General features: G+C 65.9%; 46 protein-coding genes and 2 rRNA genes (2 of these 48 running past the window's edge). 17 read left to right on the plus strand and 31 right to left on the minus strand.

The genetic code is table 11. The features are described from left to right. The 7 genes from lpdA to sdhC all read right to left on the minus strand — a co-directional run. Positions 1-252: the beginning of a dihydrolipoyl dehydrogenase gene (gene lpdA, locus PI990_RS20755; protein WP_271658322.1), read on the minus strand. The gene continues 1185 nt to the left of window position 1, outside the view; the window shows 252 of its 1437 coding nt (coding positions 1-252); its start codon is at positions 250-252; its stop codon lies off the left edge, out of view. Between the two features lie 89 nt (positions 253-341). Then, the gene (gene odhB, locus PI990_RS20760; protein ID WP_271658323.1) at positions 342-1571 is read right to left on the minus strand and encodes a 2-oxoglutarate dehydrogenase complex dihydrolipoyllysine-residue succinyltransferase; all 1230 of its coding nucleotides are present in this window, start codon (positions 1569-1571) and stop codon (positions 342-344) included. Between the two features lie 44 nt (positions 1572-1615). After that, positions 1616-4447 (minus strand): 2-oxoglutarate dehydrogenase E1 component, encoded by a 2832-nt coding sequence (locus tag PI990_RS20765; RefSeq protein WP_184490804.1) that lies wholly within the window; start codon positions 4445-4447, stop codon positions 1616-1618. Positions 4448-4697: 250 nt separating this feature from the next. After that, positions 4698-5405 carry a succinate dehydrogenase iron-sulfur subunit gene (locus PI990_RS20770; RefSeq protein WP_031286833.1) on the minus strand — a complete coding sequence of 236 codons (708 nt, stop codon included), beginning with the start codon at positions 5403-5405 and terminating at the stop codon, positions 4698-4700. A gap of 26 nt (positions 5406-5431) precedes the next feature. Beyond that, a complete protein-coding gene (gene sdhA / locus PI990_RS20775) occupies positions 5432-7204 on the minus strand; it encodes a succinate dehydrogenase flavoprotein subunit (protein ID WP_184490803.1) in 1773 nt (590 codons plus the stop codon). A gap of 3 nt (positions 7205-7207) precedes the next feature. Then, positions 7208-7576, minus strand: coding sequence for a succinate dehydrogenase, hydrophobic membrane anchor protein (sdhD, locus tag PI990_RS20780; protein WP_021216847.1), 369 nt, complete (start codon positions 7574-7576; stop codon positions 7208-7210). Beyond that, a complete protein-coding gene (gene sdhC, locus PI990_RS20785) occupies positions 7570-7944 on the minus strand; it encodes a succinate dehydrogenase, cytochrome b556 subunit (protein WP_265170590.1) in 375 nt (124 codons plus the stop codon). The genes sdhD and sdhC overlap by 7 nt, the downstream gene beginning before the upstream one ends. A gap of 362 nt (positions 7945-8306) precedes the next feature. Between sdhC and gltA the strand changes: the two genes are divergently transcribed. After that, positions 8307-9596 carry a citrate synthase gene (gltA, locus tag PI990_RS20790; protein ID WP_021216845.1) on the plus strand — a complete coding sequence of 430 codons (1290 nt, stop codon included), beginning with the start codon at positions 8307-8309 and terminating at the stop codon, positions 9594-9596. 231 nt (positions 9597-9827) lie between these two features. Here the strand turns inward: gltA and PI990_RS20795 are convergent, their stop codons facing one another. From PI990_RS20795 to PI990_RS20805, 3 genes are all read right to left on the minus strand, one after another. Next, positions 9828-10442 (minus strand): START domain-containing protein, encoded by a 615-nt coding sequence (locus tag PI990_RS20795; protein ID WP_271658324.1) that lies wholly within the window; start codon positions 10440-10442, stop codon positions 9828-9830. Positions 10443-10488: 46 nt separating this feature from the next. Continuing rightward, positions 10489-10764, minus strand: coding sequence for a YkgJ family cysteine cluster protein (locus PI990_RS20800; protein WP_043245692.1), 276 nt, complete (start codon positions 10762-10764; stop codon positions 10489-10491). Positions 10765-10897: 133 nt separating this feature from the next. Next, positions 10898-13141 (minus strand): alpha-glucosidase, encoded by a 2244-nt coding sequence (locus PI990_RS20805; protein ID WP_271658325.1) that lies wholly within the window; start codon positions 13139-13141, stop codon positions 10898-10900. A gap of 71 nt (positions 13142-13212) precedes the next feature. On the opposite strand from PI990_RS20805, the gene PI990_RS20810 reads away from it, so the two are divergent. Next, on the plus strand, positions 13213-13554 hold the full coding sequence (locus PI990_RS20810; RefSeq protein ID WP_043247147.1) for a DMT family protein: 342 nt from the start codon (positions 13213-13215) through the stop codon (positions 13552-13554). A 49-nt stretch (positions 13555-13603) separates the two neighbouring features. Here PI990_RS20810 and PI990_RS20815 read toward each other — a convergent pair whose 3' ends face one another. Next, positions 13604-14476 (minus strand): NAD(P)-dependent oxidoreductase, encoded by an 873-nt coding sequence (locus PI990_RS20815; RefSeq protein WP_271658326.1) that lies wholly within the window; start codon positions 14474-14476, stop codon positions 13604-13606. A 120-nt stretch (positions 14477-14596) separates the two neighbouring features. On the opposite strand from PI990_RS20815, the gene PI990_RS20820 reads away from it, so the two are divergent. Then, complete coding sequence (locus tag PI990_RS20820; protein ID WP_271658327.1) at positions 14597-15145, plus strand: exonuclease domain-containing protein; 549 nt, start codon at positions 14597-14599, stop codon at positions 15143-15145. Between the two features lie 88 nt (positions 15146-15233). After that, positions 15234-15515, plus strand: coding sequence for a pyrimidine/purine nucleoside phosphorylase (gene ppnP, locus PI990_RS20825; protein WP_021216838.1), 282 nt, complete (start codon positions 15234-15236; stop codon positions 15513-15515). Positions 15516-15632: 117 nt separating this feature from the next. On the opposite strand, the gene PI990_RS20830 is transcribed toward ppnP, so the two are convergent. From PI990_RS20830 to PI990_RS20855, 6 genes are all read right to left on the minus strand, one after another. Beyond that, positions 15633-16742 carry a saccharopine dehydrogenase NADP-binding domain-containing protein gene (locus PI990_RS20830; protein WP_271658328.1) on the minus strand — a complete coding sequence of 370 codons (1110 nt, stop codon included), beginning with the start codon at positions 16740-16742 and terminating at the stop codon, positions 15633-15635. 22 nt (positions 16743-16764) lie between these two features. Continuing rightward, on the minus strand, positions 16765-18537 hold the full coding sequence (locus PI990_RS20835) for an ABC transporter transmembrane domain-containing protein (RefSeq protein WP_271658329.1): 1773 nt from the start codon (positions 18535-18537) through the stop codon (positions 16765-16767). 71 nt (positions 18538-18608) lie between these two features. Further along, the gene (locus PI990_RS20840; protein ID WP_021216835.1) at positions 18609-19049 is read right to left on the minus strand and encodes a thiol-disulfide oxidoreductase DCC family protein; all 441 of its coding nucleotides are present in this window, start codon (positions 19047-19049) and stop codon (positions 18609-18611) included. Positions 19050-19139: 90 nt separating this feature from the next. Next, positions 19140-19718, minus strand: coding sequence for a DUF1287 domain-containing protein (locus PI990_RS20845; RefSeq protein WP_043246483.1), 579 nt, complete (start codon positions 19716-19718; stop codon positions 19140-19142). Between the two features lie 2 nt (positions 19719-19720). Further along, a complete protein-coding gene (locus PI990_RS20850; RefSeq protein ID WP_021216833.1) occupies positions 19721-20119 on the minus strand; it encodes a GFA family protein in 399 nt (132 codons plus the stop codon). 291 nt (positions 20120-20410) lie between these two features. Beyond that, the gene (locus PI990_RS20855; RefSeq protein ID WP_271658330.1) at positions 20411-21550 is read right to left on the minus strand and encodes an ATP-NAD kinase family protein; all 1140 of its coding nucleotides are present in this window, start codon (positions 21548-21550) and stop codon (positions 20411-20413) included. Between the two features lie 194 nt (positions 21551-21744). Here PI990_RS20855 and PI990_RS20860 point away from each other — a divergent pair, with 194 nt between their 5' ends. Further along, positions 21745-21921, plus strand: a complete 177-nt coding sequence (locus tag PI990_RS20860; protein WP_021216831.1) for a PA1571 family protein — start codon at positions 21745-21747, stop codon at positions 21919-21921. Positions 21922-21996: 75 nt separating this feature from the next. Here PI990_RS20860 and pdxB read toward each other — a convergent pair whose 3' ends face one another. After that, positions 21997-23139 (minus strand): 4-phosphoerythronate dehydrogenase PdxB, encoded by a 1143-nt coding sequence (gene pdxB / locus PI990_RS20865; RefSeq protein ID WP_271661333.1) that lies wholly within the window; start codon positions 23137-23139, stop codon positions 21997-21999. A 305-nt stretch (positions 23140-23444) separates the two neighbouring features. Here pdxB and PI990_RS20870 point away from each other — a divergent pair, with 305 nt between their 5' ends. Then, positions 23445-24818 carry an MATE family efflux transporter gene (locus PI990_RS20870; RefSeq protein WP_043246478.1) on the plus strand — a complete coding sequence of 458 codons (1374 nt, stop codon included), beginning with the start codon at positions 23445-23447 and terminating at the stop codon, positions 24816-24818. 59 nt (positions 24819-24877) lie between these two features. Here the strand turns inward: PI990_RS20870 and tusA are convergent, their stop codons facing one another. Next, positions 24878-25117, minus strand: coding sequence for a sulfurtransferase TusA (gene tusA, locus PI990_RS20875; protein ID WP_021216828.1), 240 nt, complete (start codon positions 25115-25117; stop codon positions 24878-24880). Positions 25118-25206: 89 nt separating this feature from the next. Further along, on the minus strand, positions 25207-26262 hold the full coding sequence (gene rlmM, locus PI990_RS20880) for a 23S rRNA (cytidine(2498)-2'-O)-methyltransferase RlmM (RefSeq protein WP_271658331.1): 1056 nt from the start codon (positions 26260-26262) through the stop codon (positions 25207-25209). Between the two features lie 215 nt (positions 26263-26477). Between rlmM and acnA the strand changes: the two genes are divergently transcribed. After that, complete coding sequence (acnA, locus tag PI990_RS20885; protein ID WP_271658332.1) at positions 26478-29219, plus strand: aconitate hydratase AcnA; 2742 nt, start codon at positions 26478-26480, stop codon at positions 29217-29219. Positions 29220-29366: 147 nt separating this feature from the next. On the opposite strand, the gene PI990_RS20890 is transcribed toward acnA, so the two are convergent. Then, a complete protein-coding gene (locus PI990_RS20890) occupies positions 29367-30341 on the minus strand; it encodes an alpha/beta fold hydrolase (protein ID WP_271658333.1) in 975 nt (324 codons plus the stop codon). 92 nt (positions 30342-30433) lie between these two features. Beyond that, positions 30434-31264 (minus strand): undecaprenyl-diphosphate phosphatase, encoded by an 831-nt coding sequence (locus PI990_RS20895; RefSeq protein ID WP_271658334.1) that lies wholly within the window; start codon positions 31262-31264, stop codon positions 30434-30436. Between the two features lie 249 nt (positions 31265-31513). Between PI990_RS20895 and PI990_RS20900 the strand changes: the two genes are divergently transcribed. The 5 genes from PI990_RS20900 (at position 31514) to PI990_RS20920 (ending at position 35533) form a co-directional block, all read left to right on the plus strand. After that, positions 31514-33145 carry a methyl-accepting chemotaxis protein gene (locus PI990_RS20900; protein ID WP_271658335.1) on the plus strand — a complete coding sequence of 544 codons (1632 nt, stop codon included), beginning with the start codon at positions 31514-31516 and terminating at the stop codon, positions 33143-33145. 17 nt (positions 33146-33162) lie between these two features. After that, complete coding sequence (locus tag PI990_RS20905; protein WP_271658336.1) at positions 33163-33768, plus strand: hypothetical protein; 606 nt, start codon at positions 33163-33165, stop codon at positions 33766-33768. A gap of 101 nt (positions 33769-33869) precedes the next feature. Next, positions 33870-34409, plus strand: a complete 540-nt coding sequence (locus tag PI990_RS20910) for a hypothetical protein (protein WP_021216821.1) — start codon at positions 33870-33872, stop codon at positions 34407-34409. Between the two features lie 39 nt (positions 34410-34448). Continuing rightward, a complete protein-coding gene (gene pnuC, locus PI990_RS20915) occupies positions 34449-35012 on the plus strand; it encodes a nicotinamide riboside transporter PnuC (protein ID WP_271658337.1) in 564 nt (187 codons plus the stop codon). Further along, positions 35009-35533: an AAA family ATPase gene (locus tag PI990_RS20920; RefSeq protein ID WP_271661334.1), complete on the plus strand. Its 525-nt coding sequence runs from the start codon at positions 35009-35011 to the stop codon at positions 35531-35533. Before pnuC ends, PI990_RS20920 begins: the two co-directional genes overlap by 4 nt. On the opposite strand, the gene PI990_RS20925 is transcribed toward PI990_RS20920, so the two are convergent. The 4 genes from PI990_RS20925 to PI990_RS20940 are packed head-to-tail and all read right to left on the minus strand — an operon-like array spanning position 35530 to position 38142. Further along, positions 35530-36855, minus strand: a complete 1326-nt coding sequence (locus PI990_RS20925) for a sensor histidine kinase (protein WP_271658338.1) — start codon at positions 36853-36855, stop codon at positions 35530-35532. The two genes, PI990_RS20920 and PI990_RS20925, sit on opposite strands and share 4 nt — an antisense overlap. Next, positions 36852-37520 carry a response regulator transcription factor gene (locus PI990_RS20930; protein WP_021216817.1) on the minus strand — a complete coding sequence of 223 codons (669 nt, stop codon included), beginning with the start codon at positions 37518-37520 and terminating at the stop codon, positions 36852-36854. The genes PI990_RS20925 and PI990_RS20930 overlap by 4 nt, the downstream gene beginning before the upstream one ends. Next, positions 37520-37834 (minus strand): PepSY domain-containing protein, encoded by a 315-nt coding sequence (locus tag PI990_RS20935; RefSeq protein ID WP_184492279.1) that lies wholly within the window; start codon positions 37832-37834, stop codon positions 37520-37522. The genes PI990_RS20930 and PI990_RS20935 overlap by 1 nt, the downstream gene beginning before the upstream one ends. Further along, positions 37834-38142, minus strand: coding sequence for a PepSY domain-containing protein (locus PI990_RS20940; protein ID WP_021216815.1), 309 nt, complete (start codon positions 38140-38142; stop codon positions 37834-37836). The genes PI990_RS20935 and PI990_RS20940 overlap by 1 nt, the downstream gene beginning before the upstream one ends. Before the next feature lie 224 nt (positions 38143-38366). On the opposite strand from PI990_RS20940, the gene PI990_RS20945 reads away from it, so the two are divergent. The 3 genes from PI990_RS20945 (at position 38367) to PI990_RS20955 (ending at position 40656) form a co-directional block, all read left to right on the plus strand. Continuing rightward, entirely contained in the window at positions 38367-39446 is a 1080-nt protein-coding gene (locus PI990_RS20945; RefSeq protein ID WP_271658339.1) for a patatin-like phospholipase family protein, read from the plus strand. A 66-nt stretch (positions 39447-39512) separates the two neighbouring features. Further along, positions 39513-40439, plus strand: a complete 927-nt coding sequence (locus PI990_RS20950; protein WP_271658340.1) for a hypothetical protein — start codon at positions 39513-39515, stop codon at positions 40437-40439. Continuing rightward, positions 40399-40656 (plus strand): DUF5329 family protein, encoded by a 258-nt coding sequence (locus PI990_RS20955; RefSeq protein ID WP_271658341.1) that lies wholly within the window; start codon positions 40399-40401, stop codon positions 40654-40656. Before PI990_RS20950 ends, PI990_RS20955 begins: the two co-directional genes overlap by 41 nt. Before the next feature lie 3 nt (positions 40657-40659). Here PI990_RS20955 and PI990_RS20960 read toward each other — a convergent pair whose 3' ends face one another. Genes PI990_RS20960 through hmpA form a run of 3 tightly spaced genes read right to left on the minus strand, consistent with a single transcriptional unit; the run spans position 40660 to position 43316 of the window. Continuing rightward, positions 40660-41850, minus strand: a complete 1191-nt coding sequence (locus PI990_RS20960) for an NnrS family protein (protein WP_271658342.1) — start codon at positions 41848-41850, stop codon at positions 40660-40662. Next, on the minus strand, positions 41837-42082 hold the full coding sequence (locus PI990_RS20965) for a transmembrane sensor/regulator PpyR (RefSeq protein ID WP_263403610.1): 246 nt from the start codon (positions 42080-42082) through the stop codon (positions 41837-41839). The genes PI990_RS20960 and PI990_RS20965 overlap by 14 nt, the downstream gene beginning before the upstream one ends. Positions 42083-42134: 52 nt before the next feature. Then, positions 42135-43316, minus strand: a complete 1182-nt coding sequence (hmpA, locus tag PI990_RS20970) for an NO-inducible flavohemoprotein (RefSeq protein ID WP_271658343.1) — start codon at positions 43314-43316, stop codon at positions 42135-42137. Between the two features lie 155 nt (positions 43317-43471). Between hmpA and norR the strand changes: the two genes are divergently transcribed. Together norR and queD are read left to right on the plus strand one after the other, a co-directional pair. Beyond that, positions 43472-45025: a nitric oxide reductase transcriptional regulator NorR gene (gene norR / locus PI990_RS20975; RefSeq protein WP_271658344.1), complete on the plus strand. Its 1554-nt coding sequence runs from the start codon at positions 43472-43474 to the stop codon at positions 45023-45025. Positions 45026-45127: 102 nt separating this feature from the next. After that, positions 45128-45484, plus strand: coding sequence for a 6-carboxytetrahydropterin synthase QueD (gene queD, locus PI990_RS20980; RefSeq protein WP_271658345.1), 357 nt, complete (start codon positions 45128-45130; stop codon positions 45482-45484). 369 nt (positions 45485-45853) lie between these two features. Here the strand turns inward: queD and rrf are convergent. Together rrf and PI990_RS20990 are read right to left on the minus strand one after the other, a co-directional pair. Then, a 5S ribosomal RNA gene (gene rrf / locus PI990_RS20985) occupies positions 45854-45969 on the minus strand. Between the two features lie 131 nt (positions 45970-46100). After that, a 23S ribosomal RNA gene (locus PI990_RS20990) occupies positions 46101-46600 on the minus strand (it continues 2392 nt past the right edge of the window).

Raw genomic sequence — 46600 nt, forward strand, 5'->3', positions numbered from 1 at the left:
GACGCCCTTGGCTTCGATGCCGTGGATTTTGAAGCCATCGACGGCCTCGTGGTACTTGTAGGAGCTGTCCAGCAGCGCCTTCGACGGAATGCAGCCGACGTTCAGGCAGGTACCGCCCAGGGCGATCTTGCCGTCCTTGTCCTGGTATTTCTCGATGCAGGCGGTTTTCAGGCCGAGCTGGGCCGCCTTGATGGCCGCAACGTAACCGCCGGGGCCCGCACCAATCACTACCACGTCGAATTTCTGGGTCATAACGTTCTCCTAAGCCTCGAGCTTCAAGCGGCAAGCCACAGGCCGGGCTGCGATGCTCTGCAGCTTGCGGCGTGTGGCTTGCAACTGATTTAGATGTCCAGCAGCAGACGAGCCGGATCTTCCAGCAGGTTCTTGATGGTCACCAGGAAGCTGACGGCCTCCTTGCCATCGATCAGGCGGTGATCGTAGGACACTGCCAGGTACATCATCGGGCGGATGACCACTTGGCCGTTGATGGCCATGGGACGCTGGATGATGTTGTGCATGCCGAGGATGGCGGCCTGCGGCGGGTTGACGATCGGGGTCGACATCATCGAACCGAAGGTGCCGCCGTTGGTGATGGTGAAGGTGCCACCGGTCATCTCGTCGATGGACAGCTTGCCGTCACGGGCCTTCTTGCCGAAGGTGGCGATGCCGTTCTCGACTTCGGCCAGGCTCATCAGCTCGGCGTTGCGCAGGACCGGAACCACCAGGCCACGGTCGCTGGAAACGGCTACGCCGATGTCCTGATAGCCGTGGTAGACGATGTCGTTACCGTCGATCGAGGCGTTGACGGCCGGGAAGCGCTTCAGCGCCTCGACGGACGCCTTGACGAAGAAGGACATGAAGCCCAGGCGCACGCCGTTGTGGGTCTTCTCGAACAGGTCCTTGTACTTCGAACGCAGGGCCATGACTTCGGTCATGTCGACTTCGTTGAAGGTGGTCAGCATGGCCATGGTGGACTGTGCTTCGACCAGGCGCTCGGCGACCTTGGCACGCAGGCGGGTCATCGGGACGCGCTTCTCGACGCGGTCACCCGCAGCGAAGACCGGGGCCTCGGCGGCCGGAGCGGCAGCCTTGGCAGCCGGGGCGGCGGCCGGAGCGGATTTCTTCGCTTCGACGGCAGCTACCACGTCTTCCTTGGTCACGCGACCGCCTTTGCCGGTGCCGGCGATGCTGTTCGGGTCGATGCCGTTCTCTTCGGCCAGCTTGCGAGCGGCCGGGGAGAGGATGGCGTCGTCACCACCAGCAGCAGCCGGAGCGGCGGCCTGGGCAGCGGCAGCCGGGGCTGCAGCGGCGGCAGGAGCAGCGCTGGCGGCGCCACCTTCGGTCAGTTTGCCCAGCAGTTCGCCGCTGAGGACGGTGTCGCCCTCGTTCTTGACGATTTCAGCCAGCACGCCGTCGGCTTCGGCCAGTACTTCAAGCACTACCTTGTCGGTCTCGATGTCGACGATCAGCTCGTCACGCTTCACGGCCTCGCCCGGCTTCTTGTGCCAGGTGGCCACGGTGCCGTCGGCAACCGATTCCGGGAATGTAGGGGCTTTGATCTCGATAGCCATTTGTATGGGTTCCTATCTAATTCGGTTTCTTCTGCACGAAGGCGTTAAACAGTAAAGGCATCTTGCAGCAGTTTTTCCTGCTGCTCGGCGTGCATCGAGGCATAGCCGCAGGCCGGAGAGGCCGAGGCGTCACGCCCGGCGTACTCGAGGAACAGGCCTTTGTTGTGGGCTGCCGCGACACGACGCATGTGGTGCTGGCTGCAGTACCAGGCGCCCTGGTTCATCGGCTCTTCCTGGCACCAGACGATGTGCTTGAGGTTCTTGTACTGGGCAAGAACTTCGGCCAGGTCGTCTTCCGGGAACGGGTACAGCTGCTCGATACGCACGATGGCGATGTCTTCACGGCCTTCGGCACGACGTTTTTCCAGCAGGTCGTAGTAGACCTTGCCGCTGCACAGCACCAGACGCTCGACTTTCTTCGGATCGATCGAGTCGATCTCGTTGATCACGGTCTGGAACGAGCCTTCGGCCAGATCTTCCAGGGTCGAGATGGCGAGCTTGTGGCGCAGCAGGGACTTGGGCGTCAGTACGACCAACGGCTTGCGCAGCGGGCGGATCACCTGGCGACGCAGCAGATGGTAGATCTGCGCCGGGGTGGTCGGCATGCACACCTGGATGTTGTGCTCGGCGCACAGCTGAAGGTAACGCTCCAGGCGCGCGGAGGAGTGCTCCGGGCCCTGCCCTTCGTAGCCGTGCGGCAGCAGCATGGTCAGGCCGCAGAGGCGACCCCACTTGTGCTCGCCACTGGTGATGAACTGGTCGATCACCACCTGGGCGCCGTTGGCGAAGTCACCGAACTGGGCTTCCCAGATCACCAGCGCGTTGGGCGTGGTGGTGGAGTAGCCGTATTCGAATGCCAGTACGGCTTCCTCGGAGAGGTAGGAGTCGTACAGCTCGAAGCTCGGCTGGTTGTCGAACAGGTTCTGCAGGGGCAGGTAGGTTCCGGCGTCCTTCTGGTTGTGCAGCGCCGCATGGCGGTGCGAGAAGGTGCCGCGACCCACGTCCTGGCCGGTGATGCGAACCGGGTGGCCTTCGAACAGCAGGGTGGCGTAGGCCATGGTTTCGGCGTAGCCCCAGTTGATCGGCAGGCCGCCGGCGCCCATCTTCTGGCGGTCTTCGAGAATCTTCGAGACCTGGCGCTGGACGACGAAGCCTTCCGGGATCTCCAGCAGCTTGGCGGAGAGTTCCTGCAGGGTCTTGAGCTCGAAACGGGTGTCGTGGCGAGCGGTCCAGGTGTGGCCCAGGTAGGGACGCCAGTCGACGAAGAGCTCCTTGTTGGGCTCTTTGACCAGGCTCTTGACCACGTGCTGACCGTTGTCCAGGGCGGTGCGGTACTCGTCGATCTTGGCCTGCACGCGATCGTCGTCCAGCACGCTGGATTGGATCAGGGCATCGGCATAGAGCTCGCGAGTGGTGCGCTGCTTGGCGATCTGCTGGTACATCAGCGGCTGGGTGCCGCTCGGCTCGTCGGCCTCGTTGTGGCCGCGACGGCGGTAGCAGACCAGGTCGATGACCACGTCACGCTTGAACTGCATGCGGTAGTCGACGGCCAGCTGGGTGACGAAGAGCACGGCTTCCGGGTCGTCGCCGTTCACGTGGAAGATCGGCGCCTGGATCATCTTCGCGACGTCGGTGGCGTACTCGGTGGAGCGCGAGTCGTCCTGACGGCTGGTGGTGAAACCGACCTGGTTGTTGATGACGATGTGCACGGTACCGCCGGTGCGGTAGCCGCGGGTCTGCGACATCTGGAAGGTTTCCATGACCACGCCCTGGCCCGCGAAGGCGGCGTCGCCGTGGATGGAGATCGGCAGTACCTTGTCGCCGGCCTTGTCCTGGCGGCGATCCTGACGGGCACGAACGGACCCCTCGACCACCGGGGAGACGATCTCCAGGTGGGACGGGTTGAACGCGAGCGCCAGGTGGACTTCACCACCCGCGGTCATGACGTTGGAGGAGAAGCCCTGGTGGTACTTCACGTCACCGGAGGACAGGCCTTCGACCTTCTTGCCTTCGAACTCGTCGAACAGGTCGCGCGGGTTCTTGCCGAAGGTGTTGACCAGTACGTTGAGGCGGCCGCGGTGGGCCATGCCGATGACGATTTCCTTGGTGCCGTAGGAGCCGGAACGCTGGATGATCTCGTCCAGCATCGGAATCAGGCTTTCGCCGCCTTCCAGGCCGAAACGCTTGGTGCCCGGGTACTTGGTGCCCAGGTACTTTTCCAGGCCTTCGGCCGCAGTCAGGCGCTCGAGCAGGTGGCTCTGCACTTCGGCGGAGAACGCCGGGCGGCCACGCACGCTTTCCAGGCGCTGCTGGAACCACTTGCGCTGGTCGGAATCGACGATGTGGGTGAACTCGGCACCGATGGTGCGGCAGTAGGTCTGCTGCAGCGACTGATGGATCTCGCGCAGGGTCGCCTCTTCCTTGCCGATGTAAAGCTCACCGGTACGGAAGGTGGTGTCGAGGTCAGCATCGGTCAGGCCGTAATGGTTGATCGACAGATCGGCCGGCACCTTGCGCTGCCAGAGGCCGAGGGGGTCGAGCGTCGCCGCCTGATGGCCGCGCATGCGGTAGGCCTGGATCAGACGCAGGACTTCGACCTGCTTCTTCTCGTGCTCGCTGCTTACGCTGCCAGCCGATACGGGCTGCGCGCGGCGCTGGTTCTTGGCGAGCAGGACGAAGTGGTCGCGAACAGTAGAATGCGATACGTCGGTGGCGGTGTTACCGTCGGCCGGCAACTTCTGGAAGTAGGTGCGCCACTCTTCGGGCACAGCGTTGGGATCGTGCAGGTAAAGCTCATAGAGCTCTTCCACATATGCAGCGTTGCCACCGGATAGGTGGGCGCTGTTCCACATGCGCTGCATTACGCTTTCTTGCATGCTTGGTCACCCTCGGTAAGGGGACACCACCGGCGTGGAATCAGCATCGTGGCTTCAATAGTCCTGGCACAGCGACTCGGTAAAGCCACCAAGGATCCCGCAGATAGTCCGGGCACCAGCCCGGTTGCCCCTGCTGGTCATCTATATATTTTCAAGTAAGGACCGCCGCTTTGTGAGCTGCTGTCCTGGTTTACTGCTGCGCCGGTAGCAAACCGGCGCCGCAGGTATTACGGGTAAAGCATGAAGCGCATCAAGTACCGCTTTGCAGCAGCATGTGACGTACGTGGCCGATCGCCTTGGTCGGGTTCAGACCCTTGGGGCAAACGCTCACGCAGTTCATGATGCCGCGGCAGCGGAACACGCTGAACGGATCGTCCAGCGCGGCCAGACGTTCTTCGGTCTTGTTGTCGCGGCTGTCGGCCAGGAAACGATAGGCCTGCAGAAGCGCAGCGGGACCGAGGAACTTGTCCGGGTTCCACCAGAAGGACGGGCAGGAGGTCGAGCAGCAGGCGCACAGGATGCACTCGTACAGACCGTCCAGCTTCTCGCGCTCTTCCGGCGACTGCAGACGCTCGATCGCCGGGGCGGGCGTGTCGTTCTGCAGGAAGGGTTTCACCTTCTCGTACTGCTTGTAGAAGATGCTCATATCAACGACGAGGTCACGGATGACCGGCAGGCCGGGCAGCGGGCGGATCACCAGCTTGCCGCCCTTGAGGCCGGCAGCGGAGATCGGCGTGATGCAGGCCAGGCCGTTCTTGCCGTTGATGTTCATACCGTCGGAACCGCAGACGCCTTCACGGCAGGAACGACGGTAGGAGAAACCCTCGTCCTGTTCCTTGATCAGGGCCAGCACGTCCAGGACCATGATGTCCTTGCCGCCGGTGTCGACCTGGAAGTCCTGCATGAAGGGCGCAGCGTCCTGGTCCGGGTTGTAGCGATAAACGCTGACTTTCAGAATGTTGGCTTGCGACATATCAGCCACCCTTAATAAGTACGTACTTTGGGTTCAAACGCAGGAACGGTCTTCGGCGCGAAGTTGACGTCGCGCTTGGTGACGCGCTTCTCACCCGGGTAGTACAGGGTGTGGCACAGCCAGTTCTCGTCATCACGCTCTTCGAAGTCTTCGCGGGCATGCGCGCCACGGGATTCCTTGCGGACCTCCGCTGCGATCGCCGTTGCCTCGGCCACTTCGAGCAGGTTCTGCAGCTCCAGCGCTTCGATACGCGCGGTGTTGAAGGCCTGGCTCTTGTCGGCGATCTTGACGTTGGCGATGCGCTCGCGCAGGTCGGCCAACTGGGCGATGCCCTTCTGCATGTACTCGCCGGTGCGGAACACACCGAAGTAGTTCTGCATGCAGTTCTGCAGCTCTTTACGCAGCGGAGCCACGTCTTCACCGCTGCTGCGCTCGTTGACGCCGGACAGGCGCTTGAGCGACAGCTCCAGGTCGGTTTCCGAAGCACCGCGGTGCTCGATACCTTCCTTGAGGGCTTTTTCCAGGTGCAGACCGGCAGCGCGACCGAATACCACCAGGTCGAGCAGCGAGTTGCCGCCCAGGCGGTTGGCACCGTGTACCGACACGCAGGCGACTTCGCCGACCGCGAACAGGCCGTCGATGATGACGTCCTTGCCGCTGGCGTCCTGGGTGATGGCCTGGCCATGAATGTTGGTGGCAACGCCGCCCATCATGTAGTGGCAGGTCGGGATCACCGGTACCGGGGCGACGACAGGGTCGACGTGGGCGAAGGTCTTCGACAGTTCGCAGATACCCGGCAGGCGGCTGTGCAGCACTTCCTCGCCCAGGTGGTCGAGCTTCAGCAGTACGTGGTCCTTGTCCGGGCCACAGCCGTTGCCGGCCAGTACTTCTTTGACCATGGAGCGAGCGACCACGTCGCGGCCGGCCAGGTCCTTGGCGTTCGGAGCGTAACGCTCCATGAAGCGCTCGCCATGGGCGTTGATCAGGTAGCCACCCTCGCCACGGCAGCCTTCGGTCACGAGGACGCCGGCGCCGGCGATACCGGTCGGGTGGAACTGCCACATCTCGATGTCTTGCACCGGCACGCCGGCACGCAGCGCCATGCCGATACCGTCACCGGTGTTGATCAGGGCGTTGGTGGTGGACGCATAGATGCGGCCAGCGCCACCGGTGGCCAGGACCACGGCCTTGGAGCGGATGTAGACGGTCTCGCCGGTCTCGATGCAGATGGCGATGATGCCGACGATGGCGCCATCCTGGTTCTTCACCAGGTCGACGGCGTACCACTCGTTGAGGAACGAGGTGCCGCTCTTCAGGTTGGCCTGGTACAGGGTGTGCAGCAGGGCATGACCGGTACGGTCGGCAGCAGCGCAGGTACGCGCAGCCTGGCCACCCTTGCCGAAGTCCTTGGACTGGCCACCGAACGGACGCTGATAGATGCGGCCTTGCTCGGTACGGGAGAACGGCAGGCCCATGTGTTCCAGTTCGAACACGGCTTCCGGGCCGACGGAGCACATGTATTCGATAGCGTCCTGGTCACCAATGTAGTCGGAGCCCTTGACGGTGTCGTACATGTGCCAGCGCCAATCGTCGTTCGGGTCGGCCGAAGCGATGGCGCAGGTGATGCCGCCCTGAGCGGAAACGGTGTGCGAGCGGGTCGGGAAGACCTTGGTGACCACGGCAGTCTTGTGGCCGCCTTGAGCCAGTTGCAGCGCAGCACGCATGCCGGCGCCGCCGCCACCAACGATGATGGCGTCGTAGGAAAGAGTACGAATGCTAGACATGGATCAGATACCCCACAGAATCTGCACGCCCCAGACGAAGTACGCGAACATGGTGATGCCGCAGACCGCCTGGAACAGGAAACGCACAACGGTTGCCCACTTGCCCAGCGCCATCGGCGTCAGGTAGTCAGTGGAGATGGTCCACATGCCAACCCAGGCATGTACACCGAGTGCAACCAGCCCGAGGAGGCTGAAGATGCGCATCCAGTTCTGGGAGAAAAGACCATGCCAGTCAGCATAGGTCAGGCCGGGATTCGCTACGAGGTAGCCCAGCAGGAAAAGGAAATAAGCCGCGAGAACGACTGCAGAAACGCGCTGAGCCATCCAGTCATAGAGGCCCGAACGCGAGAAGTTCGTGACATTGGTTACCATACCCACACCCCCGCCAGCACGATCAGCACCGCGGAAACCGCGATGACGATTTTCGAGCCCAGCTTGCCGCCCTCGAGCGTCTCGCCGACGCCCACATCCATTACCAGGTGGCGCACACCGGCAACCAGGTGATAAAGCAATGCGGACAGCAGGCCCCAAATCACAAACTTGGCCAGCGGACTGGTCAGGCACGCCTTCACCTCACCGAAGCCTTCCTCGGATGCCAGCGACTTGCCGAGCGCATAAAGCAGCACAGCAATACCGACGAAAAGGATGACACCGGAGATACGGTGGAGAATGGACGTGTAAGCAGTGATTGGGAGTTTGATGGTCCTGAGATCTAGGTTTACAGGTCGTTGGCTATTCACGGCTGTTTTTTTCACACTGAGGCCCCTAACAATCAGGGCAAGTTGTCGGGAAGTGCACTGGTCAGGTACCCCTCACCAAAGGAGTGCCGACCACCAGAATACGGGCTTCAAGGCCCCTGGCAGTCGGGCGCTGAGTATAGACAGTTAGCTGACTAATGACAACGGAAAGGCCTCCCCCTAAGAGCGGATTGCGCTCCTTATATAAAAGGCGTAAATAGCGCCCTTTTTCCGCGAAAAACACCCCGCAAACCCCTCTGCCATATGGGTTTCTTCAAATTGACATTCGCATTTATCTCACTATAGTGGTGCGGGCCCTGCGTGGGGGGCTGTCTGATGATTTCAAGCATAAATAGGAGGCCGCTATGGCTGACAAAAAAGCGCAGTTGATCATCGAGGGCATTGCCCCCGTCGAGCTGCCCGTTCTGTCCGGTACCGTAGGTCCCGATGTAATCGATGTGCGGGGCCTGACCTCCACGGGTCGCTTCACCTTTGATCCTGGCTTTATGTCTACCGCCTCTTGCGAGTCGAAGATCACCTACATCGACGGCGACAAGGGTGTACTGCTTCACCGCGGCTACCCCATCGAGCAACTGGCAGAAGAGTCCGACTACCTGGAAACCTGCTACCTGCTGCTGAACGGCGAACTGCCCAGCGCAGAGGAAAAGGCCAAGTTCGTTGGCACCGTCAAGAACCACACCATGGTTCACGAGCAGTTGAAGAGTTTCTTCAACGGCTTCCGCCGCGACGCCCATCCGATGGCGATCATGTGCGGCGTAGTCGGCGCCCTCTCCGCCTTCTATCACGACTCCCTGGACATCAACGACCCGCACCATCGCGAAATCTCCGCGATCCGCCTGGTCGCCAAGATGCCCACCATCGCCGCCATGGTCTACAAGTACTCCATGGGCCAGCCGATGATGTATCCGCGTAACGACCTGAACTACGCGGAAAACTTCCTGCACATGATGTTCAACACGCCGTGCGAGATCAAACCGATCAGCCCGGTACTGGCCAAGGCCATGGATCGCATCTTCATCCTGCATGCGGACCACGAGCAGAACGCCTCCACCTCCACCGTTCGCCTGGCCGGTTCGTCCGGTGCCAACCCGTTCGCCTGCATCGCAGCCGGCATCGCCGCCCTGTGGGGCCCGGCACACGGCGGCGCCAACGAAGCGGTACTGACCATGCTCGATGAAATCGGCGATGTCTCGAACATCGACAAGTTCATCGCCAAGGCCAAGGACAAGAACGACCCGTTCAAGCTCATGGGCTTCGGCCATCGCGTGTACAAGAACCGCGACCCGCGCGCCACCGTGATGAAGCAGACCTGCGACGAAGTCCTGAAGGAACTGGGGATCAAGAACGATCCGCAGTTGGAGCTGGCCATGCGTCTCGAAGAGATCGCCCTGACCGATCCGTACTTCAAGGAACGCAACCTGTACCCGAACGTCGACTTCTACTCGGGGATCATCCTCAAGGCGATCGGCATTCCGACCAGCATGTTCACCGTGATCTTCGCCCTGGCGCGTACCGTCGGCTGGATCTCCCACTGGAAGGAAATGCTCTCCAGCCCGTACAAGATCGGCCGTCCGCGCCAGCTGTACACCGGCTACGAGCAGCGCGACTACGTCTCGCTCGACAAGCGCAAGTAAGACGTCCGCTCCAGGAGAAGCCCCGCATCTGCGGGGCTTTTTCATGGGCGAAGGGTACGTCGGCAGCACTGACGGCGGACACGGGGATCTTGAAGGCTACAACGCAGGATGCGTTGGCCTCGCGGTGCTCGGCGCCAACCTACGAAAACCACGCGCTCCGCCCGCCAATCCGGGCAGGTTGCACCAATGAAAAGGCCCCGCATCGCGGGGCCTTGTCGTGTCAGCGGCCGATCACTTCTTCTCAGCGCGCTCGCGCAGGTGGCTGAGCGTATTGAACGGCGCGTCGACCACGAAGCTGTTGGCCAGCCAGGAGGGCACGCTGCCGCCCGGCTCGGTGTGCACCTGGTAGGTCACCTCGACTTCGCCCGGACCCTTGGGCACGAACTTCCATACACCATCCACGGCGGCCACACGCACGAAGCCTTTCTCTTCCGGCACGTACTTGGGCTCGCCCTTGAGGGTGCGAGTCAGGCTGCCGTCGGCGCCTTCGGTGGTGGTGGCATGGATGACCGAGTCACGCGGGGTAACGGGCCAGGGGGTATTGAAGCGGGTGTAGGTCCAGCTGTCGGCGCCTTCCGACTTCAGCAGCTTCTGCTGCTCGCACTCGTGAATCCAGGCGCAGGAGCCGGAAACGTCCTCCTGCAGCTTGCGCAGGGTGGCGACGTCGGTTTTCAGGGTGGCCACCCCGCGATAGGCCTTGTACTTGGAGCCGGCAACCTCGCTCAGGTATACCTTGATGCCGTCCTCGTCCTTGGCCAGCTTCCAGCCCTCGGCATGGGCAGTCGAGGCCAGCAGCGCAGTGGCGCTAAAGCCGCAGATCACAGCCATTCGTTGCAGCGAAACCATCTTTGTTCTCCTTCTTATGATGACCAGCCGTCGTCCATCAGGACAGCTACTGGATAGATTGACTGACCGCCACGGCCGTCTCTTGTTCCAACCAGCCCAGCAAACGTATCGCCTCTTCCCGGCTGTCGCCACAGACAAAAAGATCGGCATCGAAGTCGGCACAGACCTTCGGCCGCTCCGGTTGGCCGAATATCGAGCAGAGATGCTCGACGGAGAGATGGATGCAACGCTCCCCCGCCGCCTTGCCCTTGGGCATGCCGGGGATGGGTGAACTGATGGATGGCGCGATGCAACAGGCGCCACAACCTGCACGACAAATCATGATCAGGGGCCCCTCTGCAACGCTGTGGCCGACGTAGGGCGCGGATTCTACTCGCGGCCCCGGGGAAATGGGATATCCCCCAGTCAGCCGATCAGCCGCGCCATGCGCCCCAGGTCACCGCCCCCTTTGGCCTTCAGGAGCCGCTGATGCCTCGCTGCGCCAGCGCCTTGTGCAGGGCCTCGCCCGCCGCCGAGCCCTGCGGGTAGAACACCGCCGGCTGGCCGATGGGCGCCGCCACGCGCACGCGGGTGCCGGGGGCTGCCTGGTAGTGCTCCTGCGACCAGAGGTGCACCCACTCCCCCGCCGGCAGCGCCACCTCCAGGCTGTCGACACCCGGCTCCAGCACCGGTGCCACCAGCAGCTGGTCACCCAGCAGGAAGCTGCGCGGCACGGCCTCCAGGCTCGCGGGGTCATCGGGGTATTGCAGCCAGAGCGGGCGCACCAGTGGCAGCCCGGTACGCGCCGCCTCGTCCATCAGCGTGCGGCGATAAGGTGCCAGCGCGGCGAACAGCTGGGCGCAACGGGCGAAGTGCGCCAGGCTGGCCGGCGAGTCGTAGACCTGGTGGTTGTCCGCCGGACGATTGCCCTCGTGGGTGCGCAGCAGGCTGGTGAAGGCGGAAAACTCCGCCCAGCGCTGCAACAGCTCCTCGCTGCGGTGGTAGTCCTTCAGCGGGTTGCTGATGGTGGTGTAGCCGCCGGTGTCGGCGTGATTGAGGGTGAAGCCCGAGAGCCCACCGGAGAGCAGCCCCAGCAATGCGCTGTGCAGGCCGTCCTGGGCATCCCAGGTCACTAGCTGGTCGCCCAGCCACATGCTGGTGGTCAGCCCCGGGCTGCGGCTGTAGCCAGAGCGGGTGAAGAACAGCAGTTCCCCTTCCCCGCCTGCCTCCTCCAGCAGCTCGCGGTTGAGCCGCGCCCATTCTTCGGGGAAGCGGTTGTGCAGCAGCGCCGCGTCTTCACCCGAGGCCGGACGGGCCTCGAAGGGCAGCGCCTCGCCGAAATCGGCCATCCAGCCGGAGAAGCCCTGGCCGAGCATCTCTTCGCGCAACACGGCCTTCAGCCAGCGGCGCGCCTCGGGGTTGCTCAGGTCCACCAAACCAGCGCTGAAACTGGTGTTGAGCAGGTCCAGCGGCTTGCCGTCGGCGCCCCGCATGAGGAAGCCACGTTCGCGGGCCTCACGGAACAGATTGCGCTGCTCGCCGTCCTTCTCGGCGATGTCCGCCAGGAAGGGGTTGGCATAGGCCAGCGTGCGGATGCCGCGCGCCTTGAGCTCGGCGCTCAGGGCCTGCCATTGCGGGTAGTGGCGCGGATCGAGGGTCCAGTTCCACCACAGCTGCTTGCCGAAACTGGTGCTGCGCTGGCCTACCCAGTCCTGCAGCCAGAGCCCGGCGACGGGCACCCCGGCGGCATCGATGCGCCCCAGCAGCTCGCGCACCCGCTCGGTACCGCCCTGCAATCCGAGGATGGCGCCGTGCTGAGTCCAGTCCGGCAGCGGCGCCATGCGCCCCACCACCGAGGTGTGTGCCTGCAACAAAGCGGCGGGACTGTCGCCGTTGTAGAGACGCGCGGTGAGGCTGCCCTGGTGCACCTCCAGGCCCACCCGCGCCGGATCACGCAGGTCGAACACCTGATAGGCGCTGGATTCGCTGAAGAAGGCACGCAGCTTCGACGTCAGGTAATAGGGCACCGGCGCGTAGCTGGTCCACCAGTCGCCGCCCGCACGGGCACTGAGGTCCGCCGCCAGGGTGATGGGCTGCAGGCCACGGCCGACGCCCTGTTCCTGCACCAGGATGGGCACGCGGCGCCCGGCCAGGTCGAAGGCGCTGAACTGCTCGCCGAAGCCGAAGAAGCGCTCGTCGGCGTCCCGTTGCCAGTTGAGATAGAGGCGGTTGAGGCGCGGGTCATCCAGCGCCACGGCCAGGCGCACACCGCGCCCGCCATCAGCCTCCAGCACCAGCGCGTAGCCACTGACGGAGCCATCGGCGCAACGCAGGTGGCCACGCAGCACCAGGCGCGGGCCGGTGCCCTGGAAGCTGTCCAGGCTCTGCTCGCGGCACAGCAGCTCGCGGTTCTCGTCGACGAACAGCGCGCCCCGGTGCTCTTCGACCTCGGCAGCGCCGATACCGGCGGCGAGGAAGCCACCCTCGGTGGCCCACAGTCGCTTGGTGGGGTTGCCCTTGGGGCTCAGCGCCAGGCCATGGCCGTTCCAGGCCAGGCGGTAATCGCCGAAATCGAAATCACGGGGTACGGCAAAGGCCGGTGGCACCACCAGTTCGGCCAGCACGGCGCGCTGTTTCCACACCTGCAGCCCCTGCCATCCCGCCACGCCTGCCGCCGTCACCAGCAACACGGCTGCCGCCCCTTTTACCCACCTGCGCATCGCTCGCCCCTTTTCTTGTTCTGCACCGCCCTTTAGGCTGGCGCGCATCCATACATCGCGGAGTCACCGTCATGCCGGTTTGGCTACAGACCGCCCTGCTGCTCACGCTGTCCAACGTCTTCATGACGTTCGCCTGGTACGGCCACCTCAAGACCCTGAATACCAAGCCCTGGATCATCGCTGCATTGATCAGCTGGGGGATCGCGCTGTTCGAGTACCTGCTGCAGGTGCCGGCCAACCGCATCGGCTACACGGCGCTCTCGGTGGGCCAGCTGAAGATCATGCAGGAGGTGATCACCCTCGCGGTGTTCGTGCCCTTCAGCGTCTACTTCATGCAGCAACCGCTGAAGCTCGATTACCTCTGGGCCGGTCTGTGCCTGCTCGGCGCGGTGTACTTTATCTTCCGCGCCTGAGGCCGGGGATGCGTGGCGCGCCGGTCATGGCGACCGATCGCGCCAGGGCTCACTTCGGGGGTTCGAGGCGGGTGATCAGGCTGGAGGTGTCCCAGCGGCCACCGCCTTCGGCCTGGATCTCGCCGTAGAAGCGATCCACCAGTTCGGTGACCGGCAATTGCGCGCCGTTGCGCTGGGCCTCGGCGAAGACGATGGCGAAGTCCTTGCGCATCAGGTCCACGGCGAAGCCGAAGTCGAACTTGCCGTCGAGCATGCTCTGGTGACGGTGCTCCAGTTGCCAGGACTGCGCCGCCCCCTTGCCGATCACCTCCATGGCCGCCGTGGCGTCGAGCCCGGAACGCCGGGCGAAATGCAGTGCCTCGGAGAGCCCCTGGAGCAGCCCGCCGACGCAGATCTGGTTGACCATCTTGGTCAACTGGCCGCTACCCACCGGGCCCATCAGCCGGGTCATCCGCGCGTAGCTGTCGATCACCGGCGCCGCCCGCTCGTAGAGTTCGCGCTCGCCGCCGATCATCACCGTCAACATGCCGCTCTCGGCCCCGGCCTGGCCGCCGGAGACCGGCGCATCGAGAAAGCCCAGCCCGCGCTCGGCGGCCAGCGCCGACAGTTCGCGGGCCACCTCGGCGGAGGCGGTGGTGTGGTCCACCAGCACGCTGCCGGGCTGCATGCCGGCGAAGGCGCCCTCCTCGCCCAGGACCACGGCGCGCAGGTCGTCGTCGTTGCCGACGCAGGTCATCACCAGGTCGGAACCCTGCGCCGCTTCCCGTGGCGTGGCGAAGCTGTCGCCGCCGAACTCGTCGCACCAGAGCGAGGCCTTCTCCGGCGAGCGGTTGTAGACGCGCACCTCGTGCCCCTCGCATGCGAGGTGGCCGGCCATGTGAAAGCCCATTACGCCGAGCCCGATAAAGGTCACCTTCGCCATCTCAAACCCTCCACATGTGCATGTCCCAGGAAGCCTAACACGCGGTTTGCCGAGCCGCGAAAGGCCCTCCATACTCGCCCGGAAGTTGCCGGGACACCCCACAAGCGCCAAGGAGAGCCCATGCCGCACTGGCTGGTGATAGACCTGGAGGCCACGACCGAGGAAGGCGGTTGGCCCCTGGAAGATATGGAGATCATCGAGATCGGCGCATCGATCGTGGCTGCCGACGGCCGCGAAGTGGACCATTTCCAGCGTTTCGTGCGCCCGCTGCGCCGGCCCTGCCTGACCACCTTCTGCCGCCAGCTGACCCACATCAGCCAGGCCAATGTCGACAGCGCCGCGCCCCTGGCGCAGGTCTGGCCGGCGTTCGAGCGCTGGCTGCAGAACTACCAGCCGCGCCTGGTCAGCTGGGTCAGTTGGGGCGAGTACGACCGCCGCCAGCTGGAGCAGGAATGGCGCCAGCAGCAACTGGTCAGCCGCCTCGCCAGCATTCCCCACGTCAACCTAAAGCAGCATTTCGCCCGCGTCCGCCAGCTCAAGCAGCCCGTGGGCCTGCACACCGCGCTGCAACTGGCTGGGCTCAGCTTCCAGGGTCAACAGCACCGGGCCCTGGAAGATGCCCGTAACACCGCCCGCCTGCTGCCGCTGGTGCTGCCTGCCAGTTCCTGAAACGCCCCGCCGCATTGCCTAGTGACGCTGCAAAGCGGCTTGGGCATACTGGCGGGCCCTTTTTCCAACCCTTTTCAAGGATCCCGCCATGTTCAAGGTCAACGAGTACTTCGACGGCACCGTCAAATCCATCGCCTTCGGCATGAGCGAAGGCCCCGCCACCATCGGCGTGATGGCCCCGGGCGAATACGAATTCGGCACCAGCCAGCTGGAAGTGATGCACGTCGTCGCCGGCGCCCTGACCGTCAAGCTGCCGGGCAGCGACAGCTGGGAAACCTTCGAAGCCGGCAGCAAGTTCACCGTACCGGCGAACAGCAAGTTCCAGCTGAAAGTCGCCCAGGACACCGCCTACCTCTGCGAATACCGCTGAGTCGCAACGCGTTGAAGAACCGGCCCGAGTGGCCGGTTTTTTATTGCCTGGATGCTGGGAGCCCTGAAAGCTCCGCGATGATGGGTTTCGCTGCGCTCTACGCCATCCTACGGGAGGCTATTCGCCTTCCCTGATCTCTACCTCGATGCGCATCCCTTCCAGTTCCGCCAGGTATTCGGCGCTGCTGAACAGGCCGATGCAGGGCATGGCGCCGCGTTCGGCCAAAGTGCCGGCGGCGAGCTTGCGCACCAGGGCCACGGCGGCCATGCAGGGAATGTTGGGGCCGTCGTTGTCGTGGGCGACCAGTTCCCAGGTGAGCACCAGTGGCCGGCCCTGGTGGTCCAGCCCACGCAATGTCACGAACATGCCGCTGAGGCCATCGCCCAGAGGCTCCACCAGCACCGCGCCCTTGCGCAGCAACGACGCCAGGCCGACGGCGTTGCGCACCAGCCCGCCGCGCACCAGCCAGGACAGCGCCCAGGTGCCGAACTGGGTGAGGCGCAGGCCGACGCCAGCGCGGAAGCTGACATCGCGCACGCCCGGGTAGCGCGCGGGGAAGAGTTCCAGGTCGGGAATGTCGCAGATACCCACCCAGCGCGCGCCCATGGGGGCACGGAAGGCGTGGCGGCGCAGGCCCTGCCAGCCATGGATCGAGCCCCAGGCGCCATCGCGCCACAGCCGCACCGGGCGGCCGCAGTAGCCGAGCACCGCCGCCAGGGTCGACAGGCCCGGCGTCTTCTCCGAAGAGCTGATGCCGTGCTCGATGCTATCCAGGCGGCTGAAGCGCGGCAGTTGTTCATCCACCACAGCAGCACTGAGGCCGGGCACCGAACTGGCACCGGCACAGATCAGCAGGCCACGCTCGCGGGCCCGGTCATCCAGCCGGCCGATGCCGCAGACGAAGGCGCGCGCATCGGCCAGGTCGATGTAATGGCAGCCGGCGTCCAGTGCCGCCTCGGCGACCCGGTAGTCCTGCCCCTGGAAGGGCCCGACCGTGGAAATCACCACCTGGGCACCCAGCTTGCTGAAGGCCAGGGCCAACTCCGGCTGGTCGATATCCAGGCGCGCCGCCTGGCAACCGGTTTCCGCCGCCAGGGCCTGGGCCTTGGCCAGGTCGCGCCCTGCAGCGATCACCTCGATGCCCTCGATGCTGCGCAGACGCCGCACGATCAGCCGGCCGAAATTGCCGTAGCCGCCCAGCACCAGAACCTTCAATCCCTGTGTCACCCCTGACTCCCCGTAAGGCCGTTCAGGCCGGCTCGTTCGATGTGGAAAATTGCAGTTCCGCCAGGCGCGCATAGAGCGGGCTGCTGAGCACCAGCTCCTGGTGGCTGCCGATGGCGACCAGCTTGCCCTGGTCGATGACGGCGATGCGATCGGCGCTCTTCACCGTGGCCAGGCGGTGGGCGATCACCAGGGTGGTGCGCCCGCTCATGACCTCGGGCAGGGCCTGCTGGATCAGGTGCTCGCTCTCGGCATCCAGCGCGCTGGTGGCTTCGTCCAGCAGCAGGATGGGCGCGTCGGTGAGCAAGGCCCGGGCGATGGCCAGGCGCTGGCGCTGCCCGCCGGAAAGACCGATACCGCCGTCGCCCAGGTGCGTCTGGTAGCCCTCGGGCATGCGCTGGATGAATTCGTGGGCATGGGCGGCCCGCGCCGCAGCCTCCACCTCGGCCTGGCTGGCGTCGGGGCGGCCGTAGCGGATGTTGTCCTCGACGCTGCCGAAGAACAGCGCCGGGCTCTGCGACACCAGGGCGAAGCAACGGCGCAGGTCGGCCGGGTCCAGGCGCTGGATGGGCAGGCCATCCACCCGCACCTCACCCTCGGTGGGGTCGAAGAAGCGCAGCAGCAGGTCGAAGAGCGTCGACTTGCCCGCACCGGAAGGGCCGACCAGGGCCAGGGTCTCGCCGGGGCGCACGTGCAGGTCGATGCCATCGAGGGCCAGGCTATGCGGCCGGGTCGGGTAGGCGAAGCGCAGGCCGCGCAGCTCCAGCTCGCCTTCCACCCGCTCGGGCAGGCGCAGCAGGTCGCTCTCCGGGGCCTTGATGGTGCTGCGGGTCTGCAGCAGCTCGGCGATGCGCTCGGCAGCACCGGCGGCGCTTTGCAGCTCTCCGATCACCTCGCTGATGGCACCGAAGGCGGAACCGACGATCAGGCTGTAGAAGACGAAGGCGGCCAGGTCACCGCCGGAGATGCGCCCGGCGATCACGTCCATGCCGCCGACCCAGAGCATCACCCCCACCGCGCCGAGCACCAGCACGATGACCACGGTGATCAGCCAGGCCCGCTGGGTGATGCGCTTGCGCGCGGTGTCGAAGGCGCCTTCCACGGTGCGCCCGAAGCGCGCCCGGTCCTGGGCCTGGTGGTTGTAGGCCTGGACGGTCTTGATCTGCCCCAGGGTCTCGCCGACGTAGCTGCCGACATCGGCGATGCGGTCCTGGCTCTGCCGCGACAGCGCCCGCACCCGCCGGCCGAAGAGCAGGATCGGCGCCACCACCAGCGGCAGGGCGACCACCACGATGCCGGTCAGCTTGGGGTTGGTGACGAACAGCAGGCCGATGCCGCCGATCATCATGATGCCGTTGCGCAGCGCCAGGGACAGCGACGAGCCGATAACCGATTGCAGCAGCGTGGTATCGGCCGTGAGGCGCGACTGGATTTCCGAGGCACGGGTGGTTTCGAAGAAGCCGGGGTGCAGCTCGATCAGGTGGTTGAACACGCGCTTGCGGATATCCGCGACGAAGCGCTCGCCCACCCAGGACACCAGGTAGAAGCGGCTGAAGGTGCCCACCGCCAGCGCCACCACCAGGGCGAAGAACAGGATGATCGAATGGTTGAGGGCTTCCGGTGACTGAGTCGCCAGGCCCTGGTCCACCAGCAGGCGGATGCCCTGCCCCATGGACAGGGTGATGGCGGCAGTGAACAGCAGCGCCAGCAGCGCGCCGATCACCCGCCAGCGATAGGGAGCGACGAAGCGCGCGGCCATGCGCAGCGCATTGCGCTGGCGGGAGGAAAGCAGACCCATTGCGAGGACTCGATCGGGAGGAGGCGCCACTCTGCGGGTTTTCCCGCCGCTGCGCCAGCCGCTCTATTGCCTCAGTTGCCCGCCTGGAGGAAGCGCTGCTCGTGGTCGGGGCTCGGCAGCAGGCACACCTCGTGGCGACCGAACAGCCGATAGCGGTTCAGCGCGATGCGGTCGTAGAGCCAGTCGCGCAACGCCGCCGGGATCACTCGCAGCACGCCACCCAGGCGCCAGGGCCAGGGCAGCAGGCGGGCGATGCGCAGCACCGCGTCGGAACGCACGAACAGCTCGCGACCCTCGATGTAGGCCATGGTGTCGAAGTGGTCGGTGGGCAGGCCATACCAGCGCAGAATGGCCTGCCCCTCCGGGGATTGCACCGAAGCCAGTTTGAACAGCCGCTCGCGGTCGTGGCGGATCAGGAAACGCGCCCAGCCGTTGCACAGCTTGCAGACGCCATCGAAGAGCACCACGCGCTCGCCGGGCTGGATGTGGGGAGGAAAGGAATCGGCGTTCATCACGCGCTCCCGGTCAGGAAAGGATGCCGTCGATACTAGGCCTTGCGCGAAAAGCCGTCGAGCACAGGCACAGCCCGTGCTCGTGGCCCGTCAACGCTCGGCGAAGCGGTAGTGGCCGATGATCTTGTAGCGGAACAGGATGTCCTCTTCCTGGGTACCGCGGCCGATGTTGTGCAGGGCCAGCGGCACGCCGTCAGCACCGGTGCGGTCGGAGAGGATGCCGATGTGCTGCAGGCCGCGCCCGAGGTCCCAGGTGACGATGTCGCCGGGGCGGTAGCTGGCGGCCTGGTCACTGGGGCGCAGCGCCATGCCCTGGCGCTTGAACCAGGTCATCAGGTTGGGCACGCGGCGGTGGTCGATGTTCGGATCGGGGCGCTTCAGGCCCCAGTTGCGCGGGTAGGCGGAGAAGTGGCTGCGCATGTCCTCGTGCACCACCTTCTGCAAGTCCAGGCCCTGTTCGCGCAGCGCGCGGATCACCACGTCGGTGCACACGCCGGTGGCCAGGGGCACGTCGCCGCCGGGGTAGGCGATGCGCCGGTACACCGGGTCGTAGCTCAGGGTCACGCCGATCTGGCCGCGCGCCGAATCCACCAGGCGCACGGCATCCACCGCCGCCTGGGCGCCCAGGCTGGCCAGCAGCAGGAACAGGCAAAACAGTCGCTTGAGCATGGTCAGCCCCGCCCTGCAGGGAATTGCGGCAGGGAATCCTGGATGTCCCACCAGTTGGCCCTGGACGCCACGTAGGCGTGGTTGGCGGGGCGCGTCTCCAGCTCGCCTTCCAGCAGGCCGGCACGGATGCGCAGCACGCCAGGGGCTTTCTCGCTCTTGCTGTAGAGGGGCGAGCCGCAACGCTCGCAGAACACCCGCTGCTTGCCCGGCGAGGAGCTGAAGGCACGCAGCAGCTCGTTGCCCGCCAGCAGGCGGAAGCGCGTCTCGTCCACCGGGATATTGGTGACGAAAGGCGTGCCCTGCGCCTTGCGGCACTGGCTGCAATGACAGATCTGGATCGGCGCCAGCTCACCCTCGATCTCGAAACGGACTCCGCCGCACAGGCAACCACCCTGGACCATCTTCTCTCTCCTTGCAGATGTGCAGCGGCAAGAGTAACGGAGCGGAAGGCAACGGAAAATGCCCGATGGTGTGAGCCATCGGGCCAAGGGTATTCAGCTGTGCAAAGGAGCCTGCCGATCCGGGATTGCGCCCCTGACGCCCCAACCATAAGCCCTGAGGAGAATGCGCCAGGTGCGCAAGCACCGGATCGGCAGGCCCGGCCAACCTTAAGGATCGGTCAGCAGCAACGCCAGGGGCGCCCGCCTTGGGCGGTTTGCGTTGGTTCCCAGGGCGGTGTAGTCATTTGCCAGTCAGCACTCGGCGCCTGTGTCGGCGGCCCAGCCCAGCGGGTACAACAGCTCCTCCTTGTAGCCGGCCCAGACCCGCACCGCATCGGGGAAGGCGTCGTCCAGCTGCGGGTCGCCGCTGTCCACCAGCAGGGGCCGGCCTTCGAGGGTGCCGAGCTTGCGCTTGGTGGCCACCACCCGCAGCCGCTCGAGGCCGATGGCGCGCAACACGCGCGGGCTGATCTGCTGGTTGCCGCGGCCGATGATGTGGCCCTGACCACCGATGGCGGTGACCAGGAGGAAGGCCGTGTGGCCGTCCACCAGTTCGAACAGCTGGGCCTCGGTGACATCGCGGGCGATCAGCTGGCCGTTCTCGATCACATCCACGCCCAGCAGGGTGGTATCCAGGCCGAGGTTGGCGGCCAGCCCGTGCAGGGTCGAGCCGGGACCGAGGACGTAGCGCACGCCCTCCTCCCAGCTTTCCGCCAGCCAGTCGGCGAGGTCCACCAGGACCAGCTCCTCGGACTCCATGCCCGCCTGCTTCACGTGCTGCATGAAATGACCTTCCACCGGTACCGTCAGCTCGCCATACCAGCGGGCCGCCACCTTGCCCTCGCGCAGGGCTGCCTCGTCGAGGTCACGCACCTCGCCACTGGCCAGGCGGATCAGGCCGCCTTCCACCAGCCGCCGCGCCAGCTCCCCCGCCGCGCGCGGGCTGATGGCGTAGACGCCGGAATGGATCTTCACCCCCGCCGGAATACCCAGCACCGGCTGGCCTTCACGGGCCACGGCGCTGACGTCACGGGCAGTGCCATCACCACCGGCGAAGAGGATCAGCGACACGCCGGCCTCCTGCAGCGCCTCCACGGCGTGGCGAGTATCGGCGGCGCTGCTGGTCGCCGCCTGCAGAGCACCGATGAGCCGATGGCGGAAGCCCATGCGTGCCAGCAGATCAGCGCCCATGGCGCCGGGAAAGGTGAGGAACTCCAGGCGCCCAGCCAGGGGCAGCAGGGATTCCAGCGCCAGCCGGGTGCGTTCCTCGGCGCGGGGCACGGCACCGCGCGCCAGGGCCTCCTCGGCGACACCGTCGCTGCCCTTGAGGGCAGCCGCGCCGCCCAGCCCGGCCAGGGGATTGATGATCAGGCCCATTCGGAATATCGACATGCCAACCTCTTCGCTGAACTCTCGGCCCGCGTTGCGGGTCAACCCCATGGACCGGCCGGAAAGCGCGATTGGCACAATCGCTGCAAATCTCCCCCGGTCCTTTGCTTTTACGGCGTAATACTGGCGCCTGACTGTCACTGCGCGTTCATCTATGGGACCTAGACTGCGCGCACCACCTGATGAGGAGACAGGCCATGAGCTTGCAGAACAGCACTTCCACCCGCCGGGTCGTTCCGCTTCAACCCCAGCAACCTGTTGGCGGCTCGATCATCGATGCCCAGGGTCGGGAAATCCCCATTACCGAAGGCATGATCCAGCGCGCCTGCAAAGAGCTGGACAAGCACTGGGAAGGCGCCCGCAAACAGGCCTGACCCCCAGCGCTTCACTCGAAGGCCCGGGCATCTGCCTGGGCCTTTTCATTGGTGGGTCATTGGCGGGCCGCGGCCTCAGGCCAGCTCCGCCCCAAGCGCCCGCACCCACTGCGCCAGTTGCGGCGCCTCGCCCTGCAGGCGCACCCGCAGGCCGTCGATTTCCCGGCGCACCGGGTAGTGCTTGCGCAAGGCGTCGAAGGCCGCGCGGCGCTGGGCGGAATCCCCCACCAGGCTGCGGCGGAAATCGGCATCGTCGCGGCGCGGGTCATACACCGCGCGGCAGAGCATGGCCAACGCCCAGACCGTGTCGGCGCTGGCATCCAGGGTCAGTTCCGGCAACCAGGGCGCGGGCAGCAGTTCGTCCAGCCGCACCGCTTCCTCGATGCCTTCGGCGCGGCAGAAGGCCTGGTAGATCTGCGCGGTGCCGCGCAGCTTGCCGTCCAGGCTATAGCCGGCGATGTGCGGCGTGGCGATGCGGCACAGCGCGGCCAGTTCAGGATCAGCCTCCGGCTCGCCTTCCCAGACGTCCAGCACCGCGCGCAGATCCGAACGGGCCCGCAGCGCATCACGCAGCGCCCGGTTGTCCACCACCGCCCCCCGGCTGGCGTTGATCAGCCAGCAGCCGGGCTTGAGCCGCGCCAGCTCGGCGGCCCCCAGCAGGTGGTGGGTGGGATGGGCGCCGCCCTTGTCCAATGGCGTGTGCAGGCTGATGGCATCGCACTGCTCCAGCACGGTGGCTAGGTCGACGTAGTCGCCTCCCTCGGCCGCCTGGCGTGGTGGGTCGCAGACCAGCACCCGCCAGCCCAGGCCGCGCAGCACCTCCACCAGGCGCCCGCCCACCTGGCCGGCGCCGACGACGCCGTAAGTGCGGGTCGAGGGCGCTACACCCTCGTCCTCGGCCAAGGTCAGCAGGCTGCCCAGGACGAAATCCACCACGCCACGGGCATTGCAGCCGGGCGCGCTGGACCAGGCGATGCCGGCCTCGGCGAACCAGCCCAGGTCGAGATGATCGGTACCGATGGTGCAGGTACCGACGAAGCGCACCGCGCTGCCTTCCAGCAGGGCGCGGTCGACGCGGGTCACCGAGCGCACCAGCAGCACCTCGGCGTCGCCCAGGGCGGCGCGGTCGATGGCGCGACCCGGCATGCGGCGGATGGGGCCGAAACCGCCGAAGAAGGCGTCGACCAGGGGGATGTTTTCGTCGGCGAGGATGCGCATGGTGCTCTCCAGGGGCAAGGCGGCCATTCTACGGAATCCCCCGGCCCGGCGTCGCCCCAACCCAGTGCATCGCCCTCTTTCCTGACCATGCCGTCAGCGCGTAGACTAGGCCGTCTTCCGCCTCCGCTGTCCCCCTATCGCCGGTAATCCCCTTGCCACGGCCAGGCCAGCGCCCGTTGCGAGCCCATCGCAGCCAGGCTTGCCCACCCCGTGGGCCACGAGCAATACGGACGCCACCGCCGTACCGGTGAACGCTTCACAGCCATGGAAAGACCCCCGTGACAAACCAAACTCGCCTCGACCGTATGCGTCGCGAATTGCGTGCTCTATTCACTCTTGCCCTGCCCATCATGATCGCCCAGCTCTCCCACTCGGCCATGGGTTTCGTCGACGCCGTGATGGCCGGCCGTGTCAGCGCGCGCGACCTGGCCGCCGTGGCCCTGGGCAACTCCATCTGGGTACCGGTGTTCCTGCTGATGACCGGCACCCTCCTCGCCACCACGGCCAAGGTCGCCCAGCGCCACGGTGCCAACCAGGATGCCGAGATCGGCCCGCTGGTGCGCCAGGCCCTGTGGCTGGCGGTGGTCGTCGGCCTCGCCGGCGCCGGCCTGCTGCTCTGCGCCGAACCCGTGCTGCGCATGATGGGCGTGGAAGAAGACCTGGTGGCTCCGAGCATGGGCTACCTCCACGGCATCGCCTTCGGCCTGCCGGCGGTGGCGCTCTACCAGGTGCTGCGCTGCTACAGCGACGGCCTGGGCCGCACCCGTCCGAGCATGGTGCTGGGCATCTGCGGGCTACTGCTGAACATCCCGCTCAACTACGTGCTGATCTACGGCCACCTGGGCTTCCCGGCCATGGGCGGCGTGGGCTGCGGCTGGGCCAGCGGCATCGCCATGTGGCTGATGTTCTTCGGCATGCTGGGCTGGGTGAACATCGCCAAGGTGTACAAGCCGAGCGGCCTGTTCACCCACTTCGAGACGCCGCGCTGGGCGGTGATCAAGCGCCTGCTGAGCGTGGGCCTGCCCATCGGCATCGCGATCTTCGCCGAGTCGAGCATCTTCGCGGTGATCGCCCTGCTGATCGGCGGGCTGGGCGCCAACGTGGTGGCCGGGCACCAGATCGCGCTGAACTTCAGCTCGCTGGTGTTCATGATCCCGTACTCCCTGGCCATGGCGGTGACCGTGCGTGTCGGCCACTCCCTGGGGCGTGGCACGCCGCGTGATGCGCGCTTCTCCGCGGGTGTAGGCATGGCCACGGCGCTGGCCTATGCCTGCCTGTCGGCCAGCCTGATGCTGCTGTTCCGTGAGCAGATCGCCGCCATCTACACCCCCGATGCCCAGGTCATCGCGGTGGCTGCATCGCTGATCGTGTTCGCCGCGTTGTTCCAGTTCTCCGACGCCATCCAGGTCACCGCCGCCGGTGCCCTGCGTGGTTATCAGGACACGCGGGTGACGATGATCCTCACCCTGTTTTCCTACTGGGGCATCGGCCTGCCCATCGGCTACCTGCTGGGGCTTACCGACTGGCTGGGCGAACCCACTGGCCCACGCGGCCTGTGGCAGGGGCTGATCGCCGGCCTGACGGTGGCGGCGGTGATGCTGACCTTCCGTGTGGCCCGTAGCGCGCGCTCGCGCATCCGCAGCAGCGACCGCGTGACGGCCCTGGCCGAACCGGCCTGACGCCACACAGCAAGAAGCCCGCGCAATGCGGGCTTCTTTTTATCGAGTCGAGGCGGGCCTCATTCGGCTTTCTTGCGGATCCAGTACAGGTAGGTACCGGCCTCTTCGCCCTGCTCCACCAGCTCGTGGCCGAGGAACATGCAGAACTTGGGGATATCCCGCCGGGTCGACGGGTCGGTGGCGATGACCTTGAGCAGACCGCCGGACGGCAGGTCGCGCACCTTGTTGTGCAACATCATCACCGGCTCAGGGCAATTGAGGCCGGTGGCATCGAGAATGGCATCAGGCTGATCGGACATGGGGTACTCCAGGAACAGGTCGCCATTGTGGCGTAAAGCGCCGGGCACGCCCAGCCCGGCCGATGCCCGGCGCGGCTGGGCGTGGGGCCTCAGCGGTCCAGGCGACGCAGGTGGCAGGTCACTTCCTCGCGGTCGTGATAGAGCTGCTTGCAGGCGATGGACACCTTGATCCTGCGCTCGCGGAAGGCGTCTTCCAGGCGCTGCAGCAAGCGCTGCACCTCGGCATAGCGCTGCTTCATCGGCAGCTTGAGGTTGACCACCGCCTCGCGGCACAGCCCCTCGCCTATCCAGGTATCCAGCAGTGCGGCATTGCGCGCCGGCTTCTCGACGATGTCGCAGACCATCCAGTCCACCGGCTGCTTGGGCTTAAAGGTGAAGCCGTCGACCATCAGGTGCTGCACCAGCCCGGTGTCCATCAGGCTCTCGGCCATGGGGCCGTTGTCGATGGCGGTGACCAGCATGCCGCGGCGCACCAACTGGTAGGTCCAGCCGCCGGGGGAAGCGCCCAGGTCGACGCCGGTCATGTCCTCGGACAGACGGGTGTCCCATTGCTCGCGGGGGATGAAGGTGTGCCAGGCCTCCTCCAGCTTGAGGGTGGAACGGCTCGGTGCCTCGCGGGGGAACTTCAGGCGCGGGATGCCCATGGGCCAGAGCGCGGAGTTGTCGGCCTCGGCGAGGCCGGCGAATACCTCGCGGCCACTGCGGAAGGTCAGCAGCAGGCGCGGCTTGCCCGGGTCATCCACCAGGCGGCCGGCCTTCTCCAGGGCCTTGCGCAGGGGCGCCTCGAACTTCTTACAGAAATTCGACAGCTCCTTGCCTTCGTTGGTATCCAGCACCTCCAGCCACAGGCTGCCGCAGACCGGGTAGTCGGCCAGGTGCTCCAGCAGCACGCTGATGCGGTCGGTCTCGGGCAGCGCAACGAAGGCGCCACGGGCCCATTGGCGGGGGAAGATCAGGCGCGCGAAACGCTGGCCGCGCATCAGCCGTTCGGCGCCGTCGGCGTCCTGGCAGATGAACTCGGCATAGGCGCTGCTGGCCTTGCCCTTGGCGTAGCCGGGCACGTCCAGTCGGGCGGCCAGGTCGGATATCTCGGCGCACACCTCACCCTCGAAACCGGGGCGGCAGTGCAGGAACAGGCTATTCATCGGGGTGTCTCCTTGGCCGCGCACTATAGAGCCGAAGCGCCCGATTTCACACAGTAACTGACGGAAAATTCCTACGCCCACAGTGATGCGACAAGAGGAACCATGCTGGCGGAACGGGAGTCCAGAACATGGCGTGCCCCGCCAAGCAGAGCTAGCTTTGCAGGGTTCCGCCCCCTGTATCGGCCCATGCCGTGTGGGCCAAAAGGAGATGTCACATGCCTTCCTTGGATAGCCTGAACAGCCGTCGCACCCTCGAGGTGGACGGCAAGACCTACCATTTCTTCAGCCTGCCAGAGGCCGCCAAGCGCCTCGGCAGCATCGACAAGCTGCCCCTGTCCCTGAAAGTGCTGCTGGAAAACCTGCTGCGCTGGGAAGACAACGAAACCGTCGGCCCCGAGGACCTCGAAGCCCTGGTGGCCTGGCAGAAGACCCGCAGCTCCGAGCGCGAGATCCAGTACCGCCCGGCGCGGGTATTGATGCAGGACTTCACCGGCGTACCCGCCGTGGTCGACCTGGCCGCCATGCGTGACGCTGTGGCCAAGGCCGGTGGCGACCCGCAGAAGATCAACCCGCTGTCCCCGGTGGACCTGGTGATCGACCACTCGGTGATGGTGGACCGCTTCGCCAGCCCCGAGGCCTTCGAACAGAACGTCGAGATCGAGATGGAGCGCAACGGCGAACGCTATGCCTTCCTGCGCTGGGGCCAGAACGCCTTCGACAACTTCAGCGTGGTTCCGCCGGGTACCGGCATCTGCCACCAGGTCAACCTCGAGTACCTGGGCCGCACCGTCTGGACCCGCGACGAGGACGGCAAGACCTACGCCTTCCCCGACACCCTGGTGGGCACCGACTCCCACACCACCATGATCAACGGCCTCGGCGTGCTCGGCTGGGGCGTGGGCGGCATCGAGGCGGAAGCGGCCATGCTCGGCCAGCCGGTGTCGATGCTGATCCCCGAGGTGATCGGCTTCAAGCTCAGCGGCAAGCTGAAGGAAGGCATCACCGCCACCGACCTGGTGCTCACCGTCACCCAGATGCTGCGCAAGAAAGGCGTGGTGGGGAAATTCGTCGAGTTCTACGGCGACGGCCTCGCCGACCTGCCCCTGGCCGACCGCGCCACCATCGCCAACATGGCCCCGGAATACGGCGCCACCTGTGGCTTCTTCCCGGTGGACGAGATCACCCTGGGCTACCTGCGCCTCTCCGGCCGCCCGGAATCCACCGTCAAGCTGGTGGAGGCCTACTGCAAGACCCAGGGCCTGTGGCGCAACGCCGGTGACGAGCCGGTGTTCACCGACAGCCTGGCCCTGGACATGGGCACGGTGGAAGCCAGCCTGGCCGGGCCCAAGCGCCCGCAGGACCGGGTGCCGCTGACCCAGGTGGCCAGCACCTTCGACGACCTCATCGCCCTGCAGCTCAAACCCAGCGCCAAGGAGGACGGCCGCCTGCTCAGCGAGGGCGGCGGCGGTACCGCCGTCGGCGGCAATGTGCAGAGCGGCGTGATGGACTACGAGTACGAAGGTCGCACCCACCGCCTGAGCGACGGCGCCGTGGTGATCGCCGCCATCACCTCCTGCACCAACACCTCCAACCCCAGCGTGATGATGGCCGCCGGCCTGGTGGCGAAGAAGGCCGTGGAAAAGGGCCTGACCCGCAAACCCTGGGTGAAGAGCTCCCTGGCGCCCGGCTCCAAGGTGGTGACCGAGTACTTCGCCGCCGCCGGGCTGACGAAGTACCTCGACGAGCTGGGCTTCGACCTGGTGGGCTACGGCTGCACCACCTGCATCGGCAACTCCGGCCCGCTGCTGGACCCCATCGAGAAAGCCATCCAGCAGGGCGACCTGACCGTGGCCTCGGTGCTCTCGGGCAACCGCAACTTCGAAGGCCGCGTGCACCCGCTGGTGAAGACCAACTGGCTGGCCTCCCCACCGCTGGTGGTGGCCTACGCCCTGGCCGGCAGCGTGCGCCTGGACATCAGCCGCGAACCGCTGGGCGAAGGCAAGGACGGCAAGCCGGTGTACCTGAAGGACATCTGGCCGAGCCAGAAGGAGATCGCCGACGCCATCGCCAAGGTGGACACCGCCATGTTCCGCAAGGAGTACGCCGAGGTCTTCGCCGGCGACGAGAAGTGGCGCGCCATCCAGGTGCCCGAATCGGACACCTATGCCTGGCAGGCCGACTCCACCTACATCCAGCACCCGCCCTTCTTCGCCGATATCGCCGGTGCGCCGCCCAAGGTGGAAGACGTGCAAAAGGCCCGGGTCCTCGCCCTGCTGGGGGATTCGGTGACCACCGACCACATCTCCCCCGCCGGCAACATCAAGGCCGACAGCCCCGCCGGGCGCTACCTGCGAGAAAATGGTGTGGAGCCACGTGACTTCAACTCCTACGGCTCGCGGCGCGGCAACCACGAAGTGATGATGCGCGGCACCTTCGCCAACATCCGCATCCGCAACGAGATGCTCGGTGGCGAGGAAGGCGGCAACACCCTGCACGTACCCAGCGGCGAGAAGCTGGCCATCTACGACGCGGCCATGCGCTACCAGGAGGAAGGCACGCCGCTGGTGATCTTCGCCGGCAAGGAATACGGCACCGGCTCCTCCCGTGACTGGGCGGCCAAGGGCACCAACCTGCTGGGGGTCAAGGCGGTGATCGCCGAGAGCTTCGAGCGCATCCACCGCTCCAACCTGGTGGGCATGGGCGTGCTGCCGCTGCAGTTCAAGGACGGTACCGACCGCAAGAGCCTGGGCCTGACCGGCAAGGAGACCATCAGCATCAAGGGCCTCAGTGGCGTCAAGCTGCGCCCGCATATACCGCTGACCCTGGAGATCACCCGCGAAGACGGCACACCGGAGAAGGTCGAGGTGCTGTGCCGCATCGACACCCTCAACGAGGTCGAGTACTTCAAGGCCGGCGGCATCCTCCACTACGTGCTGCGCCAGTTGCTGGCCAGCTGACCCGGGAGGCCTGTAGGGGCGAATCAGAAGCGGGCGAATGAATTCGCCCCTACAGGATCGCACCTCCCGTGGGAGCGGTTTAAACCGCGATGAGCTCGGTGCCTAACAATCGCGAATGAATTCGCTCCCACCCATCACCCCGGCAGATCAGTTGCCATTCGGATAGTGCCGCGCCAGGAAGCCCAGCAGATGGGCGTTCACCTCGCGCGGCTTTTCGTTCTGCAGCCAGTGCCCGCACTCGGCGATCACATGCTGCTCCAGCGCGGGCACGCTGCGTGGCATGACTTTGATGCTGTGGGCTTCGAGGGTGCCGACCGGGTCCTTGTCGCCGATGAGGAACAACGCCGGCTGCAGCACCTGGCGGCCTTGCAGCGGCTCGGTGCGCTGCCAGCTGCGCTCGAAGTTGCGGTACCAGTTGAGCGCACCGTGGAAGCCGCGCCCCTCGAAGGTCTTCAGGTATTCGGCGAAGGCGGCCTCGTCGCACCAGTCCGGCAGCCGGCCTGGGTCCTGCATGCCATCGAACAGAGTCGCGCCGGCGGGCTTGTCCTGGAGGAAGAAGTCCCGGGGCACGGCGGCGGAGCTGTTGTGCATCATCATCCGCAGGGTGCGCGGGATGTCGGCATCCAGCTCACGCTCGGCGACGCCCGGCGCCTGGAAATAGAGGATGTAGTTGAAGCGGTCGGCGAAGTGCTGACGCATCGCCTCGGTGGCCGGTTGCCGTGGGCGGCCACCAAAGGGCACCGCCATCCCAACCACCGCCTTGACCCGCTGCGGCTCCAGCAGGGCCAGGTGCCAGGCCACCGGGGCGCCCCAGTCGTGGCCGATGACGCAGGCTTCGTGCTGGCCAAGGGCATCCATGGCGGCCTGGATGTCGCCGCAGAGGGTTATCAGGTCATAGGCGGCGGGGTCGACCGGGGCACTGCTGCTGCCGTAGCCGCGCATCTCCGGCACCAGCACCCGGTAGCCGGCGGCCAGCAGCGGCTCGATCTGGTTGCGCCAGGAATGCCAGCATTCCGGGAAGCCGTGCAGCAGCCACAGCGGCCGCCCATCCTCGGGGCCGGCGCAATGCAGGCCAAGGTGGATGCCGTTGACCTCCAGCAGGCGATGTTCGAGCGCGCTCATGGGCTTTCCTTCATCCGTAGCGATGCAGGCGCCCACTATGACAAAGGCGCGCCCGGGGGCACGCCTTTATCGATATCGCGAATGCTCGGGACTCAGCCTTGCGCGGTGGCCCAGTCGATAAGGCCGAACTGCCAGGTGGCGAGGATCAGCAAGCCGAAGCCGATGCGGTACCAGGCGAAGACGGCGTAGCTGTGGTTGCCGATGAACTTGAGCAGGGCGCGCACGGCGATCATCGCGAAGATGAACGAAACCACGAAGCCCAGGGCGAATACCGGCAGGTCCGCCGGCTGGAACAGGTGGCGGTACTTGTAGCCCGAGTAGACCGCCGCGCCGACCATGGTGGGCATGGCGAGGAAGAAGGAGAACTCGGTGGCTGCCTTGCGCGACAGGCCGAACAGCAGCCCGCCGATGATGGTGGCGCCGGAGCGCGAGGTGCCGGGCACCAGCGCCAGGCACTGGGCCAGGCCCACCTTGAGTGCCTGCTTCCAGTTCATGTCATCCACCGTCTCGGCCTGGATCGCATGCTCGCGACGCTCGGCCCACAGCATGATCACCCCGCCGATCACCAGAGCAGTGGCCACGGTTATGGGGTTGAACAGGTAGTGGTGGATCAGGTCGGCGAAGGCCACGCCCAGCACCACGGCCGGGAAGAACGCCACCAGCAGGTTGCCGGTGAAACGCTGAGCACTGCGCTCACGAGGCAGGCCGACCACCACTTCGAAGATCTTGCGCCGGTATTCCCAGACCACGGCGAGGATGGCGCCGAGCTGGATGATGATGTTGAAGGCCTGGAAGCGCTCGCCACCGAAGCCGATCAGGTCAGCGACTATGATCTGGTGGCCGGTGCTGGAGATCGGCAGGAACTCCGTGATGCCTTCGACAACGCCCAGTATCAGGGCCTGAAAGGCCGTCCAAAAATCCATCGGAACTCCCCAAGGCGCGCCAAGCGGCGGCCTGCTCTTGCGAATGTGTAAGTGATGTGGCCCCAGGCGGGTACCGCGCGCGGCTGAGACCAGCCACGAGGACGCGGGTTCCCGGCCGGCGATCCGTTATCAGGTTTGCCGGCCAAGGGCCGAAATGCTATCAGACATGCTATGGATTCGCGCGCGGCAAAGACCGCTCCGGAACGCGCAATCCGCTGCCGAACAATAACAAGCCAGGAGCACCGGACCATGAACCTTCGCAGTCTGCCCATCAGCCGCCGCCTGTGGCTGATCCTCATCGTCTCGGTGTCGATGCTGGTGATCCTCGGGGTGGTGATGCTCCAGCAGATCCACAGCGACCTGCTACACGGCAAAGAACTCAAGACCCAGCACGTGGTGCAGACCGCCGCGGGCGTGTTGCAGCACTTCCAGGCCCAGGAAGCCGCCGGCACCCTGCCCCGCGAAGAGGCGCAGAAGCAGGCCATGCAGGCCATCCGCGCCCTGCGCTACGACAAGAACGACTACTTCTGGATCAACGACCTGACCCCGCGCATGGTCATGCACCCGACCAACCCGAAGCTGGAGGGGCAGGACCTCTCCGGCTACAAGGACCCGGACGGCAAGCCGCTGTTCAACGACATGGTGGCCGTGGCCCGCAGCAAGGGTGCCGGCTTCGTCGACTACCGCTGGCCCAAGCCGGGCGCCAGCGACCCGGTGCCCAAGGTGTCCTACGTGCAATTGTTCGAGCCCTGGGGCTGGGTGATCGGCTCGGGCATCTATATCGACGACATGCAGGACGAGTTCTGGTCCCAGGCCCTGCACGCCTCGGCCATCGGCCTGGTGATCGCCCTGATCATGGCGGTGCTGGTGGTGGTGATTGCCCGCAGCATCACCCGCCCGCTCGAGGAAGTGGTCACCGCCATGGCCGCCATCGCCAGCGGTGAGGGCGACCTGACCAGTGCCCTGGACAACCAGGGGCGCGACGAGATCACCGCGCTGTCCGGCCACTTCAACGCCTTCACCAGCAAGCTGCGCGGGGTCATCCGCCAATCGCTGGACGCAGCCGGCGCGCTGGACCAGGCCGCCGGCTCCCTCGGTGGGATCGCCAGCAACGGCCAACGGCAGAGCGAACAGCAATCCCAGCAGATGGAGCTGGTGGCCACGGCCATCAACGAGGTCACCTATGGCGTGCAGGACGTGGCGAAGAACGCCGAGCACGCCGCCAGTGAAGTGCGCACCGCCGAAGACCAGGCGCGCCTCGGCCAGAGCAACATCGACAGCAGCCTGCGGCAGATCGGCCAGCTGTCCGACACCATCGCCCAGGCGGTGGAGGTGATCCGCTCGCTGGCCGAGGAAAGCTCGCAGATCGGCTCCGTGCTGGAGGTGATCCGCTCCATCGCCGAACAAACCAACCTGCTGGCGCTGAACGCCGCCATCGAAGCCGCCCGCGCCGGCGAACAGGGCCGCGGCTTCGCGGTAGTCGCCGACGAAGTACGCCTGCTGGCCCAGCGCACGCAGAAATCCACTGCCGAGATCCACGGCATGATCGAGCGCCTGCAGGGCAACTCCGAGGCGGCGGTGAAGGTGATCAACGAAAGCAGCCGCGCCTCGCAACTGACCGTTGAGCAGGCCAGCCAGGCCGGCGAGAGCCTGGGGCAGATCGCCCAGTCGCTGCGCAACCTCACCGGGCTCAATGCCTCCATCGCCAGCGCCACCCTGCAACAATCCCACGTGGTGGAAGACATCAACCAGAATGTGACCCAGGCAGCCAGCCTGGCCCATGACAACGCGATGGCTTCAGAGCAGACTAGCGCCGCCAGCCAGCAGCTCAGCCAGCTGGCCGAACAATTGAACCGCTTGTTGAGACAATTCCGCGTTTGAGGACCGGCATGGGCAACATGGAACACCAAGAGGTCGACCTCGGCCAACAGCAGAACCTGGACCTGATCTGGGACCTGGACAGCATCGCCCGCCGCGAGCTGGCCGAGCGCTTCATCCGCCTGTTCGAGAACCGCCTGTGCGTGTACTCCGAGTCCACGCGCCAGCTGTACACCAACTACGGCCTGCACTTCCCCGCCGACCTCGGGCGCAAGATGGTGGTGCTGCCCAACCCCTATGCGTTCCACGACACCCTGCACGGGATCGAGGCCAGCGCGGTGCTCAAGACCGGCCTCTGCGTGCTGCCTGGCGTGGTGCTCGGCAAGCCGGGCCTGCTGCTCAGCACACGCATCGAGGAAGGCGGGCCGAAGCCCAAGACCATGCCCTTCAAGCCGGCGCTGGCGCAGATCATCAGCAACCAGCGCAAGCGCGGCGACGTGTTCCTGCCGATCCTGATGAAGGGCGACCTGCGCGAGTTCGACCAGCAGATGCCTTACATCCACCTGCACCGCCTGCAGGTGCACAAGCTGCCGCACCTCTCCACCTTCGAGCGCGACGACATCCAGCAGAGCATCACTCGCAAGCTGCTGATGCTCTACCGCCAGGCCGACAGCCTGGTCTGCTGAGGCTTGCCCCGGGCGCCCGGTAAACCGGGCAGCAGGGGCAAGACCGGGCATCGCCCTCCTGGCTAGAGTCGACCCACGACCCGCCACGGAAAGCCACCGCCATGCCCTGGTACCTCGAAGCCCCGCTGAGCCTCATCGCCGGCCTGCTGCTGGCCAACTTCATCGAATGGTTCTTCCACAAGCATGTGCTCCACGGCCTGGGCCGGGTGCGCGGGCGCTTCTGGAGCTTCCATTTCCACGAACACCATGGCAACGCCCGCCGCCATGGGTTCCGCGACCCCTGCTACGAACGCTTCCCGCTGGGCCTGCACGCCCAGGGCAAGGAAGCCTGGGCGCTGCTGCTGGCGAGCCTGGCCGCGAGCCCGCTATGGCTGGTGGCGCCCTGGTTCACCGCGACGCTCTGGTACTGCGCGGCGAACTACTACCGCGTGCACCGTCGCTCCCACGAGGACCCGGACTGGGCCCGCAGCCACCTGCCCTGGCACTACGACCACCACATGGGCCCCAACCCCCATGCCAACTGGTGCGTGACCCGGCCCTGGTTCGACCACCTGCTGGGCACCCGCGAGCCCTACCTGGGCACCGAGCGCGAGCGCCAGGACCAGCAACGCCTCGCAACCAGGGCGCCCGCCGCCGGCTGAAGCCGCTACAATCGGCGGCTTATTTCACGAGGGCCGCCCGTGTCGCCACTTGAACTCTTCGCCGCCGCGATCGGCGTGCTGGCCGTCTGGCTCACCACCCGGCAGAACCGCTGGTGCTGGCCCATCGGCCTGGTCATGGTGCTGATCTACGCCTGGATCTTCTTCGAGGTGAAGCTCTACTCCGACATGCTGTTGCAGCTGATCTACGCCGTGCTGCAGCTGTATGGCTGGTGGCAGTGGACCCGGGGCGGAGATCGCCACGAGGGCCGCGAGGTGACGCGCCTGGCACGCAACGGCCTGCTGCTGAGCCTGGCCCTCGGCACCGCCGGCGCCTTGAGCCTGGGTTACCTGATGGCCACCCACACCGACGCCGCCGCGCCCTGGCTGGACGCCGCCCTCACCGCCTTCAGCCTGGTGGCCCAGGTCTGGATGGCGCAGAAGCGCCTGGAATGCTGGGCGCTGTGGATAGTGGTGGACGTGATCTTCGTCGGCCTGTTCATCAGCAAGGCGCTGTACCTGACCGCTGCGCTCTATGTGCTGTTCACCCTGCTGGCCGTGCACGGCTGGCGCCAATGGCGACAGCCGCAGGCGAGCCCGGCATGAAGGTGGTGGTGCTGGCGGGGCCGGAATCCAGTGGCAAGAGCTGGCTGGCAGCTGAACTGCACGCACGCTTCGGCGGCGAGGTGGTCAGTGAGTACGTGCGTGATTTCATCGACGAGCAGCGCCGCGACACCTGCTACGCCGACATCCCCACCATTGCCCGTGGCCAGCTGCAGCGCGAGGACGCGGCCCGCGCCCGGCGCCCTGCCCTGCTGATCCTCGACACCCACCTGCTGAGCAACATGCTCTGGAGCCGCACCCTGTTCGGCGACTGCCCCGCCTGGCTGGAGACCGAGTTGCTGGCACGGCACTACGACCTGCACCTGCTGCTGCGCCCTGAAGGGGTGGAGTGGCTGGGCGATGGCCAGCGCTGCCAGCCGGAGCTGAGCGAACGCCAGGCCTTCTTCAGCGCCAGCCAGGACTGGCTGGTGGCCAACGGGCAGCGCTTCGAGGTGTTGGGCGGTGACTGGCAGGAGCGCCAGCGCCTGGCCCTGGCGGCAGTGGAGCGGTTGCTGGCGGGCTAGGCGCGAGCAACCGGCGCCGGCAGTTCCACCAGCACACGCAGCCCGCCGAGGGGGCTTTCCAGCAAGCGGATGCTGCCGCCCCAGGCGTCGACGATGTCCCGCACGATGCCGAGGCCCAGGCCGTGACCGGCGACCTGTTCGTCCAACCGCGAGCCCCTGTCCAGCACCGATTCGCGCTGCTCCTCGGCGATGCCGGGGCCGTCGTCGTCCACGCTCAGGCGGTAGCCGCCGGCCTGCACGGAGATGGACAGCAGCACCTGGGTCTCAGCCCATTTGCAGGCGTTGTCCAGCAGGTTGCCCAGCAGCTCCAACAGGTCTTCGCGGTCCCAGGGCAGGCGCAGCCCGGCGGCGGCGTCCCAGTCCAGGTCGAGCTGGCTGTCATGGATCATCGACAGGGTGTTGAACAGCCCCGGCAACTCAGCATCGCAATCGAAATGCGCACCCGGCAGCGCTTCCCCGGCCAGGCGCGCGCGGCCCAGCTCCCGGGCCAGGCGTTGCTGGATCTGTTCCAGTTGCTCGGCCAGGGTGGCGCGCAGCTCCGGGTGCGCGCGCAGCTCGTCGCGGGATTCCAGGCTGACCAGCACCGCCAGGGGCGTCTTCAACGCGTGGCCAAGGTTGCCTAGGGCGTTGCGCGAGCGGCGCAGGGTGTCTTCGGTGTGGGCCAGCAGGTGGTTGACCTGGCCCACCAGCGGCTCCAGCTCCAGGGGCACGCGGGCGTCCAGCTCGCTGCGCTGGCCCTGTTGCAGCTGGGCGATCTGCCGGCGCACCCGCTCCAGCGGGCGCAGGGCGCGGCGCACGGTATAGCGCTGCAGGGCGAGCACCAGCAGCAAGGCGGCAGCGCCCAGGGCGACGCCCGTCCACTGCACGCGACGGAAGCTGTCGAGAATGGGCGTGTAGTCCTGGGCCACGGCGATGCTCACCTGGCGGCCGAAGCGGCGGTAGTCACCACGATAGGTCAGCAACTGCTGGTCGTTGGGGCCGGGCAGCAGCTCGGCGGTGAGGCCGGGCCGCTCGGGCATGGCGAGTTCAGCATCCCAGAGGGAGCGCGAGCGCCAGGGTTTGTCATCGATGCGGATCAGGAAGTAGCGCCCGGAATAGGGCTGCTGGTGCACCGGGTTGAGCTTCTGTTCGTCCAGCTGGATGCCGTTGGGCCCGCGCACCAGGGCGGCCAGCAGGCTTTCCGCCTCGCTGCGCAGGTTGCCTTCCAGGTGGCGGCGCAGGCCGTCGTCGAACAGCCACAGGCTGACCTGAGCCAGCAGCAGCCCGACCACCAGCAGCAGGGTCACCAGGCCGATGCTGAGCTGGCGCTGGATGGACCTCACTCGGTGGCACCGGTGAAGCGGTAGCCCTGGCCTCGGCGGGTTTCGATCACGGTGCGGCCGAGCTTGCGCCGCAGGTGGTTGACGTGGACCTCGATGACGTTGGAATCGCGCTCGGTCTCGCCGTCGTAGAGGTGCTCGGCCAGGTGGCTCTTGGACAGCAACTGGCCGGGGTGGAGCATGAAGTAGCGCAGCAGACGGAACTCGGCGGCGGTCAGGTCCACCTCTTCGCCGCCTCGGGTGACGCATTGGCGACCCTCGTCCAGCTGCAGGCCGGCCGCTTCCAGGTGCGGCTGGTTGGCCAGGCCGCGGGCACGGCGCAGCAGCGACTGGATGCGCAGGGCCAGTTCCTCCGGGTGGAAGGGCTTGGTCAGGTAGTCGTCGGCGCCGGCCTTGAGGCCTTCGATACGCTCGGCCCAGGAGTCCCGCGCGGTGAGGATCAGCACCGGCGTGGCCAGGCCGCCGGCACGCCACTCGCGCAGCACGTCGAGGCCGGGGCGCCCGGGCAGCCCGAGGTCCAGCACGATCAGGTCATAGGGCTCGCTGGCGCCCTGGTGGGCGGCGTCGCGGCCGTCGGCCAGCCAATCCACCGCGTACCCCTGGCGGCCGAGCCCGGCCAGCAGTTCGTCCGCCAGGGGTACGTGATCCTCAACCAGCAGCAGGCGCATCAGTCATCTTCCTCGTCCTTCAGGATGCGACCGTCGCGGGCATCCAGTTCCAGTTCCCGCACCACGCCTTCGGTGGTCAGCAGCTCGACTTCGTAGACATAGACATCGTCTTCCTCTTCCAGCTCCGCTTCCAACAAGCGAGCCCCGGGGTACAACCCCAGGGCTCGGTGCAGCAGTTGCTCGAGGGGCATGATCACGCCTTCCTCGCGGAGCTTCAGGGCTTCGTCCTGGTCCAGGTCACGGGCGACCGCTTCGAGGGCGAAGACCGCCAGGACCAGGGCGACGATGCCGCTGTAGCGCATGATCAGTCGCATCAGTCGTCCTGGTGATCCTTGAGGATCTGGCCATTGGTGGCGTCCAGCTCCAGGTCCCACTGCACGCCCTGGGGATCACGCAGTTCCACCTGGTAGATGTAGCGACCGTATTCCTCTTCCAGCTCGGTCTCGTTGACGGTGGAGCCGGGGTGCTTGGCGATGGCGGCGGCGTTGAGCTTCTCGAACGACTGGATGGTGCCGGCGTCGCGCAGCTTCAGGGCTTCGTCCGGCCCAAGGTCACGGGCCTGGGCGATACCGGCAGTGGCAGCGAGGGTGGCGACGGCGAACAGGGCAGTAAGTTTTTTCATGGTGCATCTCCTTGGGGGGATATCTGTCTTCGATGGGTACACCTTAGCGAAGGCCCATTAACTCAAGCTGAATTTACCGCCGCCTCGCTCAGTGCAGTCGATATCCCGGTTTCCGCCAATCATTCCCTGCGCACAGGCATGGGCGCATCATTCACGCGGTGAAGGCGCTTGGACTGGCGGCGCGGGCCACTATAATCGCTGCCTCGCTTTTTTCGGAGGCCCCCATGAGCGCCATTCACATCAAGTCGCCCGCCCTCACCTTGCGCGCCGGCAGCCGTGCCCTGGCACGCATCCGCGAGCGCGGCCTGCAGCCGGCCGACGTGAAGATTCTTCCCGGCGCCGCCGGCGGCCCCAAGGCCCTCGGCATCCAGGGCCTGGACCTGGCGCTGTTCGGCGACTGGCTGCCACGCGCCCCCCAGGAGCGCTCGCTGATCGGCGCCTCCATCGGCTCCTGGCGCTTCGCCAGCGCCTGCCTGCCGGACGCCGCCAAGGGCATCAGCCGCCTGGGCGAGCTGTACACCGCGCAGCGCTTCCCCAAGGGCGTGACCATGGCCGAAGTCAGCCGCCTGTGCGCGCAGATGCTCGACCAGTTGCTGGACGGCCAGGACGAACAGGTGCTGAGCAACCCGCATTACCGCCTCAACGTGGTCGTGGTGAAGAGCCACGGCCTGCTCGCCCATGATCGCCGTGGCGCGCTGGGCCTGGGACTGGGTTCGGTGATCGGCTCCAACCTGCTGGGGCGCCCGCGCCTGGCCCGGCATTTCGAGCGGGTGATCCTGCATGACGGCCGCCTGGCCCCGCCCCTGGCCGCATTGGAAGACTTCCCCTCGCGCTGCCTGGCCCTGGACGCCGGCAACCTGCGCCACGCCCTGCTCGCTTCCGGCTCCATCCCCATGGTGATGGAGGGTGTGCGCGACATCCCCGGCGCCGGCCCCGGCACCTACCGCGACGGCGGCCTGCTCGACTACCACCTCGACCTGCCCTACAGCGGTGACGGCGTGGTGCTCTACCCGCACTTCACCGACAAGGTGATCCCCGGCTGGTTCGACAAGGGCCTGCCCTGGCGCCGTGGCGACGCGGTGCGCCTGCAGGACGTGCTGCTGCTCGCGCCCTCGCGGGCGTACCTGGCCACCCTGCCCCACGGCAAGCTACCGGACCGCAAGGACTTCACCCGCTACCTGGGCGACGACGCCGGCCGCGAGCGCTACTGGCGCAAGGCGATGAGCGAGAGCCAGCGCCTGGGCGACGAGTTCCTCGAACTGGCGGACAGCGGCCGCCTCGCCGAGCGCCTGCAACCGCTCTGATCGGCCCGATTGCCGCGCGGCCTGCCTCGGGGTAGGCTGCCGCGCGACGATTCAGGGAGAGAACCGATGAAGCTCGCCGTCGCCATCATCCATGGCATTGGCAACCAGCAGGACCTGCGTGACGACGACGGCCAGCACAGCTTCGCCCAGGGGCTGATCCGCGGCCTGCGCAAGCGCCTGGGCAGCGACGCGGAGCAGATCGCCTTCCAGAGCTGCTATTGGGCCAGCGTGCTGGACAAGCGCGAGCAGGCCTATCTCGACCGCCTGGAGCGCGAGCCCGTGACCTGGCGCTGGCTGCGCGAAGCGGTGACGCTGTTCCTCGGCGACGCCAGCGGCTACCGCCAGGTCAGCCAGGCCTACGACACCACCTACGAAGAAGTGCACCAGTGCCTGCGCGCCGGCCTCAATGCCCTGCGCGCCCGGGTCGGCCCAACCACGCCGCTGGTGGTGCTGGCCCATTCGCTGGGCGGGCACATCTTCTCCAACTTCGTCTGGGACCAGCAGAAGCTCAATGACACGCCAAGCTGCCCGCGCGACCCGTTCATCGCGCTGGAGACACTGGCCGGGCTGGTCACCTTCGGCTGCAATATCCCCCTGTTCACCTTCGCCTACGATCCCGTGCAACCCATCCGCTTCCCCGGCCATTGCCTGGAGGAGCGGGTGCGCGAACAGGCGCGCTGGCTGAATGTCTATGCCCCGGCAGATGCGCTCGGCTACCCGCTGCGGCCCCTGCAGAACTACGCTGCCGTCGTGCAGGAGGACCGCGCCATGCCGGTCGGCCCCTGGTACAAGCGGCACACACCCCTGAGCCATATGGAGTATTGGGAAGATGCGCGTTTTCACCGTTACCTGGCAGGCCATCTGCGCCAGTTGCTTGCTGCTTGCGATGAGCCCCAGCCAGGCGGCGCCGGACGCCCGGAGCCAGCAGGAGATAGCGGGGCTGCTGACGTTCGTGGCGTCGAGTGGCTGCCTGTTCATCCGCAACGGCAGTGAGTACGAAGCCACTGAGGCTCGCGACCACCTGAAGAAGAAGCTCGACTACCTGGAAGACAAGGGCCTGGTGGATTCCAGCGAGGACTTCATCGCCCGCGCCGCCACCGAGAGCAGCATGAGCGGCAAGCCGTACAAGGTGCGCTGCAACGGCCAGGAACAGCTCTCCGCCGAGTGGCTGAAGGACGAGCTGGCGCGCCTGCGCGCAGCCCGGCCCTGAGCCTCAACCCGGCTGGCCGTCCACCCGCGCGCGGCAGAACATCGGCGCATAGTGCGCCAGGAACAGCGCGAAGGCGGCCAGCCAGCAGATACCGGCCAGGGGCAGTGCCAGGTTCGGCAGCAGCCCCGGCAGGAACACCCGCGCCACCGCACCGCAATTGACCAAAGCGAAGGCGACGCCCATCGCCTTCGGCGGAGACAGCGGCCGACCGGTATGGCCGAGGCTGACGCGGGCCAGCATCGCCAGAATCAGCCCTCCCATCGCCCCGACCGCCAACGCGTGCAGCGGCAGGCTCGGGTTGCCCAGCAGCCCCAGGTGCCACAGCGCTTGCCCGAACGGCGCCACCACCAGCCAGGCGAAGGCCAGGTGCAGCGACCAGAGCAGCGGTACACGCCAGATACCCGCGTCATACCAACGTGCCAGGCGCACGGCATTGCCCAGTGCCAGGCAGGCGAACGGCAGCGCCACCCAGGGGCTGGCTTTCAGCGCCAGGCCCGAGGCGGTCAGCACGGCCACCAACAGAGCGCACCCGAGGGTGGCGCGATCCAGCCACGGCAGCGCTTTCACCTGCTGGGTGAGGCCCAGGCCACGCTGGGTGAAGAAGGGAATCACCCGCCCACCGATCAGGCCCATCAGCGCCGCGATCAGCCACATCGCTGCGAGCACGCCATGGCGCTGCAGGCCGTCGTCGCCCAGTGCCAGGCCGGTCAATACCAGGGCATCGGCGCTGCCGAGCAGGAGCAATACGGCCACCACCGGGTAGTTGTTGCGCTGGCGCACCTGCCACAGGCTGCGGCCGATAACGAAGGCCAGCAGCGGCAGGAAAGCGGCTTGCAAGGGGACCAGCATGACCAGCGGTGCGCCCAGCAACCACGCCAGGCGCGCGGCGAGCCAGAGTGCGGCGAGCAGCATCAGCGGGCGACCAGAAAGCCCCGCCCTGCCCGTCCAGTTCTGCACGGCGGTGAGCAGGAAGCCGGCGATGATGGCGACGCCGAAACCGAAGGGCATTTCATGGCGATGCCAGGCCAGCCAGCCACCCACGGGTTGCCAGACGGCAAGATGGCCGGCGAGCGCGGCGATCCAAAGGGCGATGGCGATCAGCGCGAAGAGCCCGCCGGCGAGGAAGAAGGGGCGGAAGCCAAGGCGCCAGAGCGGCGCGATGGCCAGTTCCCGTTTACGGTCACGCAACTGCATGGAGCGCCTCCTTGCGCAGTTGGTATTGGGCGGTGAGGCGCATCACGTAGCCAAGCTTCAGCAGCGTGGGCCCGAAGATGACCATGCCGTGGAAGGCGATCAGCGGCAGCAGGCCGAAGAACTGGTCGAGCATGTAGCCGCACAGGATACCGACCAGCAGCATGATCAGGCCAACCCACAGTACCTGGTTGGCGAAGCGCAGAAGAGCGTCGGGGGAGTTGAAGAAGGTCATGGTGGTTTCCTCGTTCAAGGCCCGGCGCCTCGTGAGCGCCGGGCGGGGTCGATCAGCTGTCGAGGGCACTGGCGGGCCCGAAGAACTCGTAGTGGCATTGCTCGCCGGGCACGCCCAGCGCCTTCAGGTGCTTCTTCACCTGGGCCATGAAGGGCTTGGGCCCGAGGAAGTAGGCGTCCAGGTCGCGCTCGGCCGGCAGCCAGCCCGCCAGGCGCTCGTGGGTGAGGAAGCCGGTGCCGTCGGAGCGATCGCTTTCGGCCGGCTCGCTGTAGCAGACGAAGTGCTGGAGGTTCGGGCGCCGGGCGGCAATCTCTTCCACCCAGTCGCGGAAGGCGTGTACCGCCCCGTTGCGCGCGCAATGGATGAAGTGGATCGGCCGGTCGCTGTGCTGCGCCACTTCGAGCATCGCCAATGCGGGGGTGATACCGACACCCGCCGTGATCAGTACCAGGGGTTTGCGGCTGGGGCGCAGGACGAAATCGCCGGCCGGCGCGAACAGTTCGACGCGATCGCCTTCGACGATATGGTCGTGGAGGAAGTTGGAGACCTTGCCGCCCTTTTCGCGCTTGACGCTGATGCGGTAGGAGCGGTCATTGGCGGCAGCGGACAGGGAGTAGTTACGGCGCGCTTCTTCGCCATCGATTTCCAGGCGCAGGCCGATGAACTGGCCGGGTGCGAAATCCAGCACCGCACCACCGTCTTCGGGCACCAGGTGGAAGGAGGTGATCTCCTCGCTCTCCGCGACCTTGCGCTCGACGATGAAGCCGCGCGCGCCGCGCCAGCCACCAGGGGCTTCGGCGCTGGCGGCATAGATTTCCTCTTCCGAGCCGATCAACAGGCCGGCGAGCAGCTCATAGGCTTGGGCCCAGGCGTCTATGACTTCGTCCGTGGCGATGTCTTCACCCAATACTTCACGGATGGAGCGCAGCAGGCAGTCGCCGACGATCGGGTAGTGCTCGGGGAGGATCTGCAGGGCGACGTGCTTGGCGACGATGCGGCTGACCAGCGGGCCGAGCACTTCGAGTTGGTCGATATGACGGGCATACATCAGTACACCGTTGGCGAGGGCGCGAGCCTGGTCGCCGCTGGCCTGGTGGGCCTGGTTGAACAGGGGACGCACTTGCGGATACTCGGTGAGCATCATCTTGTAGAAGTGGCTGGTAAGGGCTTCGCCACCGGTCTCCAGCAGGGGGACGGTGGATTTGACGATTGCACGCACTTGGCTGGACAGCATGGTTGGACTCCGTTTTTTTAGATGGGTCTGAATCACGCTGTAGGTATTACATCTTCCGTGCCATATTTTAATTTCTTTAAAATCAATCACTTGTAGTTCTATGAGTTGTTTTGACTACAATCAATTTCGAGTCAATCCGACATCAAGAAGTCAATATGACAACTCCATCCTTGCTGCAGACGCTCATCCCTCTGGTGACCGACCTTTCTCGCGACCTGCCGGAGCGCGAACGCTATCGCCGCCTCCTTGGCGCATTGCGCGACCTGCTGCCTTGCGACGCCACCGCCCTGTTGCAGCTCGACGGCGAACAACTGGTGCCACTCGCAGTGGACGGGCTAAGCGCAGATACCTTGGGGCGGCGTTTCAAGGTATCCGAACACCCGCGCCTGCAGGCGCTGCTGGAGAATCGCGGGCCGACCCGTTTCCCGGCCGATTGCGATTTGCCCGATCCCTACGACGGCCTGGTGGAAGGCCATCTGGAGCACCTGGAAGTACACGACTGCCTTGGCTGCCCGCTGTTTCTGGATGACCGCCCCTGGGGCCTGCTGACGCTGGATGCATTGAACCCATCGCGCTTCTCCAGCGAGGACCTGCAAACCCTGGAGCACTTCGCCAGCTTGGCAGCCGCCACGGTGAAAGCAGCCGAGCGTATGCACGGCCTGGAACGCCTCGCAGCGGACGAGCAGCAGCGGGCGGAGGTCTATCGCCAGGCCGCTGGGCAGGTACGGCCGCAGGAAATGATCGGCCAGAGCCCCGCGCACAAGGCGCTGGTGGAGGAGATCGCCGTGGTCGGCGGCAGTGAGCTAACGGTGTTGATCAGCGGAGAAACGGGTGTCGGCAAGGAGTTGGTGGCCCAGGCGATCCACGCCAAGTCGCCACGCAACAACCAGCCCCTCATCAGCCTCAACTGCGCAGCCTTGCCGGACACCCTGGTGGAGAGCGAACTGTTCGGCCATGTGCGTGGCGCCTTCTCTGGCGCAGTGGGCGACAGGCGCGGCAAGTTCGAGCTGGCCGACGGTGGCAGCCTGTTCCTCGACGAGGTCGGCGAGCTGCCCCTGGCGATCCAGGCGAAGCTGCTGCGGGTGTTACAGAGTGGCCAGTTGCAACGGGTGGGTTCGGATCGCGAGCATCGGGTGAACGTCCGGGTGATCGCCGCCACCAACCGCGACCTGGCCGAGGAAGTTCGCCATGGCCGCTTCCGCGCCGATCTCTATCACCGCCTCAGCGTCTACCCCATGCGCGTGCCGCCGCTGCGTGATCGTGGCCGTGATGTACTGCTGCTCGCCGGTTTCTTCCTGGAGAACAACCGCGCTCAACTGGGGCTGCGTAGCTTGCGCCTCAGCCAGGACGCGCAAGCCGCCCTCCTCGGCTATGACTGGCCGGGCAACGTACGGGAGCTGGAACACCTGATCGGGCGGGCGGGACTCAAGGCGCGGGTGTCGCAGCCGGATCGGCCACGCATCCTCACCCTGACGGCAGCGGACCTGGCATTACCGAGCTCGGGAACACCTGCGCAGATGAACGAGACGGTCGTCGAAGAGCTGCCAGCCGCTGTCGGCGATCTACGCGCGGCGGTGGATGTCTATCAGCAGCGACTGGTGACCGCAGCGCTGGAGCGCAACGAAGGCAACTGGGCCGCAGCCGCTCGGGAGCTGGGACTGGATCGCGCCAACCTGCTGCGCCTGGCCAAGCGCCTGGGCATCAAGTGACGGTGAGACGGCTCGTCCGGTGGGCGGTAAAGGGTAGGAGGAACTGGTAAACTCCCGCCCCTTCCAGGCCGGTACCGGGCCGTCATCTTCAGAGCGTCACCTGTGGAACTCTTTAAAGAATTCATTTTCGAGGCGGCTCATCGCCTCCCTCACGTCCCCGCCGGCCACAAGTGCGGGCGTCTGCACGGCCACTCCTTCCGCGTCGCCATCTACATCGAAGGCGAAGTCGATCCCTATACCGGCTGGATACGCGACTTCTCCGAGATCAAGGCGATCTTCAAGCCGCTCTATGAGCAGCTCGATCACAACTACCTGAACGACATCCCCGGCCTGGAGAACCCCACCAGCGAAGTGCTCGCCACGTGGATCTGGCAACAGCTCAAGCCGCTGCTTCCCGAGCTCAGCCGCGTGCGCATCCACGAGACCTGCACCAGTGGTTGCGAGTATCGCGGCGACTGACCCTTCTCCTGCGCAAATACAAAAGGCCACCCTTGGGTGGCCTTTTTGTTGTGCGTAGATTCTGCCAATCACATCGCCTGTGAACCGGGGCGTGGACCGGACGTAGCCCGGACTTCAATCCGGGGGCTCTTCGACTCAGCGGACATAACGGGATCGGCTGCAGCAAGGCTCATAGGCATGGCAGCCCTGCGGACTGCTTGGCGACTGAAGTCGCCCCTACAAGTCGCCCTGGCAAGCCGTGCCATTGCACCTTGGCCTCCATTCTTGGACCGTCCGCGTTGCCAGGGCTTTATATCGCCGCACCAACTTTTCCGTCGCGCAAAGTCAAACCCCCGACCTTCTTGCGAAGATCGGGGGTTTGGTATAGGTGCTTGACGATGACCTACTCTCACATGGAGAAACTCCACACTACCATCGGCGATGCATCGTTTCACTACTGAGTTCGGGATGGGATCAGGTGGTTCCAACGCTCTATGGTCGTCAAGCAATTCGGTTGGGGTATCGTCTAGGACGCGACCCCGAATGGGTATGTGATAAGGCTTTGCAAGTTCTGGCCAATTTTCGGCTAAGTCGACTTCACCTTATAACAACAATCGTCAGATTGTTTGGGTGTTATATGGTCAAGCCTCACGGGCAATTAGTATTGGTTAGCTCAACGCCTCACAGCGCTTACACACCCAACCTATCAACGTCGTAGTCTTCGACGGCCCTTCAGGGAGCTCAAGGCTCCAGTGAGATCTCATCTTGAGGCGAGTTTCCCGCTTAGATGCTTTCAGCGGTTATCTCTTCCGAACGTAGCTACCCGGCAATGCCACTGGCGTGACAACCGGAACACCAGAGGTTCGTCCACTCCGGTCCTCTCGTACTAGGAGCAGCCCCTCTCAAATCTCAAACGTCCACGGCAGATAGGGACCGAACTGTCTCACGACGTTCTAAACCCAGCTCGCGTACCACTTTAAATGGCGAACAGCCATACCCTTGGGACCGGCTTCAGCCCCAGGATGTGATGAGCCGACATCGAGGTGCCAAACACCGCCGTCGATATGAACTCTTGGGCGGTATCAGCCTGTTATCCCCGGAGTACCTTTTATCCGTTGAGCGATGGCCCTTCCATAC

It is taken from the genome of Pseudomonas sp. TUM22785 (genome assembly GCF_028198105.1).
In the GTDB taxonomy this organism is placed as follows: domain Bacteria; phylum Pseudomonadota; class Gammaproteobacteria; order Pseudomonadales; family Pseudomonadaceae; genus Metapseudomonas; species Metapseudomonas solani.

Coding starts and splice junctions, on each gene's coding strand:
- odhB (WP_271658323.1), bottom strand. CDS start 1,571: ATGGCTATCGAGATCAAAGCCCCTACATTCCCGGAATCGGTTGCCGAC.
- PI990_RS20765 (WP_184490804.1), bottom strand. CDS start 4,447: ATGCAAGAAAGCGTAATGCAGCGCATGTGGAACAGCGCCCACCTATCC.
- sdhA (WP_184490803.1), bottom strand. CDS start 7,204: ATGTCTAGCATTCGTACTCTTTCCTACGACGCCATCATCGTTGGTGGC.
- sdhD (WP_021216847.1), bottom strand. CDS start 7,576: ATGGTAACCAATGTCACGAACTTCTCGCGTTCGGGCCTCTATGACTGG.
- gltA (WP_021216845.1), top strand. CDS start 8,307: ATGGCTGACAAAAAAGCGCAGTTGATCATCGAGGGCATTGCCCCCGTC.
- PI990_RS20795 (WP_271658324.1), bottom strand. CDS start 10,442: ATGGTTTCGCTGCAACGAATGGCTGTGATCTGCGGCTTTAGCGCCACT.
- PI990_RS20800 (WP_043245692.1), bottom strand. CDS start 10,764: ATGATTTGTCGTGCAGGTTGTGGCGCCTGTTGCATCGCGCCATCCATC.
- PI990_RS20805 (WP_271658325.1), bottom strand. CDS start 13,141: ATGCGCAGGTGGGTAAAAGGGGCGGCAGCCGTGTTGCTGGTGACGGCG.
- PI990_RS20810 (WP_043247147.1), top strand. CDS start 13,213: ATGCCGGTTTGGCTACAGACCGCCCTGCTGCTCACGCTGTCCAACGTC.
- PI990_RS20815 (WP_271658326.1), bottom strand. CDS start 14,476: ATGGCGAAGGTGACCTTTATCGGGCTCGGCGTAATGGGCTTTCACATG.
- PI990_RS20820 (WP_271658327.1), top strand. CDS start 14,597: ATGCCGCACTGGCTGGTGATAGACCTGGAGGCCACGACCGAGGAAGGC.
- ppnP (WP_021216838.1), top strand. CDS start 15,234: ATGTTCAAGGTCAACGAGTACTTCGACGGCACCGTCAAATCCATCGCC.
- PI990_RS20835 (WP_271658329.1), bottom strand. CDS start 18,537: ATGGGTCTGCTTTCCTCCCGCCAGCGCAATGCGCTGCGCATGGCCGCG.
- PI990_RS20840 (WP_021216835.1), bottom strand. CDS start 19,049: ATGAACGCCGATTCCTTTCCTCCCCACATCCAGCCCGGCGAGCGCGTG.
- PI990_RS20845 (WP_043246483.1), bottom strand. CDS start 19,718: ATGCTCAAGCGACTGTTTTGCCTGTTCCTGCTGCTGGCCAGCCTGGGC.
- PI990_RS20850 (WP_021216833.1), bottom strand. CDS start 20,119: ATGGTCCAGGGTGGTTGCCTGTGCGGCGGAGTCCGTTTCGAGATCGAG.
- PI990_RS20855 (WP_271658330.1), bottom strand. CDS start 21,550: ATGTCGATATTCCGAATGGGCCTGATCATCAATCCCCTGGCCGGGCTG.
- PI990_RS20860 (WP_021216831.1), top strand. CDS start 21,745: ATGAGCTTGCAGAACAGCACTTCCACCCGCCGGGTCGTTCCGCTTCAA.
- pdxB (WP_271661333.1), bottom strand. CDS start 23,139: ATGCGCATCCTCGCCGACGAAAACATCCCCCTGGTCGACGCCTTCTTC.
- PI990_RS20870 (WP_043246478.1), top strand. CDS start 23,445: ATGCGTCGCGAATTGCGTGCTCTATTCACTCTTGCCCTGCCCATCATG.
- tusA (WP_021216828.1), bottom strand. CDS start 25,117: ATGTCCGATCAGCCTGATGCCATTCTCGATGCCACCGGCCTCAATTGC.
- rlmM (WP_271658331.1), bottom strand. CDS start 26,262: ATGAATAGCCTGTTCCTGCACTGCCGCCCCGGTTTCGAGGGTGAGGTG.
- acnA (WP_271658332.1), top strand. CDS start 26,478: ATGCCTTCCTTGGATAGCCTGAACAGCCGTCGCACCCTCGAGGTGGAC.
- PI990_RS20890 (WP_271658333.1), bottom strand. CDS start 30,341: ATGAGCGCGCTCGAACATCGCCTGCTGGAGGTCAACGGCATCCACCTT.
- PI990_RS20895 (WP_271658334.1), bottom strand. CDS start 31,264: ATGGATTTTTGGACGGCCTTTCAGGCCCTGATACTGGGCGTTGTCGAA.
- PI990_RS20900 (WP_271658335.1), top strand. CDS start 31,514: ATGAACCTTCGCAGTCTGCCCATCAGCCGCCGCCTGTGGCTGATCCTC.
- PI990_RS20905 (WP_271658336.1), top strand. CDS start 33,163: ATGGAACACCAAGAGGTCGACCTCGGCCAACAGCAGAACCTGGACCTG.
- PI990_RS20910 (WP_021216821.1), top strand. CDS start 33,870: ATGCCCTGGTACCTCGAAGCCCCGCTGAGCCTCATCGCCGGCCTGCTG.
- PI990_RS20920 (WP_271661334.1), top strand. CDS start 35,009: ATGAAGGTGGTGGTGCTGGCGGGGCCGGAATCCAGTGGCAAGAGCTGG.
- PI990_RS20930 (WP_021216817.1), bottom strand. CDS start 37,520: ATGCGCCTGCTGCTGGTTGAGGATCACGTACCCCTGGCGGACGAACTG.
- PI990_RS20935 (WP_184492279.1), bottom strand. CDS start 37,834: ATGCGACTGATCATGCGCTACAGCGGCATCGTCGCCCTGGTCCTGGCG.
- PI990_RS20940 (WP_021216815.1), bottom strand. CDS start 38,142: ATGAAAAAACTTACTGCCCTGTTCGCCGTCGCCACCCTCGCTGCCACT.
- PI990_RS20945 (WP_271658339.1), top strand. CDS start 38,367: ATGAGCGCCATTCACATCAAGTCGCCCGCCCTCACCTTGCGCGCCGGC.
- PI990_RS20950 (WP_271658340.1), top strand. CDS start 39,513: ATGAAGCTCGCCGTCGCCATCATCCATGGCATTGGCAACCAGCAGGAC.
- PI990_RS20960 (WP_271658342.1), bottom strand. CDS start 41,850: ATGCAGTTGCGTGACCGTAAACGGGAACTGGCCATCGCGCCGCTCTGG.
- PI990_RS20965 (WP_263403610.1), bottom strand. CDS start 42,082: ATGACCTTCTTCAACTCCCCCGACGCTCTTCTGCGCTTCGCCAACCAG.
- hmpA (WP_271658343.1), bottom strand. CDS start 43,316: ATGCTGTCCAGCCAAGTGCGTGCAATCGTCAAATCCACCGTCCCCCTG.
- norR (WP_271658344.1), top strand. CDS start 43,472: ATGACAACTCCATCCTTGCTGCAGACGCTCATCCCTCTGGTGACCGAC.